Annotated in this window: 54 protein-coding genes and 1 pseudogene (1 of these 55 only partly in view); 22 read left to right on the top strand and 33 right to left on the bottom strand. The window is 61.1% G+C overall.

Annotated elements, in window-relative coordinates; genetic code table 11:
• A protein-coding gene (locus EGM97_RS12745) for a serine hydrolase domain-containing protein (RefSeq protein ID WP_238964309.1) crosses the window boundary here: on the bottom strand, window positions 1-1,030 show its 5' portion. The gene continues 65 nt to the left of window position 1, outside the view; 1,030 of the gene's 1,095 nt are visible here — the first part of the coding sequence; its start codon is at window positions 1,028-1,030; the stop codon falls past the left edge of the window.
• 167 nt (window positions 1,031-1,197) lie between these two features.
• A complete protein-coding gene (locus EGM97_RS12740) occupies window positions 1,198-2,076 on the bottom strand; it encodes an acyl-CoA dehydrogenase family protein (RefSeq protein ID WP_238964308.1) in 879 nt (292 codons plus the stop codon).
• 153 nt (window positions 2,077-2,229) lie between these two features.
• Here EGM97_RS12740 and olsB point away from each other — a divergent pair, with 153 nt between their 5' ends.
• Both olsB and EGM97_RS12730 read left to right on the top strand, forming a co-directional pair.
• Entirely contained in the window at window positions 2,230-2,985 is a 756-nt protein-coding gene (gene olsB, locus EGM97_RS12735; RefSeq protein WP_238964307.1) for an L-ornithine N(alpha)-acyltransferase, read from the top strand.
• Window positions 2,985-3,776: a lysophospholipid acyltransferase family protein gene (locus EGM97_RS12730; RefSeq protein ID WP_238964306.1), complete on the top strand. Its 792-nt coding sequence runs from the start codon at window positions 2,985-2,987 to the stop codon at window positions 3,774-3,776. Before olsB ends, EGM97_RS12730 begins: the two co-directional genes overlap by 1 nt.
• 117 nt (window positions 3,777-3,893) lie before the next feature.
• On the opposite strand, the gene EGM97_RS12725 is transcribed toward EGM97_RS12730, so the two are convergent.
• Window positions 3,894-4,478 carry an acyl carrier protein phosphodiesterase gene (locus EGM97_RS12725; RefSeq protein ID WP_238964305.1) on the bottom strand — a complete coding sequence of 195 codons (585 nt, stop codon included), beginning with the start codon at window positions 4,476-4,478 and terminating at the stop codon, window positions 3,894-3,896.
• A 152-nt stretch (window positions 4,479-4,630) separates the two neighbouring features.
• Between EGM97_RS12725 and EGM97_RS12720 the strand changes: the two genes are divergently transcribed.
• The 4 genes from EGM97_RS12720 (at window position 4,631) to EGM97_RS12705 (ending at window position 8,021) form a co-directional block, all read left to right on the top strand.
• Complete coding sequence (locus tag EGM97_RS12720; RefSeq protein WP_003198672.1) at window positions 4,631-4,933, top strand: ArsR/SmtB family transcription factor; 303 nt, start codon at window positions 4,631-4,633, stop codon at window positions 4,931-4,933.
• Window positions 4,934-4,948: 15 nt separating this feature from the next.
• Complete coding sequence (locus tag EGM97_RS12715) at window positions 4,949-6,115, top strand: MFS transporter (protein WP_238964304.1); 1,167 nt, start codon at window positions 4,949-4,951, stop codon at window positions 6,113-6,115.
• A gap of 31 nt (window positions 6,116-6,146) precedes the next feature.
• Window positions 6,147-7,196: an alkene reductase gene (locus EGM97_RS12710; protein ID WP_238964303.1), complete on the top strand. Its 1,050-nt coding sequence runs from the start codon at window positions 6,147-6,149 to the stop codon at window positions 7,194-7,196.
• Window positions 7,197-7,505: 309 nt separating this feature from the next.
• Window positions 7,506-8,021: a hypothetical protein gene (locus EGM97_RS12705; RefSeq protein ID WP_238964302.1), complete on the top strand. Its 516-nt coding sequence runs from the start codon at window positions 7,506-7,508 to the stop codon at window positions 8,019-8,021.
• A 104-nt stretch (window positions 8,022-8,125) separates the two neighbouring features.
• On the opposite strand, the gene EGM97_RS12700 is transcribed toward EGM97_RS12705, so the two are convergent.
• Window positions 8,126-8,758: a TetR family transcriptional regulator gene (locus EGM97_RS12700; protein WP_238964301.1), complete on the bottom strand. Its 633-nt coding sequence runs from the start codon at window positions 8,756-8,758 to the stop codon at window positions 8,126-8,128.
• A gap of 261 nt (window positions 8,759-9,019) precedes the next feature.
• Here EGM97_RS12700 and EGM97_RS12695 point away from each other — a divergent pair, with 261 nt between their 5' ends.
• From EGM97_RS12695 to adeC, 3 genes are read left to right on the top strand one after another with little or no spacing between them, the layout of a single operon-like run.
• Entirely contained in the window at window positions 9,020-10,177 is a 1,158-nt protein-coding gene (locus EGM97_RS12695; protein WP_238964300.1) for an efflux RND transporter periplasmic adaptor subunit, read from the top strand.
• 3 nt (window positions 10,178-10,180) lie between these two features.
• Window positions 10,181-13,342, top strand: coding sequence for an efflux RND transporter permease subunit EmhB (emhB, locus tag EGM97_RS12690; RefSeq protein ID WP_238964299.1), 3,162 nt, complete (start codon window positions 10,181-10,183; stop codon window positions 13,340-13,342).
• Window positions 13,342-14,799: an AdeC/AdeK/OprM family multidrug efflux complex outer membrane factor gene (gene adeC / locus EGM97_RS12685; RefSeq protein ID WP_238964298.1), complete on the top strand. Its 1,458-nt coding sequence runs from the start codon at window positions 13,342-13,344 to the stop codon at window positions 14,797-14,799. Before emhB ends, adeC begins: the two co-directional genes overlap by 1 nt.
• Before the next feature lie 157 nt (window positions 14,800-14,956).
• Here the strand turns inward: adeC and EGM97_RS12680 are convergent, their stop codons facing one another.
• The gene (locus tag EGM97_RS12680) at window positions 14,957-15,160 is read right to left on the bottom strand and encodes a hypothetical protein (RefSeq protein ID WP_238964297.1); all 204 of its coding nucleotides are present in this window, start codon (window positions 15,158-15,160) and stop codon (window positions 14,957-14,959) included.
• Window positions 15,161-15,459: 299 nt separating this feature from the next.
• Between EGM97_RS12680 and EGM97_RS12675 the strand changes: the two genes are divergently transcribed.
• A complete protein-coding gene (locus EGM97_RS12675) occupies window positions 15,460-16,713 on the top strand; it encodes an OprD family porin (protein WP_477788808.1) in 1,254 nt (417 codons plus the stop codon).
• A gap of 270 nt (window positions 16,714-16,983) precedes the next feature.
• Here the strand turns inward: EGM97_RS12675 and pcaC are convergent, their stop codons facing one another.
• The 11 genes from pcaC to pcaR form a co-directional block, all read right to left on the bottom strand.
• Complete coding sequence (gene pcaC / locus EGM97_RS12670) at window positions 16,984-17,376, bottom strand: 4-carboxymuconolactone decarboxylase (RefSeq protein WP_238960883.1); 393 nt, start codon at window positions 17,374-17,376, stop codon at window positions 16,984-16,986.
• A gap of 10 nt (window positions 17,377-17,386) precedes the next feature.
• Entirely contained in the window at window positions 17,387-18,178 is a 792-nt protein-coding gene (gene pcaD, locus EGM97_RS12665; protein ID WP_238960884.1) for a 3-oxoadipate enol-lactonase, read from the bottom strand.
• Between the two features lie 12 nt (window positions 18,179-18,190).
• Window positions 18,191-19,555, bottom strand: a complete 1,365-nt coding sequence (locus EGM97_RS12660) for a 3-carboxy-cis,cis-muconate cycloisomerase (protein ID WP_238960885.1) — start codon at window positions 19,553-19,555, stop codon at window positions 18,191-18,193.
• A 21-nt stretch (window positions 19,556-19,576) separates the two neighbouring features.
• Window positions 19,577-20,872: an MFS family transporter gene (locus EGM97_RS12655; RefSeq protein WP_053146322.1), complete on the bottom strand. Its 1,296-nt coding sequence runs from the start codon at window positions 20,870-20,872 to the stop codon at window positions 19,577-19,579.
• Window positions 20,873-21,060: 188 nt separating this feature from the next.
• A complete protein-coding gene (gene pcaG, locus EGM97_RS12650) occupies window positions 21,061-21,627 on the bottom strand; it encodes a protocatechuate 3,4-dioxygenase subunit alpha (protein ID WP_238960886.1) in 567 nt (188 codons plus the stop codon).
• A 1-nt stretch (window position 21,628) separates the two neighbouring features.
• A complete protein-coding gene (pcaH, locus tag EGM97_RS12645) occupies window positions 21,629-22,333 on the bottom strand; it encodes a protocatechuate 3,4-dioxygenase subunit beta (protein ID WP_238960887.1) in 705 nt (234 codons plus the stop codon).
• Window positions 22,334-22,371: 38 nt separating this feature from the next.
• Window positions 22,372-23,577, bottom strand: coding sequence for a 3-oxoadipyl-CoA thiolase (gene pcaF, locus EGM97_RS12640; RefSeq protein WP_238960953.1), 1,206 nt, complete (start codon window positions 23,575-23,577; stop codon window positions 22,372-22,374).
• A complete protein-coding gene (locus EGM97_RS12635) occupies window positions 23,574-24,353 on the bottom strand; it encodes a CoA-transferase subunit beta (RefSeq protein ID WP_238960888.1) in 780 nt (259 codons plus the stop codon). The genes pcaF and EGM97_RS12635 overlap by 4 nt, the downstream gene beginning before the upstream one ends.
• Window positions 24,350-25,210 (bottom strand): CoA transferase subunit A, encoded by an 861-nt coding sequence (locus EGM97_RS12630; RefSeq protein ID WP_238960889.1) that lies wholly within the window; start codon window positions 25,208-25,210, stop codon window positions 24,350-24,352. The genes EGM97_RS12635 and EGM97_RS12630 overlap by 4 nt, the downstream gene beginning before the upstream one ends.
• A 299-nt stretch (window positions 25,211-25,509) precedes the next feature.
• Window positions 25,510-26,856, bottom strand: a complete 1,347-nt coding sequence (gene pcaK / locus EGM97_RS12625) for a 4-hydroxybenzoate transporter PcaK (RefSeq protein ID WP_238960890.1) — start codon at window positions 26,854-26,856, stop codon at window positions 25,510-25,512.
• Window positions 26,857-26,998: 142 nt separating this feature from the next.
• A complete protein-coding gene (gene pcaR, locus EGM97_RS12620; RefSeq protein WP_232776222.1) occupies window positions 26,999-27,841 on the bottom strand; it encodes a pca regulon transcriptional regulator PcaR in 843 nt (280 codons plus the stop codon).
• A 582-nt stretch (window positions 27,842-28,423) separates the two neighbouring features.
• On the opposite strand from pcaR, the gene EGM97_RS12615 reads away from it, so the two are divergent.
• Window positions 28,424-28,624 (top strand): hypothetical protein, encoded by a 201-nt coding sequence (locus EGM97_RS12615; RefSeq protein ID WP_053146297.1) that lies wholly within the window; start codon window positions 28,424-28,426, stop codon window positions 28,622-28,624.
• Window positions 28,625-28,987: 363 nt separating this feature from the next.
• On the top strand, window positions 28,988-30,463 hold the full coding sequence (locus tag EGM97_RS12610) for an inorganic phosphate transporter (protein ID WP_238960891.1): 1,476 nt from the start codon (window positions 28,988-28,990) through the stop codon (window positions 30,461-30,463).
• Between the two features lie 247 nt (window positions 30,464-30,710).
• Here EGM97_RS12610 and ccoM read toward each other — a convergent pair whose 3' ends face one another.
• The 3 genes from ccoM to EGM97_RS12595 all read right to left on the bottom strand — a co-directional run bounded on the left by ccoM (window position 30,711) and on the right by EGM97_RS12595 (window position 31,565).
• Window positions 30,711-30,827, bottom strand: a complete 117-nt coding sequence (ccoM, locus tag EGM97_RS12605; protein WP_053146291.1) for a cytochrome c oxidase subunit CcoM — start codon at window positions 30,825-30,827, stop codon at window positions 30,711-30,713.
• Between the two features lie 143 nt (window positions 30,828-30,970).
• The gene (locus EGM97_RS12600) at window positions 30,971-31,171 is read right to left on the bottom strand and encodes a hypothetical protein (protein ID WP_238960956.1); all 201 of its coding nucleotides are present in this window, start codon (window positions 31,169-31,171) and stop codon (window positions 30,971-30,973) included.
• Between the two features lie 52 nt (window positions 31,172-31,223).
• A complete protein-coding gene (locus tag EGM97_RS12595; protein WP_238960892.1) occupies window positions 31,224-31,565 on the bottom strand; it encodes an aspartate-semialdehyde dehydrogenase in 342 nt (113 codons plus the stop codon).
• A gap of 247 nt (window positions 31,566-31,812) precedes the next feature.
• Here EGM97_RS12595 and rapA point away from each other — a divergent pair, with 247 nt between their 5' ends.
• Window positions 31,813-34,659: an RNA polymerase-associated protein RapA gene (rapA, locus tag EGM97_RS12590; protein ID WP_238960893.1), complete on the top strand. Its 2,847-nt coding sequence runs from the start codon at window positions 31,813-31,815 to the stop codon at window positions 34,657-34,659.
• A 126-nt stretch (window positions 34,660-34,785) separates the two neighbouring features.
• Here the strand turns inward: rapA and EGM97_RS12585 are convergent, their stop codons facing one another.
• The 4 genes from EGM97_RS12585 to EGM97_RS12570 all read right to left on the bottom strand — a co-directional run bounded on the left by EGM97_RS12585 (window position 34,786) and on the right by EGM97_RS12570 (window position 38,786).
• Window positions 34,786-35,628: a cache domain-containing protein gene (locus EGM97_RS12585; protein WP_238960894.1), complete on the bottom strand. Its 843-nt coding sequence runs from the start codon at window positions 35,626-35,628 to the stop codon at window positions 34,786-34,788.
• Between the two features lie 240 nt (window positions 35,629-35,868).
• The gene (locus EGM97_RS12580; RefSeq protein WP_238960895.1) at window positions 35,869-36,744 is read right to left on the bottom strand and encodes an ATPase; all 876 of its coding nucleotides are present in this window, start codon (window positions 36,742-36,744) and stop codon (window positions 35,869-35,871) included.
• A 107-nt stretch (window positions 36,745-36,851) separates the two neighbouring features.
• Window positions 36,852-37,835: an NAD-dependent epimerase/dehydratase family protein gene (locus EGM97_RS12575; RefSeq protein WP_238960896.1), complete on the bottom strand. Its 984-nt coding sequence runs from the start codon at window positions 37,833-37,835 to the stop codon at window positions 36,852-36,854.
• Between the two features lie 57 nt (window positions 37,836-37,892).
• Window positions 37,893-38,786: a LysR family transcriptional regulator ArgP gene (locus EGM97_RS12570; RefSeq protein WP_238960897.1), complete on the bottom strand. Its 894-nt coding sequence runs from the start codon at window positions 38,784-38,786 to the stop codon at window positions 37,893-37,895.
• A 94-nt stretch (window positions 38,787-38,880) separates the two neighbouring features.
• On the opposite strand from EGM97_RS12570, the gene EGM97_RS12565 reads away from it, so the two are divergent.
• The 4 genes from EGM97_RS12565 to EGM97_RS12550 all read left to right on the top strand — a co-directional run bounded on the left by EGM97_RS12565 (window position 38,881) and on the right by EGM97_RS12550 (window position 44,162).
• On the top strand, window positions 38,881-39,483 hold the full coding sequence (locus EGM97_RS12565) for a LysE/ArgO family amino acid transporter (RefSeq protein WP_238960954.1): 603 nt from the start codon (window positions 38,881-38,883) through the stop codon (window positions 39,481-39,483).
• Between the two features lie 175 nt (window positions 39,484-39,658).
• Window positions 39,659-40,255: a superoxide dismutase gene (locus EGM97_RS12560; protein WP_053146260.1), complete on the top strand. Its 597-nt coding sequence runs from the start codon at window positions 39,659-39,661 to the stop codon at window positions 40,253-40,255.
• 360 nt (window positions 40,256-40,615) lie between these two features.
• Entirely contained in the window at window positions 40,616-42,613 is a 1,998-nt protein-coding gene (locus EGM97_RS12555) for a putative bifunctional diguanylate cyclase/phosphodiesterase (protein WP_477788811.1), read from the top strand.
• A gap of 205 nt (window positions 42,614-42,818) precedes the next feature.
• Window positions 42,819-44,162 carry an imelysin family protein gene (locus tag EGM97_RS12550; protein ID WP_238960899.1) on the top strand — a complete coding sequence of 448 codons (1,344 nt, stop codon included), beginning with the start codon at window positions 42,819-42,821 and terminating at the stop codon, window positions 44,160-44,162.
• 206 nt (window positions 44,163-44,368) lie between these two features.
• Here the strand turns inward: EGM97_RS12550 and EGM97_RS12545 are convergent, their stop codons facing one another.
• The 4 genes from EGM97_RS12545 to EGM97_RS12530 all read right to left on the bottom strand — a co-directional run bounded on the left by EGM97_RS12545 (window position 44,369) and on the right by EGM97_RS12530 (window position 46,954).
• Entirely contained in the window at window positions 44,369-45,604 is a 1,236-nt protein-coding gene (locus tag EGM97_RS12545; protein WP_238960900.1) for an RNA polymerase sigma factor, read from the bottom strand.
• On the bottom strand, window positions 45,604-46,080 hold the full coding sequence (locus EGM97_RS12540; RefSeq protein WP_238960901.1) for an SRPBCC family protein: 477 nt from the start codon (window positions 46,078-46,080) through the stop codon (window positions 45,604-45,606). The genes EGM97_RS12545 and EGM97_RS12540 overlap by 1 nt, the downstream gene beginning before the upstream one ends.
• 27 nt (window positions 46,081-46,107) lie before the next feature.
• Window positions 46,108-46,452: a YciI family protein gene (locus tag EGM97_RS12535; protein ID WP_053146245.1), complete on the bottom strand. Its 345-nt coding sequence runs from the start codon at window positions 46,450-46,452 to the stop codon at window positions 46,108-46,110.
• 67 nt (window positions 46,453-46,519) lie between these two features.
• A complete protein-coding gene (locus tag EGM97_RS12530; protein WP_053146242.1) occupies window positions 46,520-46,954 on the bottom strand; it encodes a YybH family protein in 435 nt (144 codons plus the stop codon).
• A gap of 83 nt (window positions 46,955-47,037) precedes the next feature.
• Here EGM97_RS12530 and EGM97_RS12525 point away from each other — a divergent pair.
• A pseudogene (locus EGM97_RS12525) lies at window positions 47,038-47,223 on the top strand (GNAT family N-acetyltransferase); the annotation flags it as partial.
• Here the strand turns inward: EGM97_RS12525 and EGM97_RS12520 are convergent.
• Together EGM97_RS12520 and EGM97_RS12515 are read right to left on the bottom strand one after the other, a co-directional pair.
• The gene (locus EGM97_RS12520) at window positions 47,220-47,705 is read right to left on the bottom strand and encodes a GyrI-like domain-containing protein (protein ID WP_238960902.1); all 486 of its coding nucleotides are present in this window, start codon (window positions 47,703-47,705) and stop codon (window positions 47,220-47,222) included. The pseudogene EGM97_RS12525 and the gene EGM97_RS12520 sit on opposite strands and share 4 nt — an antisense overlap.
• Before the next feature lie 79 nt (window positions 47,706-47,784).
• Window positions 47,785-48,447 (bottom strand): LysE family translocator, encoded by a 663-nt coding sequence (locus EGM97_RS12515; protein WP_238960903.1) that lies wholly within the window; start codon window positions 48,445-48,447, stop codon window positions 47,785-47,787.
• Between the two features lie 207 nt (window positions 48,448-48,654).
• Between EGM97_RS12515 and alaC the strand changes: the two genes are divergently transcribed.
• Window positions 48,655-49,872 carry an alanine transaminase gene (gene alaC, locus EGM97_RS12510; RefSeq protein WP_238960904.1) on the top strand — a complete coding sequence of 406 codons (1,218 nt, stop codon included), beginning with the start codon at window positions 48,655-48,657 and terminating at the stop codon, window positions 49,870-49,872.
• Window positions 49,873-50,011: 139 nt separating this feature from the next.
• Here alaC and EGM97_RS12505 read toward each other — a convergent pair whose 3' ends face one another.
• The gene (locus EGM97_RS12505; RefSeq protein WP_238960905.1) at window positions 50,012-51,364 is read right to left on the bottom strand and encodes a GntP family permease; all 1,353 of its coding nucleotides are present in this window, start codon (window positions 51,362-51,364) and stop codon (window positions 50,012-50,014) included.
• A gap of 89 nt (window positions 51,365-51,453) precedes the next feature.
• Window positions 51,454-51,987, bottom strand: coding sequence for a gluconokinase (locus tag EGM97_RS12500; RefSeq protein WP_030139335.1), 534 nt, complete (start codon window positions 51,985-51,987; stop codon window positions 51,454-51,456).
• Window positions 51,988-52,203: 216 nt separating this feature from the next.
• Here EGM97_RS12500 and gntR point away from each other — a divergent pair, with 216 nt between their 5' ends.
• The 3 genes from gntR to EGM97_RS12485 all read left to right on the top strand — a co-directional run bounded on the left by gntR (window position 52,204) and on the right by EGM97_RS12485 (window position 54,428).
• Window positions 52,204-53,235 carry an HTH-type transcriptional regulator GntR gene (gntR, locus tag EGM97_RS12495; protein WP_238960906.1) on the top strand — a complete coding sequence of 344 codons (1,032 nt, stop codon included), beginning with the start codon at window positions 52,204-52,206 and terminating at the stop codon, window positions 53,233-53,235.
• A gap of 166 nt (window positions 53,236-53,401) precedes the next feature.
• Window positions 53,402-53,911: a hypothetical protein gene (locus EGM97_RS12490; RefSeq protein WP_238960907.1), complete on the top strand. Its 510-nt coding sequence runs from the start codon at window positions 53,402-53,404 to the stop codon at window positions 53,909-53,911.
• Between the two features lie 94 nt (window positions 53,912-54,005).
• On the top strand, window positions 54,006-54,428 hold the full coding sequence (locus EGM97_RS12485) for a GNAT family N-acetyltransferase (protein ID WP_238960908.1): 423 nt from the start codon (window positions 54,006-54,008) through the stop codon (window positions 54,426-54,428).
• A gap of 130 nt (window positions 54,429-54,558) precedes the next feature.
• On the opposite strand, the gene def is transcribed toward EGM97_RS12485, so the two are convergent.
• Both def and EGM97_RS12475 read right to left on the bottom strand, forming a co-directional pair.
• Entirely contained in the window at window positions 54,559-55,098 is a 540-nt protein-coding gene (def, locus tag EGM97_RS12480; RefSeq protein ID WP_238960909.1) for a peptide deformylase, read from the bottom strand.
• Entirely contained in the window at window positions 55,095-56,045 is a 951-nt protein-coding gene (locus EGM97_RS12475; protein WP_238960910.1) for a YihY/virulence factor BrkB family protein, read from the bottom strand. The genes def and EGM97_RS12475 overlap by 4 nt, the downstream gene beginning before the upstream one ends.
• Window positions 56,046-56,117: the final 72 nt, after the last annotated feature.

Genomic DNA, 56,117 nt, shown 5'->3' with positions numbered 1-56,117 from the left:
TGCCGTCGCGGTCGTCGCCATAACGCACGATGACCAGCCGGGCACTGGGAACGATGTACAGTGCCTGACCCCAATGCCCCAACGCGGCATAGGTATCCGATGGCGCATCGGGCCAGGGGCGGATGGCCGGATCGGCGGCGCGGTTGAGCCACCAGTGCCCGCCCGGCACGGCTTCGTCCTGGCCGGCCTGGAAACGGTCGAAGGGCTCACGATTGAACGCGACCCACTCCTGGGGAATCAGTTGCCGCTCGCCCCAACGACCGTCACGCAGCATCAACAACCCGATCCGCGCCAGATCCCGGGCAGTAAGGTAGGCATAGGAAGAGCCGACGAAGATGCCGCTGGCATCGGTTTCCCAAGTGGCGTGACGAATGCCCAGCGGTTCGAACAACGCGGTCCACGGATAATCGGGATAACGTGCCGGACCGACAATATTTTTCAGCGCGGCCGCCAACAGGTTGCTGTCGCCGCTGGAATAACGAAACACCTGACCCGGTGGGCTGTAGCTATCGTGTTGCGCGGTAAACGCTGCCATGTCGCGACGGCCGCGGGTATAGAGCATCGCGATCACGGAAGAGTTGAGTGGCGCGTATTCGTAGTCTTCCTGCCAGTCCAGGCCTGAGGCCCAGTGGAAAAGGTCGACGAGGGTCACATCCGGGTACTTGTCCAGCGCCGGGTAGTACTTGGCGGCTGGGTCTTGCAGGCCGAACCGCTTTTCCCCATAGGCCACACCGAACACGGTTGCCAGCAGGCTTTTACTGATGGACCAGGTCAGGTGCGGAGTGTCGGCGCGGGTGGGACCGGCATAACGTTCGTAGACGAGTCGGCCGTCCTGGAGGACCAGCAATGCGTCGGTGCGAATACCTTCGCGAGTGGTGTCGTTCCGAGGGGGAAATGCGTATTGCTCCAGGGCTTCGATGGCTGGGCCGATGGGAACCGGGCCGGTCGGCCACTGCTCACCGGGCCAGTCTTCGGCGTGAACGTTCAGGTTGAGCAGCAGGAACGGGATCAGCAACCAGCCTTTGAACATGGGCGGGGCTCGCAGGATTGAACCTGAGGAGTCTAATCAGGCTTGATGACAGTTTGGATGCTGGAGCGTTTTTCTGTGGGAACGAGCCTGCTGGCGATGGCGTCAGACCAGTCGCCATCGCATTGGCTGATACACCGCTATCGCGAGCAGGCTCGCTCCCACAGGGATCAGGTGCTTCCCAACGCCTTGGCCAGCCGCTTGGCCCGCGCCCCCGCCGCCATGTCCATCACGGCCTTATCCCGCATCCACATCTCGCGCCATGAATCGGGCCCGGCGGCCAGCGCGCCGTTGAGTTCGTCATCCAGTCCCTTGAACTGCGCGAACAGCCCACCCAGCAGCACATGCCCTGCGGCAGTCGACGGGTTATGGCGGCTCACTTCCGCACACCCCGCCAGCAACCCCAGCAGGCGCAACTGCAACCCCTGGGGCCACTCACAGTCCTGCCCCACGCCATACAGCCAAGCGACCATGGCACTGAGCACATAAAGGTCTTCCAGGGTGCGGAACGGTTTGACGTAGGCATCCCAACCGTCACCCGCAAGCAACTCGCAGGGCGCGCTGTCGAGCACGACCCGACCGTGGCTGATGTCCGGCATCAAGGCCATGGGCGGTAATTTTTCCAGGGTCACGCCGGGCTCGCCGGCATAGACCACCGCCAGGCTCAGTCGCGGTCTTTCATCGGGTGCTTCGCAGCGAGCGGCGATCAGCAGCCATTCGGCGGCATCCCCGGCGGTGACGAAATCCTTGCGTCCGCACAGACGCAAGTCGCTCAGGCGGGTCTGCATGTCCGCCGGTCGCAGGCTGCGCTGTTCAGTGGCACACAAGGCGCCGAGGCTGTGAGGCGCACTGGGCCAGAGTGCACGCAGCGCTGCCTGGTAACCCACCAGAAAGGCCAATCCCGGTGTGGCCATCAACCGGCCGCCGGCGACCGCCAGCTCGAACGGGGTGACCGACCCCAGACGCTGCAGCAACGCCGCATACCCCTCGGCCAGGTCCGGATGAGCAGTCAATCGCTCGCCACGTTCGATCAGAGAGTGCCAAGGCATGGGAGGGCTCCTGAGGGCTGTCATATAAGCATCACCAAAGCTTCATGGCGATGACACCGGGGCTACATAGCCTGACTTTGCACAACATGGCTGCATAAAGAAAGTCGATTGGCTCAACCCTAGACGGGTGCACAGCCCGCACGGAGATTCGCTATGACTCAGATCGCCCGCATCAGCGACACCGGCAATGAACGCCGTCTGCAAGCCGAACGCCTGATTGGCGCACAGGCGCTGCAGGAAGCCCAGGCCCTGCGCTTCAAGGTCTTCAGCGGCGAATTCAACGCCAGGCTCAAGGGCGCGGAAATGGGTCTGGACATGGATGACTACGATGTTCACTGCGCCCACATCGGCGTACGCGACCTGAACACCGGCCGTCTCGTGGCGACCACTCGCTTGCTCGACCACCAGGCCGCCAGCAGCCTGGGCCGTTTCTACAGCGAAGAGGAATTCAACCTCCATGGCCTGGTCCATCTCCAGGGTCCGATCCTTGAGATCGGCCGCACCTGTGTCGACCCGGCCTACCGCAACGGCGGCACCATCGCCGTGTTGTGGGGCGAACTGGCCGAGGTCCTGAACGAGGGCGGCTACAGCTACCTGATGGGCTGCGCGAGCATTCCGATGCAGGACGGCGGCGTCCAGGCCCAGGCGATCATGCAGCGCCTGCGCGAACGCTACCTGTGCAACGAGCACCTGCAGGCCGTACCGAAAAAGCCCTTGCCGGCTCTGGACGTACCGTCCAACGTGATTGCCGAAATGCCGCCGCTGCTCAAGGCCTACATGCGCCTGGGCGCGAAGATTTGCGGCGAGCCGTGCTGGGATGAGGAATTTCAGGTCGCCGACGTGTTTATCCTGCTCAAGCGCGATAACCTCTGCCCACGTTACGCCCGTCACTTCAAGGCGGCGGTCTGATGAGCCGGCTCAGGGTGTACGCGCGCATCGCACGGGTGCTGCTGGTGGTGGCGCTGGGCCTGGCCATGGCCAGCGTATTCGGTCTGTTCGAACGCCTGGGGCTCGCCAACTCCATGACGCGCCGTCAGCGCTGGTCACGATTTTTCATGGCACGACTGAGCCATGCCCTGCCCTTTTCCGTGACTGTCCACGGGCAGTTGCCGCTACAGCCGATGCTGTGGGTCAGCAACCATGTGTCCTGGACCGACATCCCGCTGCTGGGCATGCTCACGCCCCTGTCGTTCCTGTCCAAGGCCGAAGTGCGCACCTGGCCGGTGGCCGGTTGGCTGGCGGCAAAAGCCGGCAGTCTGTTCATCCGCCGCGGCTCGGGCGACAGCCAGTTGATCCGCAAGCAGATGACCCGCCACCTGGAACAGACCCACCCGCTGTTGATGTTCCCGGAAGGCACTACCACCGATGGTCGCTCGTTGCGTACCTTTCATGGTCGCCTGTTGTCGGCAGCCATAGACGCCGATGTCGCCTTGCAGCCGGTGGCGATCCGTTACCTGCGCAACGGCGAACCGGATTCCCTGGCACCGTTCATTGGTGATGACGACTTGCTGTCGCACCTGATGCGCCTGTTCGCCAACGACCGGGGTCACGTGCACATCTACCTGCTGCAGCCCATCGCCTGCCAGGGACAGGAACGTGCGGCCCTGGCGTTCCAGGCGCAGCAGGCGGTGCATAAGGCGTTGTTTGGCGAGCTTCCCGAGAAGCAGCAGGTTCCAATGCGCCCTGCCATCGCGGCTTGACACAGTTTTTCATGCGATGGAAATCCTGTGGGAGCGAGCCTGCTCGCGATAGCGACCTGGCATTCAGCAGAGAGGTTGGCTGAACGACCGCCATCGCGAGCAGGCCGCTCCCACAGTTTAATTTTGCGGTGCTGGGTGGCTCTGGGCAAAGTCCTGGAGCTGCGGATAAAACAGCTGAAAGTCTTCGCTCAAGGGTTCGTAGAGCCTGGACAACTCTTCCATCGCCCCGGCCAGCTCTTCAGGGCGAGACAAGCGCCGGGAGATTCCTCGCAATACCTGCCCGAGCACGTCGAAATCCTGATAAGAACCCAGCCAGTCATCCGCTGCCATATAAGGTGCTATTTGTGCCAGACGCCCCGGCAGTTGCGGTTCGGCAGCGAGTACCCGGTACACCCGGGACGTAAAGTCCGGTAGCAGCCCTTCGCCGTACAGCGCCCAATCCCGCGCCAGGCAATGATCGAAGAAAACATCGAGCACGATGCCCGCATAGCGTCGCCGTAACGTGGAAAACCGCGACAGGGCAATGTCCACCAGAGGGTGGCGGTCGGTGTACAGGTCGATGCGCCGATGCAAGGCAATCGCCGCTTCGATCCGTGGGTCATACAGCCCCTGCAGCGGTCCCTTGACGAAATCGCCGTAGAGGCTGCCGAGCAATTCTTCCCGGCCGGTGCCGCCGAGGTGCAGGTGCGCAAGATAGTTCATGAGCGGCAGCTTAGCATTGCCAGCCTCATATCGTTATAACCCGATATAGCGATTCGTTCGGTGCTCAGATCAAATACATATTGGTATATCGCGAAGTAACGATTTATGGTTCGCCTCATCGCGATATAGCGTTTTACCCACGAGCTGCCCACATGACCCTCGACCTCGACGAAATAATAAAAGCCCTGGCACATCCAGTACGGCGAGACATCCTCAACTGGCTCAAGGACCCCAAGGTCCAGTTCCCCGAACAGTTGCACAACCATGAATTCGGCATCTGCGCCGGACAGATCGACCAGCGCTGCGGCTTGTCGCAGTCCACCGTGTCGGCTCATCTGGCGGTTTTGCAACGGGCGGGGCTGATCACCAGCCAGAAGGTCGGTCAATGGCACTTCTTCAAACGCAACGAGGAAGTGATCCAGCAGTTCCTCAAGCAAATGAGCCAAGAGCTCTGATCCAAAGGACCCGCCATGCCCCTTTCACTTCTCATCCTGGCCCTGAGCGCCTTCGCCATCGGCACTACCGAATTCGTCATCATGGGCCTGTTGCCCGATGTGGCGGCGGACCTGGGCGTATCGATTCCCGGTGCCGGCTGGCTGGTGACCGGCTACGCCCTGGGCGTGGCCATTGGTGCACCGTTCATGGCGCTGGCCACGGCGCGGTTGCCGCGAAAGGCTGCCCTGGTGGTGCTGATGGGTATTTTCATCGTCGGCAACCTGCTCTGCGCGATTGCCAGTGACTACAACGTGCTGATGTTCGCCCGAGTGGTCACTGCCCTGTGCCATGGCGCGTTCTTCGGTATCGGTTCGGTGGTGGCCGCCGGTCTGGTGGCGCCCAACAAACGCGCCTCGGCCGTTGCGCTGATGTTCACCGGTCTGACCCTGGCCAATGTGCTCGGTGTACCACTGGGTACCGCGCTGGGCCAGGAAGCGGGCTGGCGCTCTACTTTCTGGGTCGTGACCATCATTGGCGTGGTTGCACTGATCGGCCTGATCCGCTTCCTGCCGACCCGGCACGATGAAGAAAAACTCGACATGCGCTCGGAACTGGTGGCGCTCAAAGGTGCGGGCCTGTGGTTATCCCTGGGAATGACCGCACTGTTCTCTGCCTCGGTGTTCGCCTTGTTCACCTATGTCGCCCCTTTGCTGGGCGAGGTCACCGGCGTATCGCCCCGTGGCGTGACCTGGACGCTGGTGTTGATCGGCCTGGGCCTGACGCTGGGCAATATCATCGGCGGCAAGCTGGCGGACAAGAGCCTGGCGAACACCCTGATCGGCGTGTTCATCACCATGGCCGCGGTTTCCACCGTATTGAGCTGGACCAGCGTTGCGCTGATCCCTACCGAGATCACCCTGTTCCTCTGGGCGACCGCCTGCTTCGCCGCCGTACCGGCCCTGCAGGTCAATGTGGTGACCTTCGGCAAATCCGCGCCGAACCTGGTGTCCACCCTGAACATCGGCGCCTTCAACATTGGCAATGCCCTGGGTGCCTGGGTGGGTGGCAGCGTCATTGATCATGGCCTGGGCCTGACCGCCGTGCCCCTGGCCGCCGGCGCCCTCGCGGTGCTGGCCTTGCTGGTCACCCTGATTACTTTCCGCCAGGGCGGCGACGCCGGTCTGGCACCTGCTACTCACTGATTCTTACCCTACACAGACGAGGTTGTAATTCATGGCGACTATTTTCGATCCGATCAAACTCGGCGATATTGAACTGAAAAACCGCATCATCATGGCCCCGCTCACCCGCTGCCGTGCTGACGCAGGCCGCGTGCCCAACGCGCTGATGGCCGAGTATTACGTGCAACGCGCTTCCGCCGGCCTGATCCTCAGCGAAGCGACCTCCGTCACGCCAATGGGCGTGGGCTACCCGGACACTCCCGGCATCTGGTCCAACGACCAGGTACGCGGCTGGGCCAACGTGACCAAGGCGATCCACGGCGCCGGCGGCAAGATCTTCCTGCAGCTGTGGCACGTAGGCCGCATTTCCCACCCGTCGTACCTGAACGGTGAAATCCCGGTGGCGCCAAGCGCCATCCAGCCCAAGGGCCACGTCAGCCTGGTGCGTCCGCTGGCCGACTACCCGACGCCACGCGCCCTGGAAACCGCTGAAATCGCCGACATCGTCGATGCCTACCGCGTCGGCGCCGAAAACGCCAAGGCCGCCGGTTTCGACGGCGTCGAGATCCATGGCGCCAACGGCTACCTGCTGGATCAATTCCTGCAAAGCAGCACCAACCAGCGCACCGACAACTATGGTGGTTCCCTGGAAAACCGTGCCCGCCTGCTGCTGGAAGTGACCGACGCTGCCATCGAAGTCTGGGGCGCCGGCCGTGTCGGCGTGCACCTCGCGCCGCGTGCCGACTCCCATGACATGGGTGACGAAAACCGTCTGGAAACCTTCAGCTACGTAGCCCGCGAACTGGGCAAACGCGGCATCGCGTTCATCTGCTCCCGCGAAAAAGAAGGCGACGACAGCATCGGCCCGCAGCTCAAGCAAGCTTTCGGCGGCCCGTACATCGCCAACGAACGCTTCACCAAGAACAGCGCCAATGCCTGGCTGGCGCAAGGCAAGGCAGACGCCGTTGCCTTCGGGGTTCCGTTCATTGCCAACCCGGACCTGCCGGCACGCTTGAAAGCCGACGCCCCCTTGAACGAGCCTCATCCGGAAACGTTCTACGGGAAAGGTCCGGTGGGCTATATCGATTATCCCGTGATGTAAGTCTGGAAAGTTTTTTACCCAAAGCCCCGTCTCGAAAACGACGGGGCTTTTTTATGCCCATACACTTCACAACATCAACTACTCACCACTTGGAAACACCTAATAACAACACCAACCCACACCACGCTGGATTCATTAATGCCACAACGCTAATAATAAAAGCCCGACCACTAAATGGATTTAGTTATCAAACATTCGATTATTTTCTACTGATATAGCACTCATCCAAGCAACATCATTCAATTCATCAAACATGCATAAATTCGTGCAGGCGCCAGCGAGCCCTGCATTTACAAGAGACGCCCAACTATGAAAATCATGAAAAGTTTCATCCTTGCCCTGATACTGGGCCCCACGATGGTTGCCAGCAGCCTGGCCAATACAGGAGTTACCGTGGAGATCACAAATAACACTACCGGTATCCTGGAAATGACCAACATGTTGACTGACCCGTCACCACCTGCGGACTTTTCCTTGAGCCCCTATGACGTGGCTCCCCGATCGATGCGAAACATCCACTTCACCAACAAAAGAAACTTCACTTATCCGACTTCCGACTGGCAGCCCTCGCTAAGAAAGGTCAAGCCCATCGAGATCGTTCTTTCCTACCAACTAAAGAACTCCAAGTTTGGATGCCAGATTCAAACCAAATTCGAAGCCCCGGTCGGCTTTGGCGTCCTGGAACCTCAATACAGGCCTGACTGGAAGAGCAGGACAGCCTATACCGGCGATGGCGAATATACCTGCAGGTCCGAGATTTCGCAGAAAATGCTGGAGCCACCGTTCAGCTACACCGTCCGCGTTATTGTCGAAAAGTCCAACTAACCGCTACCCTGCGGTTCAACGATTGAACAAGCCGCCGGGATTGTCCCGGCGGTTCCCCTGCCGACCCGCTATTGACACAACCCGATGCAATTACTCATTTTGTTTCATTTGCGCAGACTGGGGCTCAGGTGCAGCATGTCCAGCGCAGTGTCTACCCAGCGCTCGGCCTCACCCGCCAGCGCGAAGCTGTCGGGGGCCAGCAGCCACTGATACAGAATGCCGTCGATATAGGCATGAAGGGCAATCGCCGCCCTCTCGGGGTCCAGGTCATCCGGCAATTGACCGCGGTTCACTGCATTGCGCAACGCCAGCGCGATACGCACATTGCAGTCGAGGCTGACCTCGCGTCGCTGCTGACGCAAATCGCACATTTCATCGGTGAACTCGCACTTATGGAAAAGAATCTCGTTGATACGTCGGGTTTTCGGGTCCAGCGCCACTTGTTGGAACAGGCGCACCAGCAGCTTGCGCGTGCAGCCCAACGGATCAAGCTCCTCTTCGCTCTCACTGGCACGGGCCAAGTCATCCAGCGGCTCGTGCAAGGTATCGAGCATGGCCTGGAGCAGATCCGCCTTGTTGCTGAAATGCCAATAGATAGCCCCGCGCGTCACACCGGCCAGCGTCGCGATGTCAGCCAACGTCGTGCGGGCCACACCCCGCTCGAAAAAAGCTCTCTCGGCCGCTTCGAGTATCTGGTTACGGGTCTCCAGGGCTTCCTCTTTGGTACGACGGACCATGGCAGTAAACACCTCGAATCAGGATGCGTCAGCAGTAGGTAAAGGTCAGCTGAGCGAAAGGGACGCGACCGCCCATCGGTGCGCCTTCGGTCTGTATGGCCTTTGTCAGGCTTTTGTAAAACCGGATGGTACGCAATTTGACTGTTTACAAACAACCGTGTACGTAAGTATATTTCTTAGCAACCTACTAATTGAATAATGCTTCTTTTATAACCTTCCACCTTTCGAGTGCGCTGTTGCGCGCCTGACCCGAGGATTTCCATGCAATTCAAGCCAGCTGTTACCGCTCTGGTTACCGCCATCGCCCTGGCATCGCTGCTCAGCGGATGCAAAAAGGAAGAAGCGGCCCCTGCCGCACCCCCTCCTCAGGTCGGCGTCGTCACCCTCAAGACCCAGCCCTTCACCCTGACGTCCGAACTTCCGGGACGTACCAGCGCATTCCGCGTTGCGGAAGTTCGCCCGCAGGTCAACGGCATCATCCTCAAGCGCTTGTTCAAGGAAGGTGCCGACGTCAAGGCCGGTCAGCAGCTGTACCAGATCGACCCGGCCGTGTACGAAGCCACGCTCAAGAGCGCCGAGGCCAACCTGCGCTCCACCAAATCGATTGCCGATCGCTACAAGCAATTGGTGGATGAGCAAGCCGTCAGCCGCCAGGAATACGACACCGCCGTGGCCAACCGCCTCGAGTCGGAAGCCAACCTGCAAACCGCCCAGATCAACGTGCGCTACACCAAAGTCTATGCACCGATTTCCGGTCGCATCGGCCGTTCCTCGGTGACCGAGGGCGCACTGGTCAGCAGTGGCCAGGCAGACGCCCTGGCGACCATCCAGCAACTGGACCCGATCTATGTCGACGTGACTCAGAGCTCGGTCGAACTGCTGCAACTGCGGCGCGAGCTGGAAAGTGGCCGGTTGCAGAAGGCCGGCGACAATGCAGCCACAGTCAAACTGATCCTGGAAGACGGCAGCCAGTACGCCCATGAGGGCAAGCTGGAGTTCTCGGAGGTTTCGGTCGACCAGACCACCGGGTCCGTCACCCTGCGCGCCGTGTTTCCCAACCCTGACCACACCCTGCTGCCGGGCATGTTCGTCCACGCGCAATTGCAAGCCGGCGTGAACAGCGCGGCGATCCTCGCCCCACAGCAAGGCGTGACCCGGGACCTCAAGGGCATGCCGACCGCGCTGGTGGTGGGACCGGACAACAAGGTCGAGTTGCGCCAGCTCAAGGCCAGCCGCACCGTCGGCAACCAGTGGCTGATCGAAGACGGGCTCAAGGCCGGCGATCGCGTGATTACCGAAGGGTTGCAGTACGTACGGCCAGGGGTGGAAGTCAAGGCCACCGAAGCCACCAATGTGGGCACCAAGAACCCGGCCCCCGCCCAGGCAGCTGATAAAGCAGCCGGCGGCAAAGGGGAGTAAACCATGTCGAAATTCTTTATCGACCGTCCGATCTTCGCCTGGGTGATCGCCCTGGTGATCATGCTGGTCGGAGCTCTATCGATCCTCAAGTTGCCGATCAACCAGTACCCGAGCATCGCTCCACCGGCCATTGCGATCCAGGTGACCTACCCGGGTGCGTCCGCGCAGACCGTGCAGGACACCGTGGTGCAGGTCATCGAACAACAACTCAACGGTATCGACAACCTGCGTTATGTCTCCTCGGAAAGTAACTCCGACGGCAGCATGACCATTACCGCGACCTTCGAGCAGGGCACCAACTCCGACACCGCGCAGGTCCAGGTCCAGAACAAGCTGAACCTGGCGACCCCGCTCCTGCCGCAAGAGGTGCAGCAACAAGGTATCCGAGTGACCAAGTCGGTGAGAAACTTCCTGATGGTGATCGGCGTGGTATCGCGCGACGGCACCATGACCCGGGAAGACCTTTCCAACTACATCGTGTCGAACATGCAGGACCCGATCTCGCGCACCTCGGGTGTCGGCGACTTCCAGGTCTTCGGTGCCCAGTACGCGATGCGGATCTGGCTCGACCCGGCCAAGCTGAACAACTACAGCCTGACACCGGCTGACGTGAGCGCCGCCATCTCCGCGCAGAACGTCCAGGTCTCGTCCGGCCAGCTCGGCGGTCTGCCCGCCGTGCCGGGCCAGCAGCTGAACGCCACCATCATCGGCAAGACCCGCCTGCAGACCGCCGAGCAGTTCAAGGCGATCCTGCTCAAGGTCAACCCGGATGGCTCGCAGGTGCGCGTCGGTGACGTCGCCGATGTAGCCTTGGGCGGTGAGAACTACAGCATCAACGCCCAGTTCAACGGTGCCCCGGCCTCGGGCCTGGCAGTGCGACTGGCCACCGGTGCCAACGCCCTCGACACGGCCAAGGCCCTGCGCCAGACAGTCGACAACCTCAAGCCGTTCTTTCCGCCAGGCATGGAAGTGGTGTTCCCCTATGACACCACGCCGGTGGTGAGCGAATCGATCAAAGGCGTAGTGGAGACGCTGGTCGAAGCAGTCGCGCTGGTGTTCCTGGTGATGTTCCTGTTCCTGCAGAACTTCCGCGCCACCATCATCACCACGATGACGGTTCCGGTGGTATTGCTGGGTACCTTCGGGATCCTCGCGGCATTCGGTTTCAGCATCAACACCCTGACCATGTTCGGCATGGTGCTCGCCATCGGCTTGCTGGTGGACGACGCCATCGTCGTGGTGGAAAACGTCGAACGGGTGATGAGCGAAGAAGGCCTGTCGCCCAAGGAAGCCACCAAGAAATCAATGGGCCAGATCCAGGGTGCCCTGGTGGGTATTGCCCTGGTGCTTTCGGCAGTGCTGCTGCCGATGGCGTTCTTCGGCGGTTCTACCGGCGTGATCTACAAACAGTTCTCCATCACCATCGTCTCGGCCATGGCCCTGTCGGTGCTGGTAGCGCTGATCTTCACGCCGGCCTTGTGCGCCACCATGCTCAAGCCAATTGCGAAGGGTGATCACGGCACCGCAAAACGCGGCTTCTTCGGGTGGTTCAACCGCAACTTCGACCGCAGCGTACAGAGCTACGAACGAGGCGTCGGCAATATCCTGCGGCACAAGGCCCCCTACCTGCTGGCCTACCTGATCATCTTCGTCGGCATGATCTGGCTGTTCATGCGCATTCCCTCCTCCTTCCTTCCCGAAGAAGACCAGGGCGTGCTGTTTGCGCAGGTGCAAACCCCGGCGGGCTCCAGTGCCGAGCGCACCCAGGTGGTGGTGGACAAAATGCGTGAGTTCCTGCTGCGCCCCGGCAAGGACGGCGGCGAAGGCGATGGCGTAGCCTCGGTGTTCACCGTGACCGGCTTCAACTTCGCCGGCCGTGGCCAGAGCTCGGGCATGGCGTTCATCATGCTCAAGCCGTGGGAAGAGCGAAACGCCGACAACACGGTGTTCAAGATTTCGGCCCGTGCGCAGCAGCACTTCTTCACCTTCCGCGACGCGATGGTGTTCGCCTTCGCCCCGCCGGCGGTGATGGAGCTGGGTAACGCCACCGGTTTCGACGTGTTCCTGCAGGACCGCGCCGGCATCGGCCACAACAAGTTGATGGAAGCACGCAATCAGTTCCTGGGCATGGCGGCCCAGAGCAAGGTGCTGGCTCAGGTTCGTCCGAACGGTCTGAACGACGAGCCGCAATATCAACTGGAAATCGATGACGAAAAAGCCAGCGCCCTGGGCGTGACCATTTCGGATATCAACAGCACCCTGTCAATTGCCCTGGGCAGTAGCTACGTCAACGATTTCATCGACCGCGGTCGGGTGAAGAAGGTGTACGTGCAGGGCCAGCCGAATGCTCGCATGAGCCCCGAAGACCTGAAGAAATGGTACGTACGCAACAGCGCCGGAACCATGGTGCCGTTCAGCGCATTCGCCAAGGGTGAATGGATCTACGGCTCGCCGAAGCTGGCCCGCTACAACGGCGTGGAAGCGATGGAAATCCTGGGCGTCCCCGCGCCGGGTTACTCCACCGGCGAGGCCATGGCTGAAGTCGAAGCCATTGCCAAAAAGCTACCGGCCGGTGTCGGCATTTCGTGGACGGGTCTGTCGTACGAAGAACGACTGGCCGGCTCCCAGGCGCCAGCACTGTTCGCGTTGTCCATCCTGATGGTGTTCCTGTGCCTGGCTGCGCTGTATGAAAGCTGGTCGATCCCGATTGCGATCGTGCTCGTGGTACCACTGGGGATCATCGGTGCGTTGGTGGCAACCAGCTTGCGTGGTCTTTCCAATGACGTGTACTTTTTGGTCGGCCTGCTGACGACCATTGGCCTGGTAGCGAAAAACGCCATTCTGATCGTCGAGTTCGCCAAGGAACTCCACGAGCAGGGCAAGAGCTTGCAGGAGGCGGCCATCGAAGCTTGCCGTATGCGTCTGCGACCGATCATCATGACGTCGCTCGCGTTCATCCTCGGCGTTGTGCCTCTCGCGATCTCTACGGGTGCAGGTTCCGGCAGCCAACACGCCATCGGCACCGTCGTGATCGGCGGTATGATCACCGCCACCGTCCTGGCAATCTTCTGGGTACCCTTGTTCTTCGTGACCGTGTCGTCGATAGGCCGTCGCAAAAACGCCGACCACAACGACACTCCTGAAACTTCCAAAGAGGCTGGCTAATGAGCAAGTCGCTACTTTCCCTGACCATCGCCGCCGTCGTGCTCAGCGGTTGCTCGCTGATTCCCGATTATCAGCGGCCCGAAGCACCGGTCGCGGCGCAGTACCCGCAAGGTCCGGCCTACGAGCCAGCCAAGGCGGCCAACCAGGCTGCCGCGGAACAAGGCTGGAAACAGTTTTTCCATGATCCGGCGCTGCAGCAGTTGATCCAGGTGGCCCTGGAAAACAACCGCGACCTGCGGGTCGCCGCGCTGAACATCGACGCCTACGCCGCGCAATACCGCATCCAGCGGGCGGACCTGTTCCCGGCGGTCTCGGCCACCGGTTCCGGCAGCCGCCAGCGCCTGCCGGCCCGCGCTTCGCAGACCGGCGAAGCGGCCATCAGCAGTTCCTACTCGGCCACCCTGGGCATCAGTGCCTATGAACTGGATCTGTTCGGCCGCGTTCGCAGCCTGAGCGAACAAGCGCTGCAAAGTTACTTCGCCACCGAAGAAGCACGTCGCAGCACTCAGATCAGCCTGGTGGCGAGTGTCGCCAACGCCTACCTGACCTGGCAGGCCGACAAGGAACTGCTCAAGTTGACCCAGGAAACCCTGGCGACCTACGAGCAAAGCCTCCAGCTGACCACCCGCAGCGCCGATGTCGGCGTTGCCTCGGCACTCGACCTGAGCCAGGCCCGTACGGCGGTGGAAAACGCCCGCGTTCAACTGGCCCGTTATACCCGCCAGGTGGCCCAGGACGAAAACAGCTTGACCCTGCTACTGGGCACCGGCCTGCCGGCGAATCTGAACACGCAACCGCTCAGCGATGATCTGCTCAGCGAAGTGCCCGCCGGGTTGCCGTCGGACCTGCTGCAACGTCGCCCCGATATTCTCCAGGCCGAACGCAACCTGCTGGCCGCCAACGCCAACATCGGCGCCGCGCGGGCCGCGTTCTTCCCGAGCATCAGCCTGACGGCCAACGCCGGCACATTGAGCCCGGACCTGTCCGGGCTGTTCAAGGGCGGCTCGGGCACCTGGACGTTCGCACCGCAGATCAACCTGCCGATCTTCAACGCTGGCAGCCTGCGGGCGAGCCTGGATTACGCCAAGATCCAGAAAGACATCAACGTTGCCAACTACGAGAAGGCCATTCAGACGGCGTTCCAGGAAGTCTCCGACGGCCTGGCCGCACGTCGGACCTATAACGAACAGTTGCAGGCCCAGACTGCCTACGTTGCCTCCAACCAGGACTACTACCGCCTGGCCGAGCGTCGCTACCGAATCGGTGTCGACAGCAACCTGACCTTCCTCGACGCCCAGCGCCAGCTGTTCAGTGCCCAGCAATCGCTGATTACCGACCGCCTTGCGCAGTTGACCAGCGAGGTCAATCTGTACAAGGCATTGGGTGGTGGCTGGAATGCCGAGACGGGCAAGAACGAGCCGGTGGCAGAGAAAGCGCCGCCGATGAAATTGTTCTGACTTGATGCTTGAACGCTGAAACACGAAGCCCACCGGAAGGTGGGCTTTTTGTTTGGGTTTCTACAGGGTTGTGTGGGAGCTTCGATTGCGATGTGGGCTTGTCAGTTGATCGAGTACATATCCATTGCTGCGATAACGGCCGCTGGCGGTTCCGCCCTTACGGCGGGTTACTTTTTTCAAACGCCAAAAAAGTAACCAAAAACGCTTTGCCCCACCACTCGGCACCTCGCCTGGGCGAGGTGCCGAGTGGTGGGGCGAGCCTTTTTTGCTTACTTTTTTTGGCGTCTGAAAAAAAGTAAGTCGCCGTCAGGGCGAAACCGCCAGCCGCCGTTACCGCAGCAATGGATATGTACTCGATCACCTGACAGGCCCCTATCGCGAGCAAGCTTTGCTCCCACCGGGGGGAACGGCATCCATCGGCTATTTTTGCCGTTCGATAATCGCCCAAAACCCACACACGGCAATTGAACCGATCCGGCCTGGACCTTCACCATCGCTGCCACAAAACCAATAACAACAGGTTCGACGCCATGCCCCTGCGCCCCGCCTCGCCCGGCTGATCCCCAATCGCCCTAACAACCCCGGCTACCCCTTACCGCTCGCACCGCAAAAAGTGCGGCAACGACCCGCTTCGTCCATAGAAAATAAGAGACAACGCCCATGAAGCCCACACAGCACTTGTTCCCCAGCCTCATTGCCGTCGCCCTGACCAGCACCGCCCTGCCCGTCCTGGCGGCGGAGTCGGGGTTCGTCGAGGACACGAAAGCCACGCTGAACCTGCGCAATTTCTACTTCAACCGTAATTTCACCAATGCCAACGCAACCCAGGGCAAGGCCGAAGAGTGGACCCAGAGTTTCATCCTCGACGCCAAGTCCGGTTTCACCCAGGGCACGGTAGGTTTCGGGGTGGACGTGCTGGGCCTGTACTCGATCAAGCTCGACGGCGGTAAAGGCACGGCCGGCACTCAGTTGTTACCAGTGCACGACGACGGTCGCCCGGCCGATGATTTCGGTCGCCTGGGCGTCGCCCTCAAGGCCAAGGTGTCGAAGACCGAACTGAAGGTCGGCGAATGGATGCCGGTGCTGCCGATTCTGCGTTCCGACGATGGTCGCTCCCTGCCACAGACCTTCCGCGGTGGTCAGATCACTTCCACCGAAATCAGCGGCCTGAGCCTGTATGGCGGACAGTTCCGCGGCAACAGCCCGCGCAATGACGCGAGCATGGAAGACATGTTCATGAACGGCCGTCCGGCCGCCACGTCCGACCGCTTCAACTTCGGCGGCGGCGAATATGCCTTCAACGAGAAACGCACCCAGATCGGCGTCTGGTACGCGGAACTGTCCGACATCTATCAGCAGCAATATTTCAACCTGACCCACAGCCAGCCCATCGGCGACTGGACCCTGGGCGCCAACCTTGGCTACTTCATCGGCAAGGAAAACGGCAGCGCGCTGGCCGGCGACCTGGACAACAAAACCGCCTTCGCCATGCTCTCGGCCAAATACGGCGGCAACACCTTCTATGTCGGCCTGCAAAAAGTCGGCGGCGACGATGCCTGGATGCGCGTCAACGGCACCAGCGGCGGCACCCTGGCCAACGACAGCTACAACTCCAGCTACGACAACGCCAAGGAAAAATCCTGGCAAGTGCGCCACGACTTCAACTTTGCCGCCGTCGGCGTGCCGGGCCTGACCCTGATGAACCGCTACATCAGCGGCGAAAACGTGCACACCGCCACGGTCCACGATGGCAAGGAATGGGGACGTGAAAGTGAACTGGCCTATACCGTCCAGAGCGGTGCGCTGAAGAACCTCAACGTGAAATGGCGCAACTCGTCAATACGTCGTGACTTCAGCACGAACGAGTTCGATGAGAACCGCTTGATCGTCAGCTATCCGATCAGTTTGTTGTAAGGCCAACAGCACAGGGCGCTGCTAATCCCTGTGGGAGCGGGCTTGCTCGCGAAGGCGTCGGCACATTCAACATCTTCATCGACTGTCACACCGCTTTCGCGGGTAAACCCGCTCCCACAGAGGGCTGCGGTGGTCCACGGACTTGTGGCCTGCACAGATTAACCGTGGGAGCGGGCTTGCTCGCGAAGGCGTAGGTACATTCGGCATCATCGCCAGCTGACCCATCGCTTTCGCGAGCAAGCCCGCTCCCACAGGGGATTGGTGGCGGTCTTAAGTTCGGGATTCTATTCCGAGCTCATCCCACACCGACTCGGCCAGGTGGAACGTGGCATTGGCCGCCGGGATGCCACAGTAGATCGCGCTTTGCATGATCACTTCCTTGATCTCGCTGCGGCTCACGCCGTTGTTGGCGGCGGCGCGCAGGTGCAGCTTGAGTTCTTCGTTGCGGTTCATGCCGATCAGCATGGCGATGGTGATCAGGCTGCGAGTGTGGCGCGGCAGGCCCGGGCGGGTCCAGATGTCGCCCCAGGCGTGGCGGGTGATCATCTCCTGGAACTCGCTGTTGAACTCGTTCAAGGCCGTGAGGCTGCGGTCGACATGGGCATCACCCAGCACCGCGCGGCGTACTTGCATGCCTTCGTCGTAACGTTGTTTCTCGTCCACAGAAAACTCCTCAGACACCGAGCAGGAAATCCAGCACTCGCGCGCTGAACGCCGCGCCGGCCTGGACATTGGAAAGGTGAGCGGCACGGAACTCGGCGTACTGCGCCCCGCTGACCCGCTCCTGGATAAAGTGCCCGCCCGCCGGCGGCGTCACGGCGTCTTCAGTGCCCGCTATCACCAGCAGCGGCACACGGATCGAGGACAGTTGCTCACGGAAATCGGCATCGCGCACCGCCGCGCAGTTGGCGGCATAACCCTGGGGCGAGGTGGCGGCGAGCATATCGGTGATTTTTTTGGCCTTTTCTGGATAAGCCTCGGCGAAATCTGGCGTAAACCAACGGGCAATCGAAGCATCGCGCAACGCAACCATCGCCTCCTTGCCATCGCGCAACACGGTTTCGATACGCGGGTTCCACACCGACGGGTCACCGATCTTGGCCGCCGTGTTGCAAACCACCAACTTGTTCAACCGTTCGCCGGCATTGATCCCCAGCCACTGGCCGATCAGCCCCCCCATGGACAAGCCGCAGAAATGCACCTTGTCGAGGTTCAGGGCATCGAGCATCGCCAGCACGTCTCGGCCCAGTTGCTCGATGCTGTACGGGCCTTCGGTCACCAACGATCGGCCATGACCACGCGTGTCAAAACGCAGCACGCGAAAGTGCTCGCTGAACGCCGCAACCTGTTCGTCCCACATATGCAGGTTGGTGCCCAACGAGTTGGAGAGCAGCAGCACCGGGGCGTCCTGCGGCCCGTCGAATGAGTAATGCAGTTCGCCCTCGGCGAGTTTGACGAATCCCACAACCATCTCCTTTCAGGCGTTAAGGGCAAGGTGTTCAGCCACCGCTCGGGCGACCCAGGTCCGGGCCTGGCCGAGATACTGAGCGGGGTCGAGTAATTGATCGAGCTCAGCGGCGGACAACTGCGCGGTCACTTGGGGTTCGTCCCCCAGCACAGCGCGCAAGTGCCGCTGCTCGGCGACGGCGCGCTTGCAGCACTGCTCCAGCAGATGATGGGCAGTGTCGCGTCCGACCCGCTGGGCCAGGACGATGCTCACCGCCTCGGCCAGCACCAGCCCCTGGGTCAGTTCGAGATTTCGCGCCATACGCGCCTCATCCACTTCCAGCCCTTCGACCAGCAACCGCGCCTGGTGCAAGGCGCCGGACACCAGGCAGCAGATCTCCGGCAGGGTTTCCCATTCGGCGTGCCACAGGCCCAGGCTGCGCTCATGTTCCTGGGGCATGGCGCTGAACAGCGTCGACACCAGGCCAGGCACCCGCGTCGCCGTGGCGATCAGCACCGCCGCGCCCACCGGATTGCGCTTGTGGGGCATGGTGGATGAGCCACCCTTGCCCGGCGCCGACGGCTCGAAGACTTCAGCGGCCTCGGTCTGCATCAACAGGCTGATGTCGCGCCCCAGTTTGCCCAGGCTGCCGGCGATCAAGCCCAGCACTGAGCCAAACTCCACCAAGCGATCACGCTGGGTGTGCCACGGTTGTTCCGGCAGGTTCAGTTGCAGCTCGGCGGCCAAGGCTTCGGCGACGGGCAGCGCGTGCTCACCCAACGCGGCGAGCGTCCCGGACGCACCGCCGAATTGCAGCACCAGCAACCGCGGTTTCAGTTCGCTCAAGCGTTGACGACCGCGGGTGATCGCTCCCAGCCACCCGGCGATTTTCATGCCGAGGGTCAGTGGCGTCGCATGCTGCAACCAAGTGCGTCCGGCCAGCGGTGTGGCGGCGTAGCGCTCGGCCTGTCGGGCCAGGGTGACCGCCAGATGTGTCAGCTCACCTTCGATCAGCTCCAGCGCCTGGCGCAGTTGCAGGACCAGACCGCTGTCCATCACGTCCTGGCTGGTAGCGCCCAAATGCACATAACGCTCAGCCTCGGCGTTCTCGCTGGCGATGCGCTTGCCAAGCGCCTTGACCAATGGGATCGCCGAATTGCCCGCGCTGGCAATCGCCTCGCCCAACGCTGAAAAATCATACAGCTGGGCACGACAGGCCTTCTCGATTGGCGCCACCGCCCTCTCGGGAACCAGCCCGACCCGCGCCTCTGCCCGGGCCAGCGCCGCCTCGACGTCGAGCATGGCCTGCACCCGCCCAGCGTCACAGAACACCTCGCGCATATCGCGGGCGGTGAAGTAGGCATCGAACAGCTGATTGCCCGGTCGTTGGCTCATAAACAGTCCTTGATGGCTAACTTAAAGGTCGTGATGCAAATACGCCGGTTGCTTCGGCAGGCGCAGGCTGAACAGGAACGCCACGACCATCATCACCGTGACATACCAGTAGAACGCGTTTTCCATGCCTTGGGCTTTCAGGCTCAGGGCGACGTACTCGGCCGAACCACCGAACACCGCGTTCGCCACCGCGTAAGCCAACCCTACCCCCAGCGCCCGCACTTCGGGTGGAAACATCTCGGCTTTTACCAGACCGCTGATGGAGGTGTAGAAGCTGACGATTGCCAATGCCAGGGTGATCAGGATGAAAGCCAGGAACGGACTGCTGATGCTTTTGAGGGTCAGCAGGATCGGCACCGTACACAACGCCCCCAGAGCACCGAACCAGAGCATGGAATTACGTCGGCCGATCCGGTCGGCGAGCATGCCGAACAACGGCTGCATGCACATATAAAGGAACAGCGCGCCGGTCATAATGTAACTGGCCGTCTTGGCGTGCAGGCCGGCGGTGTTCACCAGGTATTTCTGCATGTAGGTGGTGAAGGTGTAGAAAATCAGCGAACCACCGGCGGTGTAGCCCAGCACTGTGATGAAGGCTGCCTTGTGGTGGCGAAACAGCGCAGCGATGCTGCCGGCGTCCTTGTTCTCACGCATCTCCTTGCTGCTGGTTTCCTTAAGGGAGCGACGCAGGAACAGCGAGATCAACGCCGCCACGGCCCCGACCACGAACGGGATTCGCCAGCCATAAGCGCGCAGTTCGTCTTCGTTGAGAAACTGCTGCAGGATCACCACCAGCGACACCGCCAGCAACTGACCGCCGATCAGCGTCACGTACTGGAACGAGGCAAAGAAACCGCGTTGCCCCTTGAGGGCGACTTCGCTCATGTAAGTGGCGGTGGTGCCGTACTCGCCACCCACTGACAAGCCTTGCAACAAGCGGGCGAACAACAGCAGCACCGGGGCCCAGACGCCGATGTCCTTGTAAGTGGGCAAACAGGCGATGAGCAACGAGCCGAAACACATCATCAGCACCGAAATCATCATCGAATTCTTGCGCCCGTGACGGTCCGCCACCCGGCCGAAGATCCAACCGCCAATGGGGCGCATCAGAAACCCGGCGGCGAACACACCGGCCGTGTTGACCAATTGCACCGTAGGGTTGTCGGACGGGAAGAACGCCGGAGCGAAATAGATCGCGCAGAACGCATAGACGTAGAAGTCGAACCATTCGACCAGGTTGCCGGATGAGGCACCGACAATGGCGAAGATGCGCTTGCTGCGCTCTTCGCCGGTGTAGTGAGTGGTTAGGGTGGTCATGGATTATTCACTCGTTAGGGGCTGACAAAGTCTAGACACAATTTGTAACAGCCCCGTTCCACAGTATCGCCTTGGCTGAGTTGACTCCTTGTGGGAGCGAGCCTGCTCGCGATGAGGCCAGCACATTCAATATCGATGCGACTGACCCACCGCCATCGCGAGCAGGCTCGCTCCCACAGGTTCAGTCATCAATAGTCAAAAAACACCGTCTCGACATCTGTCCCCTGCAACACCACATTCCACTGATACACACCCGATGCATCGGGCTTGGCCACGATTGTGCCGCGACGTTCTTCGGGTACGCAGGCCAGCAGCGGATCGCTCTCGTTGGCTTGCTCGCCATCGAAATAGATGCGCGTCAGCAGATGCTTGACCAGGCCACGGGCGAACACCAGCACCACCAGATGCGGTGCCTGGGTCGTCCCGCCCAGCCCCGGCACGGTACCGGGCTTGATGGTGGTGAAGCGGAAACGCCCTTCGGCGTCCACTGGCACCCGACCGAAGCCTTCGAAGTGCGGGTCCAGGGGTTTGTCCTGCTCATCTTCCGGATGGGCATACTTACCGGCGGCGTTGGCTTGCCAGACTTCCAGCATGGCGTCGTTGACGAACTCGCCGTTGCCGTCGATGACCTGCCCAGTGATTGTCACGCGCTGACCGAGGGTCTGGGCTGCGGTCATGTCTTCGCGATTCAGCCAGGTCAGGCCGATGTGGTAGTAAGGGCCGACGGTGTGGGAGGTAGTGGCGGTAAGCGTCATCTTATTTCTCCATCGGCGTGGCTTCGCGGCCGCGCAAGACGATGTCCCAGCGATAACCGAGGGCGTAGTGGGGAACGGTTTTTTCCAGGTCGAAGCGAGCGATCAGGCGCTCCTTGGCGCTCGTGTCCGGCACGCAGTTATAGATCGGATCGTAGGCCAGCAACGGGTCGCCAGGAAAATACATCTGCGTCACCAGGCGCGTCAGAATACTCGGCCCGAACAACGAGAAATGGATATGCGCCGGGCGCCAGGCATTGTGATGGTTGCCCCACGGGTAGGCGCCGGGCTTGATGGTCTGGAACTGATACCAGCCATCGGCATCGGTGACGGTGCGGCCGGTGCCGGTGAAGTTCGGGTCCAGCGGTGCATCATGTTTGTCGCGGTCATGGTGGTAGCGGCCGGCGGCGTTGGCCTGCCAGATCTCCACCAGAATGCCCGGCACGGGATGGCCGTTCTCGTCCAGCACGCGTCCGTGAATGATGATGCGCTCCCCCAAAGGCTCGCCGGCATGCTGGGCGGTCAGGTCGTTGTCTTTCTCGTGCACGCGGTCGGCGCCTACGGTCGGACCGGTGATTTCCGACAGAGAGTGAGGCAGATGCACCAACGGCTTGGACGGCGAGCGCAGGTTGGTGGACTGGTACGGCGGGTGCAGATACTCCGGCTGGGTGCCCGCTTGAGGGCGACGGTAACCAGGCTTGTCAGTCATGAAAGCATTCCTCGGTTTCTTATTAGTAGAACGACGTGTCAGACGCGTTCGATTGCCAATGCCAGGCCCTGCCCCACGCCGACACACATGGTCGCCAGCCCTTTCCTGCCGCCGGTCTTTTCCAGATGATGCAAGGCGGTCAACACCAGCCGCGCCCCACTCATGCCCAGCGGATGGCCCAGGGCGATGGCGCCGCCGTTCGGGTTGACCTGCGGCGCATCGTCCGCCAGCCCCAGTTCACGCAGCACCGCCAGGCCCTGGCTGGCAAAGGCCTCGTTGAGCTCGATCACGTCGAAGTCGGCGACCGCCAGACCCAGGCGTTCGGTCAACTTGCGCACCGCGGGCACCGGGCCGATGCCCATCACCCGCGGCGCCACGCCAGCGCTGGCCATGCCCAGGACTCTGCCGCGAGGCGTCAAGCCGTGCTTTTTCACCGCTTCGGCCGACGCCAGGATCAACGCCGCCGCCCCGTCGTTCACCCCCGACGCATTGCCGGCGGTAACGGTCTTGTCCGGGCCATTGACCGGCTTGAGCTTGCTCAAGGCTTCCAGCGTGGTGTCGGCACGAGGATGCTCGTCCTGCTCGATCACGGTTTCGCCTTTCTTGTGGGCGATGCGCACCGGGACGATTTCCTCGGCGAAAAATCCCGCCGCCTGGGCCGCCGCCGTGCGCTGCTGGCTGCGCAGGGCGAACGCGTCCTGATCGGCGCGGGACACTGCGTAATCGTCAGCGACGTTGTCGGCGGTCTGCGGCATCGCGTCCACACCGTACTGGGCCTTCATCAACGGATTGATAAAACGCCAGCCGATGGTGGTGTCTTCCAGCTTCATGTTGCGCGAGAACGCCGCATCGGCCTTGCCCATGACGAAGGGCGCGCGGGACATCGATTCCACGCCGCCGGCAATCGCCAGGTCCATTTCACCGCTGGCGATGGCCCGGAACGCCGTACCGATAGCATCCATGCCCGAGGCGCAGAGACGGTTGAGGGTCACGCCGGGAATGCTCTCCGGCAGGCCCGCCAGCAGCAGTGCCATGCGCGCCACGTTGCGGTTGTCTTCGCCGGCCTGGTTGGCGCAGCCGAGAAACACCTCGTCCACGGCGTTCCAGTCCACCGAGGGGTTACGTTCCATCAACGCCTTGATCGGGACGGCCGCCAGGTCATCGGCCCGCACAGCGGACAGTCCGCCGCCAAAGCGGCCGATGGGGGTTCGAATCGCGTCACAGATATAAACGTCGCGCATCAGGCTTCTCCCGGTGCCTGGCCGTGGGCCGCCGCGGTGCGAGCCTCAAGGTCGCGCAAAGCGCGCAGCTCCACTTCGGTCGGTTCGGCGGTGATGTCCACCTGGTCGGCGAAACGGATCGCCCAACCGGTGGCGGCAATGACTTGCTCGCGGGTCACGCCGGGGTGCAGCGACGTGACCACGAATTCATGGGTGCCGGCCTCCGGTTCCATGATGCACAGGTCGGTGATGATGCCCACCGGACCGGCGCCCGGCAGGCCCAGCCGTTTGCGCGAGTCGCCGCCCTCACCGTGACCGACCGAGGTGATGAAATCCAGCTTGTCGACAAACGAACGGGCCGACTGCTTGAGGATGATCAGCACGCTCTTGGCGGACCCGGCGATTTCCGGCGCGCCACCGGCACCTGGCAGGCGAACTTTCGGCTGATGGTAGTCGCCCACCACCGTGGTGTTGATGTTGCCGAAACGGTCGACTTGCGCCGCGCCAAGAAACCCGACGTCGATACGCCCTCCCTGCAACCAATAGCGAAAAATCTCACCGGTCGGCACCACGGTGTCGGCGGTTTCCGCCAGCTCACCGTCACCGATGGACAGCGGCAGGACACTGGGCTTGGCGCCGATCGGACCGGATTCGTAGATCAGCACCACATCCGGCGAGGAGGTCAGCCGCGCCAGGTTGGCCGCTTTCGACGGCAGGCCGATGCCCACGAAGCATACGGCGTTGTTCTTCAAGCGACGGGCCGCCGCGACGGTCATCATTTCGTTGGTGGAATACGTCATTGCTTCGCCTCCGAAGTGGCCGCCAGCCGGGCCTGGAACTCACTGAAATCCCGGGTGCCACGGATGAATTCGTCGATCCAGGCGGTAAACGTCCCACGATCCCGGGCGATGGGGTCCCACGCCTGATAGAAACGGTTGTCACGCTCGGTGTAGCCGTGGGCGTAGGACGGGTGAGCGCCGCCCGGCACATGGCATACGGCGCTCAACGCCCAGGTCGGCAGTACGCAGGCGTTCATCGGTGCATTGAGGTCGTCGACGATTTCTTCCACCGTGACGATGCAGCGTTTGGCGGCCAGGGCGGCTTCCTTCTGCACACCGAGAATGCCCCAGAGCAACACGTTACCCTTGCGGTCGGCTTTCTGAGCGTGGATCACCGTGATATCAGGGCGCACGGAGGGCACGGCGGCCAGGACTTCTGCGGTGAAGGGACAGGTCACGCTTTTGATCAACGGGTTGACCTTCGGCAGGTCGGAACCGGCGTAGGCCCGCAACACCGCGAACGGCAGGCCGGAAGCCCCGGCGACGTAGGCATTGGCCAGGTCGGCGTGGCTGTGCTCTTCGATTTCCATCGGATGCGGCCACTGTTTCTCCACGGCATCGCGCAGCCGGTGCAGCGACCCTACCCCTGGGTTACCGCCCCAGGAAAAAATCAACTTGCGAGCACAGCCGGCGCCGATCAACTGGTCATAGATCAAGTCAGGGGTCATTCGCACCAGCGTCAGGTCTTTCTTGCCCTGACGAATGATTTCATGACCCGCCGCCGTCGGAATCAGATGGGTGAAGCCTTCAAGCGCGACGGTGTCACCGTCATTGACGAACTGCTTCACCGCGTCGTGCAGCGAAAGGATTTCAGCCATGGGGCAGGCTCCGTTTTCCAGTGGACCGACATGAAGAAAAAGGCGCGAGGAGAAGCGCCGGAGTGACTGAAGGTTAAGCTGCGGCAACCGACCGAACAATCCGATAATCGACTGAGTGTTCGGTTATCGAACGGATTGTTGTTTGGCTAACGATTGGTTCAACGACGAACTTCTGTGGGAGCGGGCTTGCTCGCGAAGGCGTAGGCACATTCAACATCTTAGTTGGCTGCCCCACCGCTTTCGCGAGCAAGCCCGCTCCCACAGTGAAGGGGATTTATCAGGGGATTTATGTCACCCGCTCAAGTCGCATCCGCATGGCTGACGATGCCCTTGATCACCACCGCCGTGGTCGCCAATGCCGCCGGGATGACCAGGGCCGTCAGCACCTGCTCGAAATTCCAGCCCAGGCCCAACAAGGTCGCGCCCATCCAGGCGCCCAGGATTGCGCCGAACCGACCGATGCCGAGCATCCAGGACACGCCGGTGGCCCGGCCCTGGGTCGGGTAGAAGCGCGCCGCCAGGGAAGGCATCGCCGATTGCGCGCCGTTGACGCACATGCCCGCCACCAGCACCAGGGTGGCCAGCAAGGTGATGTTGCCCAGGCTCTGCCCCACCGCGTAGGCAAATATCCCGGCCATCAAATAGAAAAGTCCGATCACCTTGTGCGGATTGAACCGATCCATCGCCCAACCCACGCCGACCGCACTCAGCACCCCGCCAAATTGGAACAACGCTCCGATGAAGGCGGCCTGCTCCATGCTTGCGCCACTGTCGCGCATCAGGGTCGGCAACCAACTGGTCAGCAGGTAAACGATCACCAACCCCATGAAATAGGTCAGCCAGAGCAGCAGCGTACCGGCGCTACAGGTGCGGGAGAAAATCACCGCCAGCACATTGCGGGCCTTTACGGTTTTCTGCTCGGGCACGCTGAAGCTCGCCGCCTGAGCGATGGTGACCGGCTCGATCGGTGCCAGGGCCTTGCGCACCTTGTCGGTTCCGCGATTACGCACCAACAGGTAACGCGCCGATTCCGGTAGCCAGAACAGCAACACCACGGCGAGGATCAGCGGCAGGATGCCGCCGATGAGCAGCAGGCTGTGCCAGCCGAAGGCCGGGATCAGCTTGGCCGAAATGAACCCGCCGCCGGCCATGCCCAGGTTGAAGCCACAGAACATGCTGGTGACCAGCAGCGATTTCTTGCGCTCCGGGGTGTATTCAGAAAGTAAGGTGGTGGCGTTGGGCATCCCCGCTCCCAGGCCCAGGCCGGTCAGGAAACGCAGCACCAGCAATTGGTCCACGTTGGTGCTGTAGGCCGACGCCAGGCTGAACGCGCCGAACAGCACGACCGCGCCCACCAATACCACTTTTCGCCCGAAGCGGTCAGCCAACGGCCCGGAGCCCAGAGCGCCGAACACCATGCCGATCAGCGCTGCACTCATCACCGGGCCGAGGCTGGCGCGGTCGATGCCCCAGTCCTGGGAAAGGGCCGGGGCGATGAAGCCCATGGCGGCCGTGTCGAGACCGTCCAGGAAAACAATCAGGAAGCAGAGGATCACCACCCGCCATTGGTAGCGCGAGATCGGCTGGGCATTGATGAAGGATTGCACATCGAGGCAGTTGCCTACGGATATCTGGGGCTGATTCATCGTGTCTCTCATTATTATTGTGTCGGGTCGCCCTTCACCGGCCGAGCGGGTGACCGCGCCGGATGACGCTGCCGCGACATTAATGAGCCCAGACAAATACCGTCAATTCGCCGCAGGCGACTGTGTGCGTTTATCGAACAGCTTAAGTGAAAAGCTGCGCACTCAGGTCGCGACTGGCCGCCAACAAGCCTGGCAGGAAACGCTGTTCCAGCTCTGTACGGCTAACCCGACCGGCGTGGGTACTGACATTCAGCGCCGCCACCACCTGGCCGGATGCGTCGTAGACCGGCACGGCAATCGAACGCAGGCCTTGCTCCAGCTCCTGGTCGACAATGCACCAGCCCTGTTGCCGCACCTGCTGCAGGCATTCAAGCAGGGCTTCGGGTGTGTGCAGGGTCCGACTGGTCTTGGCTTGAAGGTCGGCATGGTCGAGATAGTCACGCAAGGATGCGTCATCCAGGGCGGCCAGGAGAATCCTGCCCATTGAAGTGCAGTAGGCCGGCAGCCGACCGCCGACGGACAAGTCTACGGAGATCAACCGCTGAGTGGTGGCCGAGCGGGCAATGTAGAGAATGTCGTCGCCTTCGAGTGTCGCCATGTTGCAGGCCTCGTGTAGCTGCTCGCTCATGCGGTCCAGGTAGGGCTGGGCGGAAACGGCCAGGGGCGTCGACGACAAGTAGGCATGGCCGAGGGTCAGCACTTTAGGCAGCAGCGAGTAGGTGCGCCCATCGGTCGTGGCATAACCAAGCTTGATCAACGTATGCAGGCAACGCCGGACAGCTGCACGGGGGATCTCGGTGCGATGGCTGATCTGCGCGATGGTCAGGTGCCGCTTGCGCTCCTGGAAGGCCTGGACCACAGCCAGGCCACGGGCCAGGGACGTCATGAAGTCCGGATCACCGGTCAGGGCCTGGATCCGTTTGGCCGGCGAGGCGACGATCGGTGGCGCGACCGAAGAGAAGGCGCTGCGCAATTGGTCGTTCATGTCTGTGCTTCCCCGGAAATGGCAACTATTACATACGCCTACCCGGCAGGCAGACAAGGCTCGACCGGGCAAGAGCGTTCGATTATCGAACCGACGGGCGATAATCGCAATTGACATGCGCCGGCCATGCGTCATCTATCCAGGCCGGATAAAACTTTCGATAGTGAAAGGATTCTATTCGGGACGAGTGCAGACCCCATATTGAACTTGTCGTCTTGAATGGCGTCAGGATACCGTCAGCCGTTGCAATCGTTTGCAATCTAATTGCCATAACTTACATATCCAAACATTGGCTCACACAATAACGATCACTTCAATTTTCCCGATAGTGTTCTTCGAGCGGCTCGCTATAATGCACTTCAGGACGGTACGGCAATCGACCGCTACCGCCCGAGGGTACCAAGGCATATGGATTGCTGGTACCGGAACAGGTATCCGAAGCACCTTCAAGGCCGCTTCCCCTGTATCGGCAACAACACGAAGCCCTGATGCTACGTCAGCTGTCAGCTCTGGTGCCGTGGCCGTCTGCATATCTTATGCAGTGCGTATCACCAGATTCATTTCACTTTATTAGGTAATACTGTGACGAAAGACGAACTGCGCGCGGAACTTGAGCGCCAGGAACAACGTTACAAGGAAGTTTACGGCGGGGAAATCACCACCTACGCCGCCCAACCTGAACCGGAACGCAAACCCTGGCGTAAACGCGCCACTGTTCAGGATCAGGCTTTTACCCAGGAACTACAGAAAATGGAAAAAGAACTCCGGGCCGAAGAGCGATGACACGCCTGGTCTGGTGTTCCTGAGCAACGGTATCCGGCCAATACCCAGGCTGGATACCGATACCGGTAGCCCATCAAGAGCGGGCCGCCGTCTCATGCCATGGTGGGGGATCGCCGACCAGCGATCCGCCTTTCAGATATTTCACACGGTCCTTGGTACCTCACTCAAGCGGCGAGAATCTCCCTGCCCGGCTTGCTTTTCACCCCCGAATCAAGGGGTTGCGCCTCCCACCGAACACCTTGCCCGAAAAGCTTTCCTACAAATTATTTCGCAGAAGAATGCTACCGATGAGCAGGGAGTGCATCGATTTACGAGGTTTTCTGGCATAATCGCGCCCCCTTACGACCGGGTCAGAAAACCTTCATGATCGATTTATTCAGCGGACTGGATGCTTGGGTGCTTGTGAGCCTCTTGCTCGCCCTGGCTTTTGTCCTCGCCTTCGAGTTCATCAACGGCTTTCATGACACCGCTAACGCGGTTGCCACTGTTATCTACACCAAAGCCATGCCGCCCCACCTGGCGGTGTTCTTTTCCGGTGTATTCAATTTCCTCGGCGTGCTGCTGGGTGGCGTGGGCGTGGCTTATGCCATCGTGCACCTGCTGCCGGTAGAACTGCTGATCAATGTGAATACCGGCCACGGCTTGGCCATGGTGTTCTCGCTGCTTGCAGCGGCCATTACCTGGAACCTGGGCACCTGGTACTTTGGTATCCCGGCATCCAGTTCCCATACGTTGATCGGATCCATCCTCGGCGTCGGCCTGGCCAACGCGCTGATCAACGATATTGCGCTGTCCGACGGCGTGAACTGGCAGAAAGCGATCGATATCGGCGCTTCCCTGGTGTTCTCGCCCATGGCTGGCTTCCTGATTGCCGCCCTGGTGCTGATCAGCCTGAAATGGTGGCGTCCGCTGTCCAAGATGCACAAGACGCCGGAACAGCGTCGCAAGATCGACGACAAGAAGCATCCACCGTTCTGGAACCGCCTGGTGCTGGTGATTTCGGCCATGGCCGTCAGCTTCGTACACGGCTCCAACGACGGCCAGAAAGGTATCGGCCTGATCATGCTGGTGCTGATTGGTATCGTTCCGGCGCAGTTCGTCCTTGACCTGAACAGCACCACCTACCAGATCGAACGCACCCGCGACGCAACGCTGCACCTGAGCCAGTTCTACCAGCGCAACAGCGAATCCCTGGGCGAATACCTCGCGCTGGGCAAGAGCGTAAACGGCGACCTGCCCGAAAAATTCCGCTGCAATCCACAGCAGACCGAACCGACCATCAATGCGCTGCTCGATACCCTGAAGGGCGTGGCGGACTATCACTCGCTGCCGTCGGAAAAGCGCATCGAAGTGCGTCGCTACCTGCTCTGCCTGGACGATACGGCGAAGAAAGTGGGCAAGCTCCCTGGTCTGGCCGCGCGTGAGAAAGACGATCTGAACAAACTGCGCAAGGACCTGACCGCCACCACCGAATACGCTCCGTTCTGGGTGATCCTGGCCGTCGCCCTGGCCCTTGGCCTGGGCACCATGGTTGGCTGGAAACGTGTGGTGCTCACCATTGGCGAGAAGATCGGCAAGCAAGGCATGACCTACGCCCAGGGCATGTCGGCGCAGATCACCACCGCCTGCATGATCGGCATGGCGAATATCTTCAGCCTGCCGGTGTCCACCACCCACGTGCTGTCCTCCGGCGTGGCGGGCACCATGGTCGCGAACAAGAGCGGCCTGCAAGGCGGCACGGTACGCAACATCCTGCTGGCCTGGGTGCTGACCCTGCCGGCAACGGTGGGCCTGTCGGCCGCGTTGTTCTGGCTGGCCTCCAAGGCCATCGTCAGCTGATTCCAGCCGCTCACAAAAAAAGGTGCGATCCTGTTGGGTCGCACCTTTTTTATACCGCCGAAAGGGCCAGGCTGAACCTTTGTGGGGCTTGCTCGCGAAAGCGGTGGATCAGTTGGCGAAAATGGGCCAGACATACCACCTTCGCGAGCAAGCCCGCTCCCACAGGGTGTCATGGGTAAAGTGAAATAAAAAAAGGGCGACCGAAGTCGCCCAAAATGCCTTGCGTGCTCGTTGCAGCTGGAAAGGTCTATGGCTTTCTGCGCTTATGTGCGTCTTTCCAGATGAATAATCCAAATACCGCGAAGAATACGAACATGAGGCCGACCGTCAGTATCCCGGCAAACACCACATTATCTAGAAACATGACGGGCCTCCTGATCTTGCCCCTGTGCGATGGGTTCAAGTTAACCATTCAGGCCTGGATAAGAATTGACCGGGGTCAATAACGCTCGCAGCTGAGCGAAAAGGCAGGGAAATAACTGATCTGTGTCAATGGAACGGAGGGGGTCAGCGCTTTTTCGGCTTGTTCCTGGGTTTCTTTGCGGGCTTGCCCAGAGGCATGGCCTGCTCGAAAGCCTGGCGAACTTCATTGAGGCGCTTTTCGTTGAGGTCGTGAACGCGCTTGGCGCGTTCGGCGCTGAGGTCGATCAGCTTGTCGTCTTGGCTCATGGCGTCCGGAATCATGCAGTGGATTGCGAATGCATCCATGATGCTGGGTCTGGGCCGCGTTGACCAGTCTGCCTTCGTCGCAAAACCGAAATCAGATCTGGATATCGACCCATAGCCCCTGACGTGTCTCGCCTTCCACCAGTGGCACCACGGGCACGGTGTTATCGGCATTCAGTTCGGTACCAGGTACCGCCAAATGTTCTTCGGGGTCTTCATCGGCTTCGCGTCGACGCCTGTCGCGCTCTTGCTGGCGACGCTGTTCCTCGCGCAACAACAGCGCGGCTTCTTCCGGATCGCGCTTTTGCAGATCGATGGTCGTTTCATTGGAGCTTTGCTGTACCGGGACCACGGGCGGAATATCCGGTCGCTGACGGATCGGATCCTGTTGAGCGGTAATCGGTACGGCGCTCAAGGGGAGCGTGGGTGGCAACATAACAATCTCCTGTCTTCAGGTTGTCGGCTGCAAGGCAGGCAGCTTGAACCGCCGGTCTGAAACTTGTGACCCGGTTGGCATTAATACAAAACAGACACAAGCTTGTTTGATCACCAAGCCGGATTAAGTTCCATGGAACCGATTGGCCGGAACCTGCCGATACCCAGTCGGTGCGTGCGTATTTCCTTTGGTCTGGGGGATCAATCCGTTAAGATAGCCGGCTTTTTCAAGGCGGGAGTCAGGCAGCATGGCGCAGCAGTATCAACCGGGGCAACGCTGGATCAGTGACAGCGAAGCGGAGTTGGGTTTAGGCACCGTCCTGGCACAGGACGGCCGCTTGTTGACCGTGCTCTATCCGGCCACTGGCGACACTCGCCAGTACGCGCTACGGAATGCGCCCCTCACCCGTGTACGGTTCTCGCCCGGCGATGTGATCACTCATTTCGAAGGCTGGAAAATGACCGTCCGGGAAGTCGACGACGTCGATGGATTGCTGGTCTACCACGGTCTCAACGGGCAGAACGAAGTCGTGACCCTGCCGGAAACCCAGCTGTCGAACTTCATCCAGTTCCGCCTGGCCAGCGACCGCCTGTTCGCCGGCCAGATCGACCCGCTGGCCTGGTTCTCCCTGCGCTACTACACCCTTGAGCACACCAGTCGCCAGTTGCAGTCCCCGCTCTGGGGCCTGGGAGGCGTCCGGGCCCAGCCAATCGCCCACCAGTTGCACATTGCCCGTGAAGTGGCCGACCGGATTGCTCCGCGCGTGCTGTTGGCAGACGAAGTGGGTCTGGGCAAGACCATCGAGGCCGGCCTGGTCATTCACCGCCAACTGCTGTCCGGGCGCGCCAGCCGTGTACTGATCCTGGTGCCGGAAAACCTCCAGCACCAGTGGCTGGTGGAAATGCGCCGGCGTTTCAATCTGCAGGTCGCGTTGTTCGATGAAGAACGTTTCATCGAGAGCGATGCGAGCAACCCGTTCGAAGACACTCAGTTGGCCCTCGTAGCCCTGGAGTGGTTGGTGGAGGACGAAAAGGCCCAGGACGCGCTGTTCGCTGCCGGCTGGGACCTGATGGTGGTCGATGAAGCCCATCACCTGGTATGGCATGAGGATCAGGTCAGCCCGCAATACGCGCTGGTCGAACAGCTGGCCGAGACGATCCCGGGCGTGTTGCTGCTGACCGCGACGCCGGAGCAACTGGGCCAGGATAGCCATTTCGCCCGTCTGCGGCTGCTGGATCCTAACCGTTTCCATGACCTCAAGGCCTTCCGCGCCGAAAGCGAAAACTATCGCCCGGTGGCCGAGGCCGTGCAGGAATTGCTGGACAAGGGCCGCCTGTCGCCCGAAGCCCACCAGACCATCCACGGCTTCCTGGGCAACGAAGGCGAAGCCTTGCTGACCGCCGTCAATGATGGCGATGTCGAAGCCAGTGCCCGCCTGGTGCGCGAACTGCTGGACCGCCACGGCACCGGCCGTGTGCTGTTCCGCAACACCCGCGCCGCGGTGCAGGGCTTCCCGGAACGCAAGCTGCACGCCTATCCGCTGCCATGCCCGGACCAATACCTGGAATTGCCTTTGGGCGATCACGCCGAGCTGTATCCCGAGGTCAGTTTCCAGGCCCAGCCGGACGCCAGTGACGAAGAGCGCTGGTGGCGCTTCGACCCGCGCGTCGAGTGGCTGATCGACACCCTGAAAATGCTCAAGCGCACCAAAGTGCTGGTGATCTGTGCCCACGCCGAAACCGCCATGGACCTGGAAGACGCCCTGCGCGTGCGTTCCGGCATCCCGGCCACGGTGTTCCACGAAGGCATGAGTATCCTGGAACGCGACCGCGCTGCCGCCTATTTCGCCGATGAAGAGTTCGGCGCCCAAGTGCTGATCTGCTCGGAAATCGGCAGCGAAGGCCGCAACTTCCAGTTCGCTCATCACTTGGTACTGTTCGATCTGCCGGCGCACCCGGACCTGCTGGAACAACGTATCGGTCGCCTGGACCGGATTGGCCAGAAACACACCATCGAGCTGCATGCGCCCTATCTGGAAACCAGCCCGCAGGCGCGGCTGTTCCAGTGGTATCACGAAGCCCTGAATGCGTTCCTCAACACCTGCCCGACCGGCAACGCCTTGCAGCATCAGTTCGGCCCGCGCCTGCTGCCGCTGCTGGAAGAAGCCGACGATGGCGAATGGCAAGCGTTGATCGACGAAGCCCGCGCCGAGCGCGAGCGTCTGGAAGCCGAATTGCACACCGGTCGCGACCGCCTGCTGGAACTCAACTCCGGTGGCGCCGGCGAAGGCGATGCACTGGTGGAGGCCATTCTCGAACAGGACGATCAGTTCGCCCTGCCGATCTACATGGAAACCCTGTTCGATGCGTTCGGCATCGACAGCGAGGACCATTCGGACAACGCACTGATCCTCAAGCCGAGCGAAAAAATGCTCGACGCCAGCTTCCCGCTGGGCGACGACGAAGGCGTGACCATCACCTACGATCGCAACCAGGCGCTGTCTCGCGAAGACATGCAATTCATCACCTGGGAGCACCCGATGGTGCAAGGCGGCATGGACCTGGTGCTGTCCGGCTCCATGGGCAACACCGCCGTGGCGTTGATCAAGAACAAGGCCCTCAAGCCAGGGACCGTGTTGCTGGAACTGCTCTATGTGAGTGAGGTGGTTGCCCCGCGCTCGTTGCAATTGGGCCGTTACCTGCCGCCGGCCGCCTTGCGCTGCCTGTTGGATGCCAATGGCAACGACCTGGCTGCCCGGGTTTCGTTCGAAACCCTGAACGACCAGCTCGAAAGCGTACCCCGCGCCAGTGCCAACAAGTTCATCCAGGCCCAGCGTGACCAGCTCACCCCGCGCATCAATGCCGGTGAAGATAAGGTCGCCCCACGTCACGCTGAACGCGTGGCGGAGGCTCAGCGCCGTCTGGCGGCCGACACCGACGAGGAACTGGCGCGCCTGACCGCCCTGCAAGCAGTCAACCCGACCGTGCGCGACAGTGAGCTGGTGGCCTTGCGTCAACAGCGCGAGCAAGGCCTGGCGATGCTGGAGAAGGCCGCGTTGCGGTTGGAAGCGATCCGGGTGCTGGTGGCGGGCTGATTGCCTTGAACTAAACAAGAAGCCCGCAGCGATGCGGGCTTTTTTATGGCGCCATACCCAGCACAAAACCCTGTGGCGAGGGGATTTATCCCCTCGCCACAAAGGACTCCATTCAGCCGACAGGCCTCAAGGGCTGTAATACCCCACCGCCACCAGGAAATGCCCGACCTTCTTCAGGTACGCGTGTTTGTCCTCGACCTTGCCGGTCACCGGGTTCTTCCACCGATATTCATACTCCCCCGCATTATGCTTGGCGATCAGGGCCAGGATCGGCTCCCCCACCGGTTTGCCATCGGGGTCCTTGACCTTGGCAAAGTCGGTATTGATCAACCGCAGATTGGTGCCATGAGCGACATACCGGCGGGTATCGAGGTCGACAATGAACACGTACAGGTCATCCTGCAAGTAGCCGCCCTTGAGGGAGTTGATTGCCGTCAACGTGCTCTTCTCATGCTTCAGCAAGTCGCTTGAAGCCTTGTCCAGCAACGCCCTGGCCTGTTCGGCGGAAGCCCGCGGCAGGTAGTAGCCAACCGCCAGGATCCGCTCGCCGACCCGCTGGAAATACACATGCTTGCGCTCGACCTTGCCATCCGCCCAGTTTTGCCAACGGTACTCGGCTTGCTGAATACCACTGGCTTCGGGGGTCTTCAGGGCGTCCTTGAAGGCCTTGCGCAAATCCGGGCCCAGCACTTCGGAAACGTCTCGCCCGATCAGCGCCGACGATGGCCCGCCGCTGGCGAGCATCACGCCTTGGGTGTCCACCACGAACACATAGCGATCCTGGTCGACGAACTCTCCTTGGCGACTGAAGGCGGCAAACGCCTTGTCGCCGTTGTCGTGGTAGTAAGCCAAGGCCTTTTCCAGCAGCGCCTTGGCTGCCTGGCCATCATCTGGCGCCGCAGCGTGTGCCGATGCCAGCCCCAGCAATAGCATTGCGACCCACCCAGCCGTCCTGCGAAGAAATCCCATGCGCCCGCCCTCGTTCGTTTTGATGTTTCAAGAGCGTAGACGGCGTAGAGGCGATGTAGAAGTATTCAAGGGATTGCTGGTGATCGGGGGCCGTCTTGTTGCCCGCCAGGACGCCTTCGCGAGCAAGCCCGCTCCCACACTGGATTGGCGTACGCGAAGCTTGGCGGGCTTGCTCGCGAAGGCGGCGTCAGGTCACCACCTTCAGCAAGCCTGGAATGACATCCCTGGCGACAAGAGGACTTATTGGCCCCGGGCGCTGAGTTGTTGCTGCAAATGCTGGATCTGCGCCTGCAACGTATTGATGTTGCGGGTGACCTGGCCGCGGAAGGCGTCAAACTCGGCGGTGTTGCTGCCTTTGTCCTGCTGACTCTTGAGCACGATGACATCCTGCTCCAGGCGATCGATGGCGGAGTTGGACGTGGCCCTTTTCAAGGCGGTGATATCGGCACCGATGCTCTTGAGCTGAGCATCCAGGGCGCCACCCTCTCCCTGGTTTTTAAGGGTGGTGACTTCAGTCGCCAGCGCCTTGACCTGGGCCTGGAGCTCTTTGTTGGTGGCTTGCAGCTGTGTGTTGATGTTCTGCTGTTCAGTGCCCTGGGCAATCAGTTGGGCCAGTTCCTTGTCCAGGTCGGCGGACGGACCGAACGTGCCTTGCAGCTGTCTGTATTGTTCCTGCAGTTTGCTCTCGAACAGCCGGGCCTGCTCCTGCAGCTTGTTGTCCAACTGCTTGACCTGCAATTTCAAGGCTTCGCTGTCGCTCATGACATTGGACTGGCCGGCAACCACCTTGCCGGAGATGTCCTGCAAGCGCCCCGCCGCGTCCTCACTGATCCGGGCGAAGCTTTCCTGGGTGGCCACCAACTGCTGTTCCATCAGGGAAATCTGCTGGAAACTCCACCACGCCAGGAAGCCGAGCGCACACAACAATGCGCCGACCAGCGCCCACAGCGGTCCGGTGCTGGGGCTCTTGACCCTGGCCGCCGCAACGGGCGCCGTACGCGCTTGTACGTGGGGCGGGCGGTTGGACAAAAAGTCCTCGTCATCGGGAATGTCGGCCCGCATCCGCAGGCTCGGTACATCATCGAAGTCGTCGTTGGCATCGTTACGCATGGGCATGGGTTCAACCTTTGGGAAACCGGTAATGGCATGATGCGGCGAGTATAACCCCCTCGCCCGCCGCACCGATTGACCCCGAACCCGGCACTCGGTTCATGACGGGCCGATCAGCGGCCTTTCCACCAGCTGCAGAACTCATCGAGAGCCGTCCACAGGCTGACCTGCGGATCGTAATCGAGATAATGCCGGGCCCGGCCGATGTCCAGGGTGAAATGCTTGTTCATGACCTGCATGCCCAAGCGCGATAACGTCGGCTCGGGACGGCCCGGCCATAGTTTGCACAGGCCTTCGTTCAAGGCGGCGACGCTGTAGGCCAATCCGTAGGAACGGTAACGCCGCACTTGTGGAACGTCCATCCGGCGCATCACATAATTAACCACATCCCACAATGGAACCGGTGCGCCGTTGCTGATGTTATAGGCCTTGCCCAGGGCCGAACCGGTGACCAGCAGACTGCTGAGCAAGGCTTCGTTGAGGTTCTGCACGCTGGTGAAGTCCACCTTGTTCAAACCATTGCCGACAATGGCCAACCGCCCCTTGCGCTGCATTTTCAACAGCCGTGGGAAAATGCTCATGTCACCGGCTCCGGTCACGAAGCGCGGCCGCAGGGCCAGAACTTCGAGGCCAAACTCCTGGGCACCGAAGACCTTCTGCTCGGCCAGATACTTGGTTGCCGCGTAAGGATGTCCAAAGCGTTTGGGCACTTGGTCTTCGGTCAACCCAAGGTGATCATGGCCATCAAAATAGATCGACGGCGACGACAAATGGACCAGGCGCCGGACCTTCTGCTTGAGACACGCCTCGACGATATTCTCGGTGAGCTGGACATTACCCTGGTGAAAATCCTGATAACGCCCCCACAGTCCCACCGCGCCAGCGCAATGCACCACGGCCTCGACATCCAGGCAGAGGTCGCGAGCCAGCAGCGGATCGCTCAAGTCGCCGGGTACGAACTGCGCGCCGCGACGCACCAGGTGGTCCACACTCTCGGCCCGGCGTCCGTTGACCCGTACATCCAGGCCCTGCTCCAGGGCGAAACGCGCAAAGCGCCCGCCTATGAAGCCGCTTGCGCCGGTGACCAGAATCTTCATGAATACTCCTAGAAATCAGATTCGAGCTACAAGTCTCAAGCTTCAAGCCAATGGCTTTTAACTTACCGCTTGCAGCGTGCTGCTTGCTGCTGCGATCAATCGCTCGGTCAATAAGCCGAGCAATTGCCCGCCATTGCGCCAATGATGCCAGTACAACGGTACATCGATCGGTTTATCTGCGAACAATTCCACCAACTCGCCCCGAGTCAGTTGTTCACGTACTTGCAGCTCAGGCACCAGCCCCCAGCCAAGCCCGACCTCGGCAAGACGAATGAAGCCTTCCGACGACGGGCAAAGATGATGCTCGAAACCACCTTCCACCCCCAGGGTGGCCAGGTAGCGATGCTGGAGAAAGTCGTCCGGGCCGAATACCAGCGCCGGGGTACGGGCCAATTGATCGGCGCGCACACCGTTGGGGAAATGCCGGGCGATGAACGCCGGGCTGGCCAGCGCCCGGTAGCGCATGGCCCCGAGCAATACGCTACGGGCACCCGCCACCGGACGCTCACTGGCACAGACACACGCCGCCACTTCACCGGCGCGCATGCGCTTGAGGCCGACGGTCTGGTCCTCGACCACCAGATCCATCAGCAAATGGTGCTCGGCGCAAAAATCACCCACCGCCGCCGCCCACCAGGTCGCCAGGCTGTCGGCGTTCAAGGCGATGCGCAAGCGCTCGGGCACTCCCTCTTCATCCAGCGCCGGGACCAGGCTTTGCAAGTCGCGCTCCAGCAGACGCACCTGCTGCACATGGTTGAGCAAACGCCGGCCGATCTCGGTAGGCGCCGGCGGCGTGGCGCGTATCAGCACCGGTTGCCCGACCCGCGCCTCCAACAACTTGATGCGCTGGGAAATGGCCGACTGTGACAGGCCAAGCACTTGGGCGGCCCGCTCGAAACCGGCTTGCTCGACCACCGCCGCCAAAGCGGAAAGCAATTTGTAATCGAACATCAGTTCCTCTAATGAGCAATCAGCAGGATTTGTTTTTCTTATACCGATTCGCACCGGAGAATGCCAACATTCAACACCTCGCGGAGAAGTAATGATGTGGCAAAGCTATGTGAACGGCTTGTTGGTGGCCCTCGGCCTGATCATGGCCATCGGTGCCCAGAATGCTTTTGTTCTGGCCCAGAGCCTGCGTCGCGAACACCATTTGCCGGTGGCCGCCCTGTGTGTCACCTGCGATGCCTTGCTGGTGATGGCCGGGGTCTTCGGGCTGGCGACATTGTTGGCCCAGAGCCCGCTGCTGCTGTCGATCGCCCGGTGGGGCGGCGCGGCGTTCCTGTTCTGGTACGGCAGCCTGGCGGTGCGTCGGGCCTGTTCGAAACAGAGCCTGCAGGAAGGCGGCAAACAAGCCGTGCGCTCGCTACGGGCAGTGTTGCTCAGTGCGTTGGCGGTAACGCTGCTCAACCCTCACGTGTATCTGGACACCGTGTTGCTGATCGGCTCCCTCGGCGCCCAGCAAAGCGTCCCTGGCGCCTACGTCGTGGGGGCGGCCAGTGCTTCGCTGCTATGGTTCTTCACCCTGGCCCTGGGAGCCGCCTGGCTCGCCCCCTGGCTGGCTCGCCCCGCGACCTGGCGGGTTTTGGACGTGCTCGTGGCGGTAATGATGTTCACTGTGGCGGTGCAATTGATCATCTCCGGCTGATTATTGCAAACCGCTCTGGAACCTCTATTCCACACAGTTGTTGCGTGGTTATGCCGCACCCCCGGTGCTATGATCCGGGTCTTGCGCCGCAAGGAGTACAAACTCCCCGGCGCTAGTCCGGCCGCCCGTGATCGGCCTTGCGCTCACCGCAACTGACCTGATTAGGAGAATCACCATGGCTTTCGAATTGCCGCCGCTGCCCTACGCACACGATGCACTGCAGCCGCACATCTCCAAAGAAACTCTGGAATTCCACCACGACAAGCACCACAACACCTACGTCGTGAACCTGAACAACCTGGTGCCAGGCACCGAGTTCGAAGGCAAGACCCTGGAAGAAATCGTCAAGACTTCCTCGGGCGGTATCTTCAATAACGCCGCTCAGGTCTGGAACCACACCTTTTACTGGAACTGCCTGGCCCCTAACGCCGGCGGCGAACCTACCGGTGCTCTGGCCGAAGCCATCAACAAGGCCTTCGGTTCGTTCGACAAGTTCAAGGAAGAGTTCAGCAAGACGTCCATCGGCACCTTCGGTTCCGGCTGGGGCTGGCTGGTGAAAAAAGCCGACGGTTCCCTGGCCCTGGCCAGCACCATCGGCGCCGGCAACCCGCTGACCAGCGGCGACACCCCGCTGCTGACCTGCGATGTCTGGGAACACGCTTACTACATCGACTACCGCAACCTTCGTCCGAAATACGTCGAGGCGTTCTGGAACCTGGTCAACTGGAAATTCGTGGCCGAGCAGTTCGAAGGCAAGACCTTCACCGCCTGATTCGCGCTCCAGCCCAAAAGAACCCGGCATCTGCCGGGTTTTTTTTGCCCTGAGGGAAAGGGCCCGGCTATCGGAACGCTGGAAACGACCTCACGTCCGAATCCCGATAAAAAATCCACCGCGGGCTCAAGTTGCGGCCCCTTCCAACCGACATAAAGACCATAGAGCAATCACTCTGAAAGAACCGTATATCGGCCATGTTCCAGGCGAAACACCTTGTGTTTGATTGTCCCTTTGACTGACATCACAGGATTGCCAATACTCATGGCAACTTGACGCTACCCGCACGGTACAAGGAATCCCTCTTTGAAGCTGGAATTAAAGAACAGCTTGTCTGTGAAGTTGCTCCGGGTCGTGCTCATGTCGGCATTGATCGTCGGCATGATTTTGAGCTGCGCTCAGATCGTGTTCGATGCCTACAAAACCAACCAGGCCGTTTCCAACGACGCCCTGCGAATCCTCGATATGTTCCGCGACCCCTCGACCCAGGCCGTCTACAGCCTCGATCGGGAAATGGGCATGCAGGTCATCGAGGGATTGTTCCAGGACAAGGCCGTACGCATGGCCTCCATCGGTCATCCTCGCGAAACCATGCTCGCGGAAAAGACCCGGCCCCTGCAGAACTCGAAAAGCCGCTGGCTGACCGACCTCATCCTGGACAAAGAACGCACATTCACTACGCAACTGGTAGGTCGTGGCCCCTTCAGCGAATACTACGGCGACCTGAGCATCACCCTCGATACCGCCAGCTACGGCCACAGTTTCATTGTGAGTTCGGTGGTCATCTTCATTTCCGGCATGCTGCGGGCCCTGGCGATGGGCCTGGTGTTGTACCTGGTCTATCACTGGATGCTGACCAAGCCGCTGTCGCGCATCATCGAACACCTGACCGAAATCAACCCCGACCGCCCCAGCGAACACCAGATTCCCCTGCTGCGAGGCCATGAGCAGAACGAGCTGGGCCTCTGGATCAACACGGCCAACCAGTTGCTTTCCTCTATCGAGCGCAACACGCACCTGCGCCACGAAGCGGAAAACAGCCTGCTGAGAATGGCGCAATACGACTTTCTCACCGGCCTGCCCAACCGCCAGCAGCTCCAGCAGCAACTGGACAAGATCCTGGTGGACGCGGGCCGCTTGCAACGCCGGGTAGCGGTGCTGTGCGTGGGCCTGGATGATTTCAAGGGCATCAACGAACAATTCAGCTACCAGACCGGCGACCAGTTGCTACTGGCCCTGGCCGATCGGCTGCGGGCTCACAGCGGGCGCCTGGGGGCATTGGCGCGATTGGGCGGCGATCAGTTCGCCCTGGTCCAGGCCGACATCGAACAGCCTTATGAAGCCGCCGAACTGGCCCAGAGCATCCTCGACGACCTGGAGGCCCCCTTCGCTCTCGACGACCATGACATTCGTCTGCGGGCCACCATCGGCATCACTCTTTTCCCCGAAGATGGCGGCAATACGGAAAAGCTGCTGCAGAAAGCCGAGCAGACCATGACACTGGCCAAGACCCGCTCGCGCAATCGCTACCAGTTCTACATTGCCAGTGTCGACAGCGAAATGCGCCGACGCCGCGAGCTGGAAAAAGACCTGCGCGAGGCCTTGGTCCGCGATCAGTTCACCCTGGCGTACCAGCCACAGATCAGCTACCGCGACCTGCGCGTGGTGGGTACCGAAGCCCTGATCCGCTGGCATCACCCGGAGCACGGCTTCGTGCCACCCGACCTGTTCATTCCCTTGGCCGAGCAGAACGGCACCATCATCGCCATCGGCGAATGGGTACTGGACCAGGCCTGCAAGCAACTGCGCGAATGGCATGACCAGGGCTTCATCGAGCTGCGCATGGCCGTCAACCTGTCGACCGTGCAACTGCATCACACCGAACTGCCCCGGGTGGTGAACAACCTGTTGCAAAGGTACCGCTTGCCGCCTCGCAGCCTGGAACTGGAAGTCACCGAAACCGGCCTGATGGAAGACATCACCACCGCCGCCCAGCACTTGCTGAGCCTGCGCCGTTCCGGTGCGCTGATTGCCATCGATGATTTCGGCACCGGCTATTCGTCCCTGAGTTATCTCAAAAGCCTGCCGCTGGACAAGATCAAGATCGACAAGAGCTTCGTCCAGGACCTGCTCGAAGACGAGGACGACGCGACCATCGTCCGGGCCATCATCCAGTTGGGCAAAAGCCTGGGGATGCAAGTGATCGCCGAAGGGGTCGAGACGGTCGAGCAAGAGGCCTACATCATTTCCGAGGGCTGCCATGAAGGTCAGGGCTACTACTACAGCAAGCCCCTTCCGGCCCGGGAACTGGGGGCTTACCTGAAGCAGGCGCAGCGCAGCAAGGCCCTCATTCTCTGAGGGTTATAAAAAGCGCTGCCGGGGTCTGCGTCTGCCGGGGAATGGAAATGCTTCAAGGCGCAAATCCAGGCTGCAATCTTTCATCTATAGACTAGAAATATTTACAGTCACGCCCTTTACACATAATGCAAATCTTTCGCATTATGTCGCACCTTTTGCGCGCCCTCGCGCCAGTCCCATCCATTACCGAAGCAGGATGTTCGCCATGATTCGTATGCCTCTGGCCTCCGCCAGTCTGCTGGCCATCGCTATTTCCCTCGCCGGTTGCGGCGAAGGCAAGGACAAGGCTGCCGCCCCGCAAGCGCCTGCGCCGGCTGCCAGCACTGCAGCACCGGCCACCCCGGCTGCCAGCGTCAAGGTCGACGAAGCCGCCGCCAAGGCCGTTGTCGCGCATTACGCCGACATTGTCTATGCCGTCTACAGTGATGCCGAATCCACTGCGAAAACCCTGCAGACCGCTGTCGATGCGTTCCTGGCCAAGCCGAACGCCGAGACGCTGAAAGCCGCCAAGGCTGCCTGGGTCGCCGCCCGCGTGCCTTACCTGCAGAGCGAAGTGTTCCGCTTCGGCAACACCATCATCGACGACTGGGAAGGCCAGGTGAACGCATGGCCACTGGACGAAGGCCTGATCGATTATGTCGACAAGTCCTACGAACACGCCTTGGGCAACCCGGGCGCCACCGCCAACATCATTGCCAACACTGAAGTCCAGGTGGGCGAAGACAAGGTCGACGTAAAAGACATCACCCCGGAAAAACTCGCCAGCCTGAACGAGCTGGGCGGTTCCGAGGCCAACGTCGCCACCGGCTACCACGCCATCGAATTCCTGCTGTGGGGCCAGGACCTCAACGGCACCGGCCCGGGTGCCGGCAACCGTCCTGCGTCCGACTACCTGCAAGGCGCGGGTGCCACCGGCGGCCACAACGACCGTCGTCGTGCCTACCTCAAGTCGGTGACCCAACTGCTGGTCAGCGACCTGGAAGAAATGGTCGGCAACTGGAAGCCGAACGTGGCCGACAACTACCGCGCCACCCTGGAAGCCGAGCCTGCCGAAAGCGGCCTGCGTAAAATGCTGTTCGGCATGGGCAGTCTGTCCCTGGGCGAGCTGGCGGGCGAGCGCATGAAGGTGTCCCTGGAAGCCAACTCGCCAGAAGACGAGCAGGACTGCTTCAGCGACAACACCCACTACTCGCACTTCTACGACGCCAAGGGCGTGCGTAACGTGTACCTGGGCGAATACACCCGTGTAGACGGCACCAAGATGACCGGCGCCAGCCTGTCGTCCCTGGTGGCCAAGGCCGATCCGGCTGCGGACACCGCGCTCAAGGCCGACCTGGCCGACACCGAAGCCAAGATCCAGGTCATGGTCGATCACGCCAACAAGGGTGAGCACTACGACCAGCTGATCGCCGCAGGCAATACCGCCGGCAACCAGATCGTCCGCGACGCCATCGCCGCGCTGGTCAAGCAGACCGGTTCGATCGAACAGGCCGCCGGCAAGCTGGGCATCAGCGACCTGAACCCGGACAACGCTGATCACGAGTTCTGATCAACGCTGCTGAATAAAAAGGCGACCTTCGGGTCGCCTTTTTTCTGCCTGGAAAACCGCAACAACTATTGTGGGAGCGAGCCTGCTCGCGATGACGGTGGCACATCCAACATCTCTGCAAGCTGATCCATCGCTATCGCGAGCAAGCTCGCTCCCACCGGGATCTGTGTCAGACAGGAAATCCGGGCACATCCTGCAGTATTTCATCACTGCAATCCCGCCAGCCGTCCTTCGATAAACCGCCGCTCCGGCCATTGCTGCGTCAACTCAAGGGCTCGCTGATAAGCCGCCCTAGCCTCGTCGTTTCGCCCCAGTTGTCGGCAGAATTCTGCCCGCGCTGAGTGCGCAAGGTGATAGTCCAGCAACTCGCCACGCCGCAGGATTGCGTCAATCAGTTCCAGCCCCGCCGCCGGGCCATCGCGCTTGGCCAGGGCGGCAGCACGATTGAGTTCGATCACCGGCGACGGCACGGCGCGCAGCAGCACATCGTATAGCCCGACGATCTGCGGCCAGTCGGTCTCCTGCGGTGTCGGTGCCTCGGCGTGAACAGCCGCAATCGCCGCTTGCAGGCAGTAGGGACCGAATCGACGAGTGTTCAAGGCGGCTTCCACCAAGGTACAGCCTTCGGCAATCAGTTCGGCGTTCCACAAGGATCGGTCCTGTTCATCCAGCAGGACCAGTTCACCGGTATCGGAGGTGCGCGCCGGTCGCCGGGCCTCGTGCAACAGCATCAGAGCCAGCAATCCCATGACCTCCGCCTCAGGCAGCAACTCCATCAACAGGCGCGCCAGGCGTATGGCTTCTCGGGTCAGGTCTTCCCGAGTCAATTCCGCCCCCATCGAGGCCGAATAGCCTTCGTTGAACACCAGATAGATAACCCGCAGGACACTGTCCAGCCGTTCGGGCAGTTCCGAGCGAGAGGGCACCTGGTAGGGAATTTTCGCATCGCGAATCTTCGCTTTGGCCCGCACGATGCGTTGGGCGATGGTCGCTGGCGCTGCGAGGAAAGCCCGGGCGATTTCCTCGGTGGTCAGGTCGCACACCTCCCGCAATGTCAGCGGCACTTGGGCATCCGCCGCCAGCGCCGGGTGACAGCAGGTGAAAATCAGGCGCAGACGGTCATCTTCCAAATCTTCGTCGCTCCAATCGGCCTGTTCCAGCGCTTCGAGCTGGGCGATCAACATCGGTCGCGATGCCGCGAAGCGCGCCCGCCTGCGCAAACGGTCAATCGCCTTGAAGCGTCCCGTGGACACCAGCCATGCCCGAGGGTTGTCTGGCACCCCGTCAAGCTGCCAACGCTCGACCGCAATGAAGAACGCCTCGTGCAGCGCCTCTTCCGCCAGATCGAAGTCCCCCAGCAGGCGAATCAGTGTGGCCAGGATCCGTCGCGAGTCCTGGCGATAGACCTGCTCGACCCGCGTCTTGACCGCTTCGGCCGACATCAGTCGGGCATACCCTGGGTAACCAGTGCTTCGAGCCGATCCAGACTCTGCCCCCATCCTTCATGAAAACCCATGGCCTCGTGCGCCTGGCGGTCCTCTTCACTCCAGTGCAGGGCACGGGCGGTGTAGCGGGTTTTACCGCCCTCGTCATCAAGCACTACCTCGGCGGTCATGAAGGCTTTGCCTGACGGCAGCCAGCCGGGAAGAAATGCATCGGTGAACACCAACCGCTGCGGCGCGACGATTTCCAGAAACACCCCCATGGTCGGGTACTCGCTGCCGTCGGGCGCACGCATCAGTGTGCGGAACTGGCCACCGACCCACAGGTCCATCTCGCACTCCGGCGTGGTCATGCCATGGGGTCCCCACCACTGCGCCAGCAGGGCCGGTTCGGTCCAGGCGCGGAAGATCTTCTGGCGCGGAGCATCGATCAGCCGACTGATGGATAACTCGAAAGAGGCAGGCTTAAGGTTCATGGGCAATGTCCTGTTTGTGATTGTTGTTCAGGGGTTCAGTTGGCGTACCGGCCGGACTTCGACACAGCCGACCCGGGCCGCCGGAATGTTGCCGGCGACCTGGATGGCCTCGTTCAGGTCCTTGGCGTCGATCAGGTAAAAGCCCGCCAGTTGCTCCTTGGTTTCGGCGAACGGGCCGTCGGTGATCGACAGCTTGCCACCACGCATGCGTACCGTGGTGGCGGTCTGCACCGACTCCAGGGCCTCGGCGGCAATCATCCGCCCGCTGCCCTGGACCGACTCGGCGTAGGCCAGGCATTCCGCGTCTTCCGGGCTGTCGGGCGAGTCGTGCAGCGTTTGCTCGTTGCTATACACCAGGCATAAGTACTTCATGGAAAGCTCCGGGATCGAACTGATCAACTATGACGGTAGAACCGTGCGATGGAGAAAAAACCGACGATCAGGGCTGCAGATCGAAGATCGCGGTACCGGCCATCGGGTCGAACGGCGCCGACCAATGCTCATGGACAATCTTCCATTGCCCGGCGACGCGTTGATAGCAAGCCGTGACGCGCATCCAGCAGGCTTGCTCTTCGCCTTTGTCGTTGGTGCCGCCGCAATAGGCCAGCCAATGGGCGAAGGCAATGTTGTCCGCCGGGGTGATCCGGACTTGATGGAAGTCGAACTTGTGCGGGCCGGGGCACATTTCCATGCAGGCCTGCCAATGGGCGCGATAGGCGGTCTTGCCTTTGAATTGCAAGGCCTGGATGGCATCGAACGAAACGATGTCCTCGTCGTAGAGCGCCATGACTTTTTCGACGTCCTTGGCCATGACAGCCTGGCGATAGGTATCGATCAGGGCCTGGATTTCGGTTTCGGTGGCTTGGGTGTTCATGCTGGTTCTCCGCAGGTTTTTGTTGAAGACACTCTTGGTCGCCTGGAGAAACGGCGAATCGACAACCCGAATAAAAATAATTCGCCTGCCTGGAGGCATTGCCCGCCGTGGCGCGTGCAGTCTGGCCGGAAATCCGCGGGCTGGAGCTCTCGGTCGATACCCGTAACGAATCAGCGATCAGCTTGTGTACCCGACTGGGCTGGGTCGACAACGGCGAGGCCTACAAGGGCCTCGTCGGTCATGGGCGGCGGATGGGATTGATCTTCTAGGCTTTGAGCGGTATCCAGACCTCCAGGCTGCCTTCACCGGTCCTGGGATTGAAGTCTTCACTGTAGCGTTCGAACTCCGGTTGATCCGCCGCTTCATGGCCTGATCGAGGCAACCACTCTTTCCAGATATACCGGAATGTTTCCGGCAACGTCTTCAACGGTCCCCGATGCTCGAACACCGCGTAGCGGGCAGGCTGAATCTCGATCCAGCGGTATTGTTCCGGCAAATCGTTCAGGCGGCTGATCTCGACGCCGGCGATGTATTCGAACCCACCCTTGCCATCCGGATTGCAGCACACGCCATAGGTCACTTCACTGACCTGCCCTGGCACATCACCGAGCCAGGGCAAAAACTTTTCCCAGAGCAGCGGAATATCCTGGGCGGTTTCGGGGGTGAAACGAGCGCCAAAACCGGCAATGAGCTGAAAATGTCCCTGTTCAAAGCGTGGCTGGGCTGTGTAATCGCGCTCGTGCTTTTCCATGCGTCAACACTCCGCAAAAACATGAAGTCGGGCTTGGCAGTATAGAAGCCAAACCATGATTGCCAGGCCGTTTCGCTTGTCAGGCGCCGGAAATCACCGGCACGGTGGCGGTGCCTAGAAACTCGTTGTAGCCAGAAATAATCACGTAGAGCGCGAAATAGCAGAAGATCGCAGCGGATGCCCAATACGAATAACGCAATAATTTATCCCCCAACAGCTTGCCGCCCTGGGTCGCCGCCAGGCACAGGCCCGCACACCACAGCAGACCGGCACTCAGGAACCCGCTGAGGAACAGCGCCGAGCTGAGTAGCGTGCCGCCACCTGAACGGGCAATGAGCGTACCGCCCACCGCCGCGAACCAGAGGATCGCGCTGGGCGACGACATGGCCAGGAAAATGCCTCGGAAAAACTCCTGGCGAGAGGAGTTGTCCCGGGCCTCTGACGTCTGGACCAGCACCGCGTCGTGATGAATCGCCGAATGGACCATTTTCGCGGCAAAGTACAGCAACAACCCTGAACCGCCGATCCACAGAACCCAGCGTACCGCCTCGTATTGCAACAATACCGTCATACCGGCCAGTGCCAGCACGGCGTAGATCAGGTCACCCACACATGTCCCCAGGCCCAGGGCAAAACCCTGGAAATAGCCCCGCTGCATGGCCAGGGTGATCATCGCAATGTTGGCCACGCCAATGTCCAGGCATAAGGAAAGGCTCAGCAGGAAACCGCTGGAAAACTCCATTGTTCAGTCCATTCGAAGGGGTACGACGGGTTTAGCGGCGCGCAGTCGACAACCAGCGTCCTGCGACCGGATCGACAGTGTCGTCGAAAATAGTTGTCGGCCGCCACTGGACAATCGCCCCTGCGCGCCCTTATCTTGCGCCGCAGGCCACCACAGTGGCCAACGTCGCTCGGACGGTTCCGGGCGCTCACGTATCTCGAGGCAACAATGGCCGAACAAGGTTCGTCGCGCCGCTTTGCGCGCATCGATCGACTCCCCCCCTACGTATTCAATATCACTGCCGAGCTGAAGATGGCTGCGCGTCGGCGCGGCGAAGACATCATCGACTTGAGCATGGGTAACCCCGACGGCGCCACGCCCCCGCACATCGTGGAAAAACTGGTCACCGTCGCCCAGCGTGAAGACACCCACGGCTATTCCACCTCAAAAGGCATCCCGCGCCTGCGCCGCGCCATTTCGCGCTGGTACAAGGACCGCTATGAAGTGGACATCGACCCCGAAAGCGAAGCTATCGTCACCATCGGCTCCAAGGAGGGCCTGGCCCACCTGATGCTGGCGACCCTGGACCAGGGCGACACGGTGCTGGTGCCCAACCCCAGTTATCCGATCCACATCTACGGTGCGGTGATCGCCGGCGCCCAGGTCCGCTCGGTGCCGCTGGTGCCCGGTGTGGATTTCTTCGACGAACTGGAGCGGGCCATTCGCGGCTCGATTCCCAAGCCGAAGATGATGATCCTGGGCTTCCCGTCCAATCCCACCGCACAATGCGTGGAGCTGGATTTCTTCGAGCGGGTCATCGCCCTGGCCAAGCAATACGATGTGCTGGTGATCCACGACCTGGCCTACGCCGACATCGTCTATGACGGCTGGAAAGCCCCGTCGATCATGCAGGTGCCCGGGGCGAAGGACATCGCGGTGGAGTTCTTCACCCTGTCCAAGAGCTACAACATGGCCGGCTGGCGCATCGGCTTCATGGTCGGCAACCCGGAGCTGGTCAGCGCCCTGGCGCGGATCAAGAGTTACCACGACTACGGCACCTTCACCCCGCTGCAAGTGGCCGCCATCGCCGCGCTCGAAGGCGATCAACAGTGCGTGCGCGACATTGCCGAGCAATACCGCCAGCGCCGCAATGTGCTGGTCAAGGGCCTGCATGAGCTGGGCTGGATGGTGGAAAATCCCAAGGCATCGATGTACGTCTGGGCGAAGATTCCCGAGGCCTATGCCCACCTGGGCTCACTGGAGTTCGCCAAGAAACTGCTGGCCGAAGCCAAGGTCTGCGTCTCGCCGGGTGTAGGGTTCGGGGAGTATGGCGATGATCACGTGCGCTTTGCACTGATCGAGAACCAGGACCGGATCCGCCAGGCGGTGCGCGGGATCCGGGCGATGTTCCGGGCGGATGGGTTGGTGCAAAAAACCAACGCCTGACACAAAACTTTTGGGCAACACCCTTCAAAACTGTGGGAGCGAGCCTGCTCGCGATTGCGGTACGACAATCAACAGAGATGCTGAATGTCATATCGCTATCGCGAGCAGGCTCGCTCCCACATGGGTTATTGCGTTTAGGTCAGACCACCAGCGACAACAGCAGGATAAAGATCAACCCCACCACCGACAGGATGGTCTCCATCGCCGTCCAGGTCTTGAAGGTTTCGGCCACGGTCATATTGAAGTACTGCTTGACCAGCCAGAAGCCTGCGTCGTTGACGTGAGAGAGGATCAGCGAACCGGCACCGGTCGCCAGTACCAGCAGCTCACGGTTAACACCCGGAATCATCCCCACCACCGGCACCACGATACCGGCACCGGTAATGGTCGCCACGGTCGCCGAACCGGTGGCGATACGGATCACTGCCGCCACCAGCCAGGCCAACAGGATCGGCGAGATCTGTGCGCTGACCGCCATGTTGCCGATCACCGTCCCCACGCCGCTGCTCACCAGCATCTGCTTGAAGCCACCACCGGCACCGATGATCAGGATGATCGCGGCGGTCGGCGCGAGGCTCGCGTCCAGCCACTTGAGCATTTGGTTGGAACCAATGCCCTGCTTGTAGCCGAAGGTATACAGCGACAGCAGCAACGCCAGCAGCAGTGCGGAGATCGGGTGACCTATCAGGTCCATGAAGGTACGGAAGAAGTTGCCCTCGGGCAGTGCCACGTCGGCGAACGTCTTGAGCAGCATCAGGAACACTGGCGACAGCACGGTGATCAGGGTGATGCTGAAGCTCGGCAGATCGTCGGAGTTAGTCTCGCGCGCCAGTTGGTCCACCAGCTCCTGGTTCGGATGGCCAGGGATGTGCTTGGCGATGAACGTACCGAAAATTGGCCCGGCAATAATCGCCGTCGGCAGCGCTACGATCAGGCCATAGAGAATAGTCTTGCCGATGTCGGCACCGAATATGCCAATCGCCAGCAGCGGACCCGGGTGCGGCGGCACCAGGCCATGGACGGCGGAAAGACCGGCGAGCAGCGGAATGCCGATCTTGATGATCGAGACACCGGTGCGGCGCGCAACGATGAACACCAGCGGAATCAGCAGCACGAAGCCGATTTCGAAGAACAGCGGAATGCCCACCAGGAACGCGGCGAACATCATGGCCCATTGCACCTTGTCCTTGCCGAAGGCGCGGATCAGGGTCTGGGCGATCTGATCGGCCCCGCCCGACTCGGCCATCATCTTGCCGAGCATCGTGCCCAGCGCCAGGATGATCCCGACAAAGCCCAGCACGCCACCGAAGCCGTCCTGGAAGGCCTTGATGATGGTGCCGATCGGCATGCCGGAGGTCAGGCCGAGGAACGCCGCCGCGATGGTCAACGCGATGAAGGGATGGATCTTGAATTTGGTGATGAGGACGATGAGTCCGATCACCGTGACCACTGCATCCAGCAGCAGGAACGTCTCGTGGGACATGCCAAACATGGGGGGTGTCTCCTGATTTGTTGTTGTTATTGAAGCAGTTATTCGTCAGCTGTCGGGACAGCGCTGTCTTTCTGACGCATTGAAAAAACTCAGCTGGCGAGCTTGAGGCCGTGGGCCAGCCACCAGACGTAAGCCTGACGCGCCAACTCATCGATGCTGTGGCTGGACGCATCCAAAGCCAGCGTCAGGGGCTCGCCGACAGGGGATTCGAGGGTCGCGAACTGGCTGTCGATCAGGGTCGAGGGCATGAAATGGCCCGGACGATGGGACACACGGTCGGCGGCGACTTCGGGGGTCAATTCAAGGAATACGAAACCCAGGCCCGGCAAGGCACTGCGCAGGCGCTCGCGATAACTGTGCTTGAGGGCGGAACAGGTCAACACCGGGCGCTCGCCCGTGGCGTCGACGCGGCGCAGTTCATCGCACAGGCTGTCGAGCCAGCCGGCACGGTCGTCGTCGTTCAAAGGAATACCGGCGCTCATCTTCTGGATGTTGGCCGCGGGGTGGAAAGTGTCGCCTTCGATGGCGGTGGCGCCGCTCAACTGGCATAGGGCCTGGCTGACGCATGTCTTGCCGCAACCGGCAACGCCCATGATGACGAGGGCGGTGATGGGATTGTTCATGTAACACCTCAGCGCGCAGACAGCGCTACCTTTGCGAGTTATGACACCAATGCAAAAGCAGAAGTTGCCGACGCCTTCTTGTCATTTTTGTAGTTGCAGCATGTTCGTTCACGACATCCACGGGCGGAGATCAGGCAAAACCCCGCTCACGTATTTGCAGCCACGTCGAGACAGCGCTACCTTAGTGCCTTGATTTTTGTTTGGCAAGCCGCCCTGATGACTGTCCCTAAAAACGATAAGAATACACGCACCACCGGTCGCCCTACGCTCAACGAAGTCGCACGACTGGCTGGCGTCAGCCCCATCACCGCCTCCCGTGCCCTGCGCGGGGTCAGCACCGTTGCCACCGAGCTGGTGGAAAAAGTCCGCCAGGCCGCCGTGGAACTCAACTACGTGGTCAATCCCGCCGCCCGAGCCCTGGCTTCGGCCCAGAGCCATTCGGTGGTGGTGCTGGTGCCGTCGTTGTCGAACCTGTTGTTCATCGACACCCTGGAAGCCATCCATCGAGTCCTCAGGCCCAAGGGGTTCGAAGTGGTGATCGGTAACTACCACTACTCGCGGGATGAAGAAGAAGACTTGCTGCGCAACTACATGGCCTATCAGCCGCGTGGTTTGCTGCTGACCGGTTTCGACCGCACCGAAAGTGCCCGACGCATGATCGAGGCCAGCAACATTCCCTGTGTGTACATGATGGAGCTGGACCCCGGCGCGGGCCTTAACTGCGTCGGCTTCTCCCAGCTCAAGGCCGGCGAGACAGCCGCCGAACACCTGATTTCCAAGGGGCGCAAACGCCTGGCCTACATCGGCGCACAGTTGGACCAGCGCACCCTGCTGCGTGGCGAAGGCTTTCGTCGGGCGCTGCAAAAAGCCGGTCTCTATGACCCGGACCTGGAGCTGCTGACGCCACGCCCGTCATCGGTGGGCCTGGGCGGCGAGTTGTTCCTTCAGCTGCTGGCCAGTCATCCGGACGTCGACGCGATTTTCTTCGGCAACGACGATCTGGCCCACGGAGCGCTGTTCGAGGCGCTGCGCTGTGGCATCAGGATTCCCGAACAAATATCGGTGCTGGGCTTCAACGACCTGCCCGCCTCGGCCCATATGGTCCCGCGCCTGAGCAGCATCAGCACTCCTCGGGAGGCCATCGGCCAACGCGCCGCCGAGCAGATGCTGACGTTGATGGCCGGCAACCGCATCGCGCAGCCGGTGGTCGACATGGGTTTCGAACTCAAGGTCCGCGAAAGCACCTGAGCACGCAGATTGATGCCAATGCGGTCGAGCCATGCCGCCGGACGGCAAGGGTTGGCCGCCCGACGGCCTGCCTGCATTCGCCAAAGCCCCGTGGTTTGGGGCTTTCCAACGACGGCATGGTAATTGCTCCTGCCCATCGCTCAGCCATTACCTACAGGTGTCCATCATGTTGGTCAGTGCAAAACAGCAAATGATAAATCTGCCGCTCAAGCGTCCCGGGGAAGATCCCACCGCGGAAGCCGCCAGCGGCCTGCAAAACGCCGCCCTGCAGGCGTTGCGCGACAACGTCCAGGCCCAGGCCAGCCAAGTCAAGGAGTCCGCTACCCGCCAGGCCACGCAGCAGGTCAACGCGGCCACCGCCATCAGCGACAACGTCGATGAAGCGTTCGCCAAGACCCGCGTGCAGTTGCAGACCGTCGGCGGCTCCGCAACGGCCGAGTTCAAGGACTACATGAGCAAGACGCCGGAAGAACGCCTGCGCGACAGCATCCTCAAGGAAATGGGCATCACCGAGGAAGAGTACGAGGCGATGCCGCCCGAGAAGCAACTGGCGGTCAGCCAGGAGATTGCCCAGCGTATGCAGGACAAAACGGCAATCGCAAAAGTGGAGAAAGAACAGGAACGCCGCACGGATGCCAAGGAACCGTCCGTGGACACCTTCCTGGCCGCTGTCTGAGCTCGACAGCCCTTCCAAGCTGGGGCCGATGATGCCCCAGCAGCTTCACTTCCGCCCGTTATAATGCCCTTCCCTCTTCGCCTCCGACGCTGACATGCCTGAGATTCACTACACGCTGCTCGACGCGCCACTATGGCCGTTGATGAACAAGTTCTATCGTGCCCACCAATCCTCGATGAAAGCGGTGCGTGACGCGCAGCTGTGGGTGGCGCGCCAGGAGCACATCGTCGCAGCCCTGTGCCTGCGGCCGGTATCGGGTGGACACTGGTTGACCGGTCTGTTCGTCGACCCGGCGTACCGCGAGCAAGGGATCGCCGCCCGACTGATTGCCGAAGCGATCAAAGGTGTGGAGGAACCGGTGTGGTTGTTCTGCCATCCGGACTTGCGCGGTTTCTATGAGCGACGCGGTTTCAGCTTCGACCCCGCCCTGCCCTACGCCATGGCCGAGCGCCTGAGCCGGTATGCCCGCAGCAAGCCGATGATTGCGATGGGGTGGGTGCAAAAAAACCAATGCTGAAGCGCGGCACAGATCCCCTGTGGGAGCGGGCTTGCTCGCGAAAGCGGTATGTTCAGTTACCTCAATGTTGGACAGACCGCCGTCTTCGCGAGCAAGCCCGCTCCCACAGGGGTTATGTGTAGCTGTCCAATTAATCGTCCGCCGCAGGATCCAGATCCGGAAACATCACTTCAGTGAAACCAAACTTGCTGAAATCCTTGATTCGCGACGGGTAAAGGCGCCCGATCAGGTGATCGCATTCATGCTGGACCACCCGCGCGTGGAAACCCGAGGCCATCCGCACGATCGGCTCGCCCTTGGGATCGAAGCCTTCGTAACGGATGTGCTGGTAACGCTCCACCGCACCCCGCAGGCCCGGCACTGACAGACAACCCTCGAAGCCTTCTTCCATCTGCGGCCCCAACGGTGTGATCAGCGGGTTGATCAGAATCGTCTGCGGCACGGCCTCGGCGTCGGGATAGCGCTCGCTGTGTTCGAAGCCGAAGATCACCAGTTGCAGGTCGACGCCGATCTGCGGCGCCGCCAGGCCCACGCCCCCAACGCTCTCCATGGTCTGGAACATATCGTCGATCAATTGCCACAGCTGCGGGCTGTCGAACATATCCGGCGGGACCGGCGGGGCGATACGCAGCAGGCGCTCATCGCCCATTTTCAATATTTCTCGGATCATGGCCGGGCTTCGTCAGTGTGATTGTGGTGAACGGAATGGTCGCGGCCCAGGCCCGACACGTGCTGCTTGTGGTGCTCGCCCGGGTGCTTTTCGCCGGGATCCTTGCCTTCGGCGGCCATATGCTCGATCACCGCATTCATTTCGGCACCGAGCAGCAGCACGGCCGCCGAGATATAGAAGTACAACAACAGTACGATGATCGCGCCGATACTGCCGTACATGGCGTTGTAGTTGGCAAAGGTCTTGACGTAGAAGGCAAAGCCCAAGGAGGCGATGATCCACACAACCACCGCCAGCACCGACCCTGGGGTGATGAAGCGGAACTCCTGCTTGACGTCGGGCATCACGTAGTAGATCAGCGCCACCGCCACCATCAGCAGAATCACAATCACAGGCCAGCGCACGACGGTCCAGACCGTGACGATGAACTCCTCCAGGCCGACCTGGGCCGCAATCCATTCCATCACCTGAGGCCCGAGCACCATCAGCGCCGCCGCGATGAGTAACATGCCGGCGATACCGACCGTGTAGAAAATCGACAATGGAAAACGTTTCCAGGCCGGACGGCCTTCGACCACATCATAAGCGGCGTTCATCGCGCTCATCATCAGCCGCACCCCGGCCGAGGCAGTCCACAACGCAACCACGATCCCCACGGAGAGCAATCCGCCCTTGGATTGCTGGAGCTGGTCGATGACCGGGTTGACCTGTTCCAGGGCCTGGGGCGGCAGCACCAGTTCCGACTGCAGGCGCAGCCACGAGAAAAAGTCCGGCAGATGCAGGAAACCGATCAGCGCGATCAGGAACAGAATGAAGGGAAACAGGGAAAACAGCATCTGGTAGGCCAGTGCCGAGGCATAAGTCGACATCTCGTCGTCGAGGAACTCGGTCACGGTGCGCATCATCACACGATGCAAGGGCAAGCCTTTCAAGGCCGGGAACATCATGAGCGTCTCCTTTCGCCGCAAGAAAGTGGTCGCGTGGCGACTCAAGGGGCGTTTTTTACATCAAGGTAGCCT

Origin of the sequence: Pseudomonas sp. AF32, from assembly GCF_022342325.2 — a bacterium.
Taxonomy (GTDB): Bacteria; Pseudomonadota; Gammaproteobacteria; order Pseudomonadales; family Pseudomonadaceae; genus Aquipseudomonas; species Aquipseudomonas uvaldensis.
This window is presented reverse-complemented; position numbering and strand designations above follow the sequence as displayed.

What these genes read in the sequence shown, in the direction of transcription:
- EGM97_RS12740 (WP_238964308.1), bottom strand. Translation starts at nt 2,076, where the DNA reads ATGCCTTGGCACTCTCTGATCGAACGTGGCGAGCGATTGACTGCTCAT.
- olsB (WP_238964307.1), top strand. Translation starts at nt 2,230, where the DNA reads ATGACTCAGATCGCCCGCATCAGCGACACCGGCAATGAACGCCGTCTG.
- EGM97_RS12730 (WP_238964306.1), top strand. Translation starts at nt 2,985, where the DNA reads ATGAGCCGGCTCAGGGTGTACGCGCGCATCGCACGGGTGCTGCTGGTG.
- EGM97_RS12725 (WP_238964305.1), bottom strand. Translation starts at nt 4,478, where the DNA reads ATGAACTATCTTGCGCACCTGCACCTCGGCGGCACCGGCCGGGAAGAA.
- EGM97_RS12720 (WP_003198672.1), top strand. Translation starts at nt 4,631, where the DNA reads ATGACCCTCGACCTCGACGAAATAATAAAAGCCCTGGCACATCCAGTA.
- EGM97_RS12715 (WP_238964304.1), top strand. Translation starts at nt 4,949, where the DNA reads ATGCCCCTTTCACTTCTCATCCTGGCCCTGAGCGCCTTCGCCATCGGC.
- EGM97_RS12710 (WP_238964303.1), top strand. Translation starts at nt 6,147, where the DNA reads ATGGCGACTATTTTCGATCCGATCAAACTCGGCGATATTGAACTGAAA.
- EGM97_RS12705 (WP_238964302.1), top strand. Translation starts at nt 7,506, where the DNA reads ATGAAAATCATGAAAAGTTTCATCCTTGCCCTGATACTGGGCCCCACG.
- EGM97_RS12700 (WP_238964301.1), bottom strand. Translation starts at nt 8,758, where the DNA reads ATGGTCCGTCGTACCAAAGAGGAAGCCCTGGAGACCCGTAACCAGATA.
- EGM97_RS12695 (WP_238964300.1), top strand. Translation starts at nt 9,020, where the DNA reads ATGCAATTCAAGCCAGCTGTTACCGCTCTGGTTACCGCCATCGCCCTG.
- emhB (WP_238964299.1), top strand. Translation starts at nt 10,181, where the DNA reads ATGTCGAAATTCTTTATCGACCGTCCGATCTTCGCCTGGGTGATCGCC.
- adeC (WP_238964298.1), top strand. Translation starts at nt 13,342, where the DNA reads ATGAGCAAGTCGCTACTTTCCCTGACCATCGCCGCCGTCGTGCTCAGC.
- EGM97_RS12675 (WP_477788808.1), top strand. Translation starts at nt 15,460, where the DNA reads ATGAAGCCCACACAGCACTTGTTCCCCAGCCTCATTGCCGTCGCCCTG.
- EGM97_RS12660 (WP_238960885.1), bottom strand. Translation starts at nt 19,555, where the DNA reads ATGAGCCAACGACCGGGCAATCAGCTGTTCGATGCCTACTTCACCGCC.
- EGM97_RS12655 (WP_053146322.1), bottom strand. Translation starts at nt 20,872, where the DNA reads ATGACCACCCTAACCACTCACTACACCGGCGAAGAGCGCAGCAAGCGC.
- pcaG (WP_238960886.1), bottom strand. Translation starts at nt 21,627, where the DNA reads ATGACGCTTACCGCCACTACCTCCCACACCGTCGGCCCTTACTACCAC.
- pcaH (WP_238960887.1), bottom strand. Translation starts at nt 22,333, where the DNA reads ATGACTGACAAGCCTGGTTACCGTCGCCCTCAAGCGGGCACCCAGCCG.
- EGM97_RS12635 (WP_238960888.1), bottom strand. Translation starts at nt 24,353, where the DNA reads ATGACGTATTCCACCAACGAAATGATGACCGTCGCGGCGGCCCGTCGC.
- EGM97_RS12630 (WP_238960889.1), bottom strand. Translation starts at nt 25,210, where the DNA reads ATGGCTGAAATCCTTTCGCTGCACGACGCGGTGAAGCAGTTCGTCAAT.
- pcaK (WP_238960890.1), bottom strand. Translation starts at nt 26,856, where the DNA reads ATGAATCAGCCCCAGATATCCGTAGGCAACTGCCTCGATGTGCAATCC.
- pcaR (WP_232776222.1), bottom strand. Translation starts at nt 27,841, where the DNA reads ATGAACGACCAATTGCGCAGCGCCTTCTCTTCGGTCGCGCCACCGATC.
- EGM97_RS12610 (WP_238960891.1), top strand. Translation starts at nt 28,988, where the DNA reads ATGATCGATTTATTCAGCGGACTGGATGCTTGGGTGCTTGTGAGCCTC.
- ccoM (WP_053146291.1), bottom strand. Translation starts at nt 30,827, where the DNA reads ATGTTTCTAGATAATGTGGTGTTTGCCGGGATACTGACGGTCGGCCTC.
- EGM97_RS12600 (WP_238960956.1), bottom strand. Translation starts at nt 31,171, where the DNA reads ATGGATGCATTCGCAATCCACTGCATGATTCCGGACGCCATGAGCCAA.
- EGM97_RS12595 (WP_238960892.1), bottom strand. Translation starts at nt 31,565, where the DNA reads ATGTTGCCACCCACGCTCCCCTTGAGCGCCGTACCGATTACCGCTCAA.
- rapA (WP_238960893.1), top strand. Translation starts at nt 31,813, where the DNA reads ATGGCGCAGCAGTATCAACCGGGGCAACGCTGGATCAGTGACAGCGAA.
- EGM97_RS12585 (WP_238960894.1), bottom strand. Translation starts at nt 35,628, where the DNA reads ATGGGATTTCTTCGCAGGACGGCTGGGTGGGTCGCAATGCTATTGCTG.
- EGM97_RS12580 (WP_238960895.1), bottom strand. Translation starts at nt 36,744, where the DNA reads ATGCCCATGCGTAACGATGCCAACGACGACTTCGATGATGTACCGAGC.
- EGM97_RS12575 (WP_238960896.1), bottom strand. Translation starts at nt 37,835, where the DNA reads ATGAAGATTCTGGTCACCGGCGCAAGCGGCTTCATAGGCGGGCGCTTT.
- EGM97_RS12570 (WP_238960897.1), bottom strand. Translation starts at nt 38,786, where the DNA reads ATGTTCGATTACAAATTGCTTTCCGCTTTGGCGGCGGTGGTCGAGCAA.
- EGM97_RS12565 (WP_238960954.1), top strand. Translation starts at nt 38,881, where the DNA reads ATGTGGCAAAGCTATGTGAACGGCTTGTTGGTGGCCCTCGGCCTGATC.
- EGM97_RS12560 (WP_053146260.1), top strand. Translation starts at nt 39,659, where the DNA reads ATGGCTTTCGAATTGCCGCCGCTGCCCTACGCACACGATGCACTGCAG.
- EGM97_RS12555 (WP_477788811.1), top strand. Translation starts at nt 40,616, where the DNA reads ATGTCGGCATTGATCGTCGGCATGATTTTGAGCTGCGCTCAGATCGTG.
- EGM97_RS12550 (WP_238960899.1), top strand. Translation starts at nt 42,819, where the DNA reads ATGATTCGTATGCCTCTGGCCTCCGCCAGTCTGCTGGCCATCGCTATT.
- EGM97_RS12545 (WP_238960900.1), bottom strand. Translation starts at nt 45,604, where the DNA reads ATGTCGGCCGAAGCGGTCAAGACGCGGGTCGAGCAGGTCTATCGCCAG.
- EGM97_RS12540 (WP_238960901.1), bottom strand. Translation starts at nt 46,080, where the DNA reads ATGAACCTTAAGCCTGCCTCTTTCGAGTTATCCATCAGTCGGCTGATC.
- EGM97_RS12535 (WP_053146245.1), bottom strand. Translation starts at nt 46,452, where the DNA reads ATGAAGTACTTATGCCTGGTGTATAGCAACGAGCAAACGCTGCACGAC.
- EGM97_RS12530 (WP_053146242.1), bottom strand. Translation starts at nt 46,954, where the DNA reads ATGAACACCCAAGCCACCGAAACCGAAATCCAGGCCCTGATCGATACC.
- EGM97_RS12520 (WP_238960902.1), bottom strand. Translation starts at nt 47,705, where the DNA reads ATGGAAAAGCACGAGCGCGATTACACAGCCCAGCCACGCTTTGAACAG.
- EGM97_RS12515 (WP_238960903.1), bottom strand. Translation starts at nt 48,447, where the DNA reads ATGGAGTTTTCCAGCGGTTTCCTGCTGAGCCTTTCCTTATGCCTGGAC.
- alaC (WP_238960904.1), top strand. Translation starts at nt 48,655, where the DNA reads ATGGCCGAACAAGGTTCGTCGCGCCGCTTTGCGCGCATCGATCGACTC.
- EGM97_RS12505 (WP_238960905.1), bottom strand. Translation starts at nt 51,364, where the DNA reads ATGTTTGGCATGTCCCACGAGACGTTCCTGCTGCTGGATGCAGTGGTC.
- EGM97_RS12500 (WP_030139335.1), bottom strand. Translation starts at nt 51,987, where the DNA reads ATGAACAATCCCATCACCGCCCTCGTCATCATGGGCGTTGCCGGTTGC.
- gntR (WP_238960906.1), top strand. Translation starts at nt 52,204, where the DNA reads ATGACTGTCCCTAAAAACGATAAGAATACACGCACCACCGGTCGCCCT.
- EGM97_RS12490 (WP_238960907.1), top strand. Translation starts at nt 53,402, where the DNA reads ATGTTGGTCAGTGCAAAACAGCAAATGATAAATCTGCCGCTCAAGCGT.
- EGM97_RS12485 (WP_238960908.1), top strand. Translation starts at nt 54,006, where the DNA reads ATGCCTGAGATTCACTACACGCTGCTCGACGCGCCACTATGGCCGTTG.
- def (WP_238960909.1), bottom strand. Translation starts at nt 55,098, where the DNA reads ATGATCCGAGAAATATTGAAAATGGGCGATGAGCGCCTGCTGCGTATC.
- EGM97_RS12475 (WP_238960910.1), bottom strand. Translation starts at nt 56,045, where the DNA reads ATGATGTTCCCGGCCTTGAAAGGCTTGCCCTTGCATCGTGTGATGATG.